Annotated in this window: 43 protein-coding genes and 1 other RNA gene (2 of these 44 cut by a window edge); 31 read left to right on the top strand and 13 right to left on the bottom strand. The window is 72.6% G+C overall.

The window, feature by feature from the left end:
* Together IE207_RS04860 and IE207_RS04855 are read right to left on the bottom strand one after the other, a co-directional pair.
* Positions 1 to 440, bottom strand: partial view of a winged helix-turn-helix domain-containing protein gene (locus IE207_RS04860; RefSeq protein ID WP_190182691.1) — the beginning only. The gene continues 739 nt to the left of window position 1, outside the view; 440 of the gene's 1,179 nt are visible here — the first part of the coding sequence; its start codon is at positions 438 to 440; its stop codon lies off the left edge, out of view.
* Between the two features lie 9 nt (positions 441 to 449).
* Positions 450 to 1,031, bottom strand: coding sequence for a GNAT family N-acetyltransferase (locus tag IE207_RS04855; RefSeq protein ID WP_190182690.1), 582 nt, complete (start codon positions 1,029 to 1,031; stop codon positions 450 to 452).
* Between the two features lie 226 nt (positions 1,032 to 1,257).
* Here IE207_RS04855 and secA point away from each other — a divergent pair, with 226 nt between their 5' ends.
* Entirely contained in the window at positions 1,258 to 4,047 is a 2,790-nt protein-coding gene (gene secA / locus IE207_RS04850) for a preprotein translocase subunit SecA (RefSeq protein ID WP_190182689.1), read from the top strand.
* 188 nt (positions 4,048 to 4,235) lie between these two features.
* On the opposite strand, the gene IE207_RS04845 is transcribed toward secA, so the two are convergent.
* Positions 4,236 to 4,628: an Rv3235 family protein gene (locus tag IE207_RS04845; protein ID WP_190182688.1), complete on the bottom strand. Its 393-nt coding sequence runs from the start codon at positions 4,626 to 4,628 to the stop codon at positions 4,236 to 4,238.
* Between the two features lie 325 nt (positions 4,629 to 4,953).
* Here IE207_RS04845 and IE207_RS04840 point away from each other — a divergent pair, with 325 nt between their 5' ends.
* The 3 genes from IE207_RS04840 (at position 4,954) to IE207_RS04830 (ending at position 11,470) form a co-directional block, all read left to right on the top strand.
* Positions 4,954 to 5,454 (top strand): DUF6912 family protein, encoded by a 501-nt coding sequence (locus IE207_RS04840; RefSeq protein WP_190182687.1) that lies wholly within the window; start codon positions 4,954 to 4,956, stop codon positions 5,452 to 5,454.
* Positions 5,451 to 6,125, top strand: coding sequence for an HAD family hydrolase (locus tag IE207_RS04835; protein WP_190182686.1), 675 nt, complete (start codon positions 5,451 to 5,453; stop codon positions 6,123 to 6,125). Before IE207_RS04840 ends, IE207_RS04835 begins: the two co-directional genes overlap by 4 nt.
* Before the next feature lie 380 nt (positions 6,126 to 6,505).
* Positions 6,506 to 11,470 carry an NAD-glutamate dehydrogenase gene (locus tag IE207_RS04830; RefSeq protein ID WP_190182685.1) on the top strand — a complete coding sequence of 1,655 codons (4,965 nt, stop codon included), beginning with the start codon at positions 6,506 to 6,508 and terminating at the stop codon, positions 11,468 to 11,470.
* A 97-nt stretch (positions 11,471 to 11,567) separates the two neighbouring features.
* Here the strand turns inward: IE207_RS04830 and IE207_RS04825 are convergent, their stop codons facing one another.
* Together IE207_RS04825 and IE207_RS04820 are read right to left on the bottom strand one after the other, a co-directional pair.
* On the bottom strand, positions 11,568 to 12,344 hold the full coding sequence (locus tag IE207_RS04825; RefSeq protein WP_190182684.1) for an ABC transporter ATP-binding protein: 777 nt from the start codon (positions 12,342 to 12,344) through the stop codon (positions 11,568 to 11,570).
* Complete coding sequence (locus tag IE207_RS04820; protein WP_373304668.1) at positions 12,337 to 13,245, bottom strand: ABC transporter permease; 909 nt, start codon at positions 13,243 to 13,245, stop codon at positions 12,337 to 12,339. The genes IE207_RS04825 and IE207_RS04820 overlap by 8 nt, the downstream gene beginning before the upstream one ends.
* Positions 13,246 to 13,431: 186 nt before the next feature.
* Here IE207_RS04820 and IE207_RS04815 point away from each other — a divergent pair, with 186 nt between their 5' ends.
* Positions 13,432 to 14,082 (top strand): TetR/AcrR family transcriptional regulator, encoded by a 651-nt coding sequence (locus IE207_RS04815; protein WP_190182683.1) that lies wholly within the window; start codon positions 13,432 to 13,434, stop codon positions 14,080 to 14,082.
* Positions 14,083 to 14,211: 129 nt separating this feature from the next.
* On the opposite strand, the gene IE207_RS04810 is transcribed toward IE207_RS04815, so the two are convergent.
* The 4 genes from IE207_RS04810 to IE207_RS04795 form a co-directional block, all read right to left on the bottom strand.
* A complete protein-coding gene (locus IE207_RS04810; RefSeq protein ID WP_190182682.1) occupies positions 14,212 to 15,078 on the bottom strand; it encodes a carbohydrate ABC transporter permease in 867 nt (288 codons plus the stop codon).
* Complete coding sequence (locus tag IE207_RS04805; protein ID WP_190182681.1) at positions 15,075 to 16,388, bottom strand: carbohydrate ABC transporter permease; 1,314 nt, start codon at positions 16,386 to 16,388, stop codon at positions 15,075 to 15,077. Before IE207_RS04805 ends, IE207_RS04810 begins: the two co-directional genes overlap by 4 nt.
* 4 nt (positions 16,389 to 16,392) lie before the next feature.
* Complete coding sequence (locus IE207_RS04800) at positions 16,393 to 17,796, bottom strand: ABC transporter substrate-binding protein (protein ID WP_190182680.1); 1,404 nt, start codon at positions 17,794 to 17,796, stop codon at positions 16,393 to 16,395.
* Between the two features lie 147 nt (positions 17,797 to 17,943).
* A complete protein-coding gene (locus IE207_RS04795; RefSeq protein ID WP_190182679.1) occupies positions 17,944 to 21,276 on the bottom strand; it encodes an FHA domain-containing protein in 3,333 nt (1,110 codons plus the stop codon).
* A 458-nt stretch (positions 21,277 to 21,734) separates the two neighbouring features.
* On the opposite strand from IE207_RS04795, the gene IE207_RS04790 reads away from it, so the two are divergent.
* Together IE207_RS04790 and IE207_RS04785 are read left to right on the top strand one after the other, a co-directional pair.
* Positions 21,735 to 23,468, top strand: a complete 1,734-nt coding sequence (locus IE207_RS04790; RefSeq protein ID WP_190182678.1) for a serine/threonine-protein kinase — start codon at positions 21,735 to 21,737, stop codon at positions 23,466 to 23,468.
* A gap of 167 nt (positions 23,469 to 23,635) precedes the next feature.
* On the top strand, positions 23,636 to 24,883 hold the full coding sequence (locus tag IE207_RS04785; RefSeq protein ID WP_190182677.1) for a serine/threonine-protein kinase: 1,248 nt from the start codon (positions 23,636 to 23,638) through the stop codon (positions 24,881 to 24,883).
* A gap of 50 nt (positions 24,884 to 24,933) precedes the next feature.
* On the opposite strand, the gene IE207_RS04780 is transcribed toward IE207_RS04785, so the two are convergent.
* The gene (locus IE207_RS04780; RefSeq protein ID WP_190182676.1) at positions 24,934 to 25,983 is read right to left on the bottom strand and encodes an isopenicillin N synthase family dioxygenase; all 1,050 of its coding nucleotides are present in this window, start codon (positions 25,981 to 25,983) and stop codon (positions 24,934 to 24,936) included.
* Positions 25,984 to 26,299: 316 nt separating this feature from the next.
* On the opposite strand from IE207_RS04780, the gene prfB reads away from it, so the two are divergent.
* Positions 26,300 to 27,409 carry a peptide chain release factor 2 gene (gene prfB / locus IE207_RS04775; protein ID WP_190182675.1) on the top strand — a complete coding sequence of 370 codons (1,110 nt, stop codon included), beginning with the start codon at positions 26,300 to 26,302 and terminating at the stop codon, positions 27,407 to 27,409.
* A 121-nt stretch (positions 27,410 to 27,530) separates the two neighbouring features.
* Here prfB and IE207_RS04770 read toward each other — a convergent pair whose 3' ends face one another.
* Positions 27,531 to 27,719, bottom strand: coding sequence for a hypothetical protein (locus tag IE207_RS04770; protein WP_190182674.1), 189 nt, complete (start codon positions 27,717 to 27,719; stop codon positions 27,531 to 27,533).
* Positions 27,720 to 27,961: 242 nt separating this feature from the next.
* Here IE207_RS04770 and ftsE point away from each other — a divergent pair, with 242 nt between their 5' ends.
* The 6 genes from ftsE (at position 27,962) to IE207_RS04740 (ending at position 32,905) form a co-directional block, all read left to right on the top strand.
* Positions 27,962 to 28,651 (top strand): cell division ATP-binding protein FtsE, encoded by a 690-nt coding sequence (gene ftsE / locus IE207_RS04765; protein ID WP_190182673.1) that lies wholly within the window; start codon positions 27,962 to 27,964, stop codon positions 28,649 to 28,651.
* Between the two features lie 9 nt (positions 28,652 to 28,660).
* Positions 28,661 to 29,632 carry a permease-like cell division protein FtsX gene (gene ftsX, locus IE207_RS04760; RefSeq protein ID WP_190182672.1) on the top strand — a complete coding sequence of 324 codons (972 nt, stop codon included), beginning with the start codon at positions 28,661 to 28,663 and terminating at the stop codon, positions 29,630 to 29,632.
* 102 nt (positions 29,633 to 29,734) lie between these two features.
* Entirely contained in the window at positions 29,735 to 30,919 is a 1,185-nt protein-coding gene (locus IE207_RS04755) for a S41 family peptidase (protein ID WP_190182671.1), read from the top strand.
* An 18-nt stretch (positions 30,920 to 30,937) separates the two neighbouring features.
* Positions 30,938 to 31,423: an SsrA-binding protein SmpB gene (gene smpB / locus IE207_RS04750; protein ID WP_190182670.1), complete on the top strand. Its 486-nt coding sequence runs from the start codon at positions 30,938 to 30,940 to the stop codon at positions 31,421 to 31,423.
* Between the two features lie 110 nt (positions 31,424 to 31,533).
* Positions 31,534 to 31,922, top strand: a transfer-messenger RNA (tmRNA) gene (gene ssrA / locus IE207_RS04745).
* 95 nt (positions 31,923 to 32,017) lie between these two features.
* Positions 32,018 to 32,905 carry an aminoglycoside phosphotransferase family protein gene (locus tag IE207_RS04740; RefSeq protein WP_190182807.1) on the top strand — a complete coding sequence of 296 codons (888 nt, stop codon included), beginning with the start codon at positions 32,018 to 32,020 and terminating at the stop codon, positions 32,903 to 32,905.
* Positions 32,906 to 32,961: 56 nt separating this feature from the next.
* Here the strand turns inward: IE207_RS04740 and IE207_RS04735 are convergent, their stop codons facing one another.
* Entirely contained in the window at positions 32,962 to 34,281 is a 1,320-nt protein-coding gene (locus tag IE207_RS04735) for an MFS transporter (RefSeq protein ID WP_229873323.1), read from the bottom strand.
* Positions 34,282 to 34,365: 84 nt separating this feature from the next.
* Between IE207_RS04735 and IE207_RS04730 the strand changes: the two genes are divergently transcribed.
* From IE207_RS04730 to IE207_RS04695, 8 genes are all read left to right on the top strand, one after another.
* Positions 34,366 to 35,331, top strand: coding sequence for a LysR family transcriptional regulator (locus IE207_RS04730; protein ID WP_190182669.1), 966 nt, complete (start codon positions 34,366 to 34,368; stop codon positions 35,329 to 35,331).
* A 96-nt stretch (positions 35,332 to 35,427) separates the two neighbouring features.
* Complete coding sequence (locus IE207_RS04725) at positions 35,428 to 36,801, top strand: MFS transporter (protein ID WP_190182668.1); 1,374 nt, start codon at positions 35,428 to 35,430, stop codon at positions 36,799 to 36,801.
* 114 nt (positions 36,802 to 36,915) lie between these two features.
* Positions 36,916 to 38,064 carry a uroporphyrinogen-III synthase gene (locus IE207_RS04720; protein WP_190182667.1) on the top strand — a complete coding sequence of 383 codons (1,149 nt, stop codon included), beginning with the start codon at positions 36,916 to 36,918 and terminating at the stop codon, positions 38,062 to 38,064.
* A 295-nt stretch (positions 38,065 to 38,359) separates the two neighbouring features.
* Positions 38,360 to 38,902, top strand: coding sequence for a GNAT family N-acetyltransferase (locus tag IE207_RS04715; protein WP_190182805.1), 543 nt, complete (start codon positions 38,360 to 38,362; stop codon positions 38,900 to 38,902).
* A 113-nt stretch (positions 38,903 to 39,015) separates the two neighbouring features.
* The gene (locus IE207_RS04710) at positions 39,016 to 39,585 is read left to right on the top strand and encodes a CGNR zinc finger domain-containing protein (RefSeq protein WP_190182666.1); all 570 of its coding nucleotides are present in this window, start codon (positions 39,016 to 39,018) and stop codon (positions 39,583 to 39,585) included.
* A gap of 114 nt (positions 39,586 to 39,699) precedes the next feature.
* Positions 39,700 to 42,030 (top strand): HelD family protein, encoded by a 2,331-nt coding sequence (locus IE207_RS04705; protein WP_190182665.1) that lies wholly within the window; start codon positions 39,700 to 39,702, stop codon positions 42,028 to 42,030.
* Positions 42,031 to 42,482: 452 nt separating this feature from the next.
* On the top strand, positions 42,483 to 43,907 hold the full coding sequence (locus tag IE207_RS04700) for an NAD-dependent malic enzyme (protein WP_190182664.1): 1,425 nt from the start codon (positions 42,483 to 42,485) through the stop codon (positions 43,905 to 43,907).
* Positions 43,908 to 44,214: 307 nt separating this feature from the next.
* Positions 44,215 to 44,496 (top strand): HU family DNA-binding protein, encoded by a 282-nt coding sequence (locus IE207_RS04695; RefSeq protein ID WP_007264399.1) that lies wholly within the window; start codon positions 44,215 to 44,217, stop codon positions 44,494 to 44,496.
* Positions 44,497 to 44,639: 143 nt separating this feature from the next.
* Here IE207_RS04695 and murA read toward each other — a convergent pair whose 3' ends face one another.
* Positions 44,640 to 45,980 carry a UDP-N-acetylglucosamine 1-carboxyvinyltransferase gene (gene murA, locus IE207_RS04690; RefSeq protein WP_190182663.1) on the bottom strand — a complete coding sequence of 447 codons (1,341 nt, stop codon included), beginning with the start codon at positions 45,978 to 45,980 and terminating at the stop codon, positions 44,640 to 44,642.
* 318 nt (positions 45,981 to 46,298) lie between these two features.
* On the opposite strand from murA, the gene IE207_RS04685 reads away from it, so the two are divergent.
* The 9 genes from IE207_RS04685 to mycP all read left to right on the top strand — a co-directional run.
* A complete protein-coding gene (locus tag IE207_RS04685) occupies positions 46,299 to 46,859 on the top strand; it encodes a YqgE/AlgH family protein (RefSeq protein ID WP_190182662.1) in 561 nt (186 codons plus the stop codon).
* 29 nt (positions 46,860 to 46,888) lie between these two features.
* Positions 46,889 to 47,173 carry a DUF3039 domain-containing protein gene (locus IE207_RS04680; RefSeq protein WP_190182661.1) on the top strand — a complete coding sequence of 95 codons (285 nt, stop codon included), beginning with the start codon at positions 46,889 to 46,891 and terminating at the stop codon, positions 47,171 to 47,173.
* 188 nt (positions 47,174 to 47,361) lie between these two features.
* Complete coding sequence (locus IE207_RS04675; RefSeq protein ID WP_190182660.1) at positions 47,362 to 48,984, top strand: beta-N-acetylhexosaminidase; 1,623 nt, start codon at positions 47,362 to 47,364, stop codon at positions 48,982 to 48,984.
* Positions 48,985 to 49,360: 376 nt separating this feature from the next.
* Positions 49,361 to 50,230, top strand: coding sequence for an FAD binding domain-containing protein (locus tag IE207_RS04670; RefSeq protein WP_229873321.1), 870 nt, complete (start codon positions 49,361 to 49,363; stop codon positions 50,228 to 50,230).
* A 14-nt stretch (positions 50,231 to 50,244) separates the two neighbouring features.
* A complete protein-coding gene (locus IE207_RS04665; protein ID WP_229873319.1) occupies positions 50,245 to 52,089 on the top strand; it encodes a (2Fe-2S)-binding protein in 1,845 nt (614 codons plus the stop codon).
* Positions 52,090 to 52,118: 29 nt separating this feature from the next.
* The gene (locus IE207_RS04660; protein ID WP_190182803.1) at positions 52,119 to 54,422 is read left to right on the top strand and encodes a xanthine dehydrogenase family protein molybdopterin-binding subunit; all 2,304 of its coding nucleotides are present in this window, start codon (positions 52,119 to 52,121) and stop codon (positions 54,420 to 54,422) included.
* A gap of 168 nt (positions 54,423 to 54,590) precedes the next feature.
* Positions 54,591 to 55,121: a DUF2563 family protein gene (locus tag IE207_RS04655; protein WP_229873317.1), complete on the top strand. Its 531-nt coding sequence runs from the start codon at positions 54,591 to 54,593 to the stop codon at positions 55,119 to 55,121.
* Entirely contained in the window at positions 55,121 to 56,542 is a 1,422-nt protein-coding gene (locus IE207_RS04650) for a WXG100 family type VII secretion target (protein WP_190182658.1), read from the top strand. The genes IE207_RS04655 and IE207_RS04650 overlap by 1 nt, the downstream gene beginning before the upstream one ends.
* A 27-nt stretch (positions 56,543 to 56,569) precedes the next feature.
* On the top strand, positions 56,570 to 57,671 hold the 5' portion of the coding sequence (mycP, locus tag IE207_RS04645; protein ID WP_229873316.1) for a type VII secretion-associated serine protease mycosin. It continues 62 nt past the right edge of the window; the window shows 1,102 of its 1,164 coding nt (coding positions 1–1,102); its start codon is at positions 56,570 to 56,572; its stop codon lies beyond the right edge, outside the window.

Here is a 57,671-nt window from a genome sequence, read left to right as displayed (position 1 = left end):
CCGCCCAGCTCGGTCGAGGTCAGCGGGCCGTCGGCCTTGAGGCGGTCCAGGACGGCCCGCGTCGAGCGCACCTTGTCCTGGAGGACGTGCCAGCGGTGGCCGCGCGCCCGGCGCGCGCGACGGCGGAACGCGAAGTGCGGCCACTCCTCGATGGGCAGGACACAGGCCGCGTGGGACCAGTACTCGAAGGCATGGCTGTCGGACCAGTAGGCCTTCTCCACGGTGTCGCGGCCCACCGCACCCAGGCGCGCGTAAGGGACCAGCTCGTGCGAGCGGGCCAGCACGGAGATCGTGTCCAGCTGTACGGCGCCCAGGTGGCGCAGGATCCCGCGCACGCCGCCCCGGCGGTCGGGCGCCCCGAGGAAGCCCTGCGCGCGCAGGGCGATCCGGCGCGCGTCATCGGCGGACAGGGACACGTTCGGCGGCGGCGCGGTCGTCATGGCCGCAGCTTAGGACGGGGCACTGACAGCGGGCAGGTACGGGAGCGCCGAGGGCAGGCCGAGGTCCGAGGGGAGCAGGGCGCCGACCCAGCAGTCCCGGGCGGTGCCCCCGCGCAGGAGGCCGGCCCGCAGGAGGCCCTCGAAGCGGAAGCCCACCTTCTCCGCCACGGCCCGGGAGGCGAGGTTGCCGGCCTCGGCGCGCCATTCGAGCCGGACGGCGCCGACCTCGGTGAAGGTCCAGCGGGCGACGGCGCGCAGGGCCTCGCCCATGTAGCCGCGGCCGCGGTGTTCCCCGGCGGTCCAGTAGCCGATCTCGTAGGAACCCGGCCCGCGCACGTGGACGCCGACGGCCGCGACCAGCGGGCCCCGGGCACCGAGGCGGACGGCGAAGGTGTACGCCTTGTCGTCGCGCCAGCCGTCCGGGACCGTCTCGCGGACGAAGCCGCGGGCGTGTTCGCGCTCGTACGGGGAGGGCACCAGGGTCCAGCGCTGGATGGCCGGGTCCTGCGCGGCGGCGTACACCTCGTCCTCGTCGGAGGGGGCGAAGGGCCGCAGGTGCAGGCGCTCCGTGGTCAAGGTGGTGGGCTCCATGAACGGATTCTGCTGCGGGGGCACGCCGTGGGCGAACAGTTTTCGCTCACACCGGCACCTTCCGCGCCCCCCGTACGTTCTCATTCCGGGCGCCCGCGCCCTGCGGATAGTGCGGACCTCCCGACGCGACCGCGTCCTCGCTTACGATGGCCGTTGCGGTGGGGCCCACCCTCCGTGCCCGTGTACGAACCAGTGCCAGGCCCGACCGGCAAGGAGACAAACCTCGGTGTCCGTCTTCAACAAGCTCATGCGTGCAGGCGAAGGCAAGATCCTGCGCAAACTGCACCGCATCGCGGACCAGGTCAACTCCATCGAAGAGGACTTCGTCAACCTCTCCGACGCCGAGTTGCGGGCGCTCACGGACGAGTACAAGCAGCGGTACCAGGACGGCGAGAGCCTGGACGACCTGCTGCCCGAGGCCTTCGCGACCGTTCGCGAGGCGGCGAAGCGCGTCCTCGGCCAGCGGCACTACGACGTCCAGATCATGGGCGGCGCGGCGCTGCACCTCGGTTACGTCGCCGAGATGAAGACCGGTGAGGGCAAGACCCTCGTCGGCACGCTCCCCGCGTACCTGAACGCGCTGTCCGGCAAGGGCGTCCACCTGATCACGGTGAACGACTACCTCGCCGAGCGCGACTCGGAGCTGATGGGCCGGGTGCACAAGTTCCTCGGCCTGGAAGTCGGCTGCATCCTGGCGAACATGTCGCCGGCCCAGCGCCGCGAGCAGTACAACGCCGACATCACGTACGGCACGAACAACGAGTTCGGCTTCGACTACCTGCGCGACAACATGGCGTGGTCGAAGGACGAGCTGGTGCAGCGCGGCCACAACTTCGCCGTGGTCGACGAGGTGGACTCCATCCTCGTCGACGAGGCCCGTACGCCGCTGATCATCTCCGGCCCGGCCGACCAGGCGACGAAGTGGTACGCAGACTTCGCCAAGCTCGTCACCCGTCTGACCAAGGGCGAGCCGGGCAACCCGCTCAAGGGCATCGAGGAGACCGGCGACTACGAGGTCGACGAGAAGAAGCGCACCGTCGCCATCCACGAGGCGGGCGTGGCGAAGGTCGAGGACTGGCTCGGCATCGACAACCTGTACGAGTCGGTGAACACCCCCCTCGTCGGTTACCTGAACAACGCCATCAAGGCGAAGGAACTGTTCAAGGTCGACAAGGACTACGTCGTCATCGACGGCGAAGTCATGATCGTCGACGAGCACACCGGCCGTATCCTCGCCGGCCGCCGCTACAACGAGGGCATGCACCAGGCGATCGAGGCGAAGGAAGGGGTGGACATCAAGGACGAGAACCAGACCCTCGCCACGATCACCCTCCAGAACTTCTTCCGCCTCTACACCAAGCTGTCCGGCATGACCGGTACGGCCATGACCGAGGCCGCCGAGTTCCACCAGATCTACAAGCTCGGTGTCGTCCCGATCCCGACCAACCGCGACATGGTCCGCAAGGACCAGCCGGACCTGATCTACCGGACCGAGGTCGCGAAGTTCGCCGCCGTCGTCGACGACATCGCGGAGAAGCACGAGAAGGGCCAGCCGATCCTCGTCGGCACGACGTCGGTCGAGAAGTCCGAGTACCTCTCCCGGCAGCTCTCCAAGCGCGGCATCCCGCACGAGGTGCTGAACGCCAAGCAGCACGAGCGCGAGGCCTCGATCGTCGCCCAGGCCGGCCGCCGCGGCGCGGTCACCGTCGCCACGAACATGGCCGGCCGCGGTACCGACATCAAGCTCGGCGGCAACCCCGACGACCTCGCCGAGGCGGAGCTGCGCCAGCGCGGCCTGGACCCGGAGGAGCACATCGAGGAGTGGGCGCACGCCCTTCCCGAGGCGCTCCAGCGGGCCGAGGCGGCGGTGAAGGCGGAGTTCGAGGAGGTCAAGGAGCTCGGCGGGCTGTACGTGCTGGGCACCGAGCGGCACGAGTCGCGCCGTATCGACAACCAGCTGCGCGGCCGCTCCGGCCGACAGGGCGACCCGGGCGAGTCCCGGTTCTACCTCTCGCTGGGCGACGACCTCATGCGCCTGTTCAAGGCGCAGATGGTCGAGCGGGTCATGTCGATGGCGAACGTGCCGGACGACGTGCCGATCGAGAACAAGATGGTGACGCGGGCGATCGCGTCGGCCCAGTCGCAGGTCGAGACGCAGAACTTCGAGACGCGCAAGAACGTCCTCAAGTACGACGAGGTCCTCAACAACCAGCGCGAGGTCATCTACCGCGAGCGCCGGCGCGTCCTGGAGGGCGAGGACCTCCAGGACCAGGTCCGCCACATGATGGACGACACCATCGACGCGTACATCGCGGCCGAGACGGTCGAGGGCTTCGCCGAGGAGTGGGACCTGGACCGGCTGTGGGGCGCCTTCCGTCAGCTGTACCCGGTGAAGGTCACCGTGGAGGAGCTGGAGGAGGCCGCGGGCGACCGGGCCGGCATCACGGCCGAGTTCATCGCGGAGTCCGTCAAGGACGACATCCACGAGCAGTACGCGGAGCGCGAGAAGGCGCTCGGCTCCGACATCATGCGTGAGCTGGAGCGGCGCGTGGTGCTGTCGGTGCTGGACCGCAAGTGGCGTGAGCACCTGTACGAGATGGACTACCTGCAGGAGGGCATCGGCCTGCGGGCGATGGCCCAGAAGGACCCGCTGGTCGAGTACCAGCGCGAGGGCTTCGACATGTTCAACGCCATGCAGGAAGGCATCAAGGAGGAGTCGGTCGGCTACCTGTTCAACCTGGAGGTACAGGTGGAGCAGCAGGTCGAGGAGCTTCCGGTGCAGGACACCGTGCCGGCGCCGGCGAAGCCGGAGATCCGCGCGAAGGGTCTGGACGCTCCGCAGCGGCCGGACCGGCTGCACTTCTCGGCGCCGACGGTGGACGGGGAGGGCGGGGTCGTCGAGGGCGACTTCGACGCCGATGCGGATGGCGATGGCGACGAGGCCGGCGTCGGGATGACGCGGGCGGAGCGTCGCAAGGCGCAGAAGGCCTCCGGCGGGCGGCGCCGGAAGAAGTAGCCGCCGCCGTTGCCGGGGCCGGACACCGCTGTACGGGTGTCCGGCCCCGGCCGCGTTTGCGGGCGGCGCCGGCGCGGGGGCCCCGGCTGCGCCGGGCTTTGCGGGGCTCCGCCCCGCACCCCGCGCCTCGATCGCCGGCCGGGCGGGATTTGGCCGCGTCCCGCGCCCCGATAGCCGGCGGGGCCGGATTACGGCCGGGGGCCGTGGATTTCGATTGCCGCGCAGCGCCAGCGCAGGTCGGGGCCCAGTTCGAGGCGGAAGGCCATGGCCGAGACGCGGTCGCCCGTGGCGACGCGGGCGAAGGCTTCGATGACGCCCGGGCCCGGGTAGAAGCGGCCGCAGTGGCGCAGGACCGGGGTGAGGCGGTCGCGGAGGGGGTCCGTGGGGGCCAGCGTGATGAGTTGCTCGTACGCCGGGCCGACCGTGTGGCCCAGGAGCGAGTGGACCGGGCGGCGGCCGCTGAGGACGGCCAGCAGGCGTTCCGCGAACCAGTCGTGCGGGCCGCGCGGGCGGCGGCGGGCGCCGGGGGCCGGCTGGTCGCGGCGGCCCGGAGGGCGGGTGGTGGTCCTGGTCCTGGTCATGGCGATCGTCCCCGAGAAGGCCGGGCCCGGTCCTCGCGGATGCCGGGCGGTCACTGCGTGCACTGGTACGGGGCACTTTTATGGCCCGCCCGTCACGCTCCGCAATGGCGCGGTGGCAGGACCCGCTCGCGGTTGCGGTTCACCTATCAGGGGCGGCGCCGTGCCGCGCCAGTGCGCAGGGGTGCGCGGGCCGCGGCGGCGGGTGGACGCGGCGCCGGCGGGGGATCGCGCCCGAAGGGGGACAGCAGTCGTCCCCCGGTCGGACGCGGAGTGCGGCGGTCGCCGTATCCTGAGGGGGTTTTCCGACTAACGAAAGCGGCCGGCCATGCGCGTGTACGTCCCCCTGACCCTCTCCGGGCTCGCCGAGGTGTACAAGGCCGGCGAGCTGGGCCCGGCGCCGCTGCGCGCGTACGCCGTCACGCCCGGGCTGCGCGAATGGTACGTCTCCGACGACATCGAGGAGCTGGAGTACGCCGCCCTCAGCCGGGCCGCCGAGGCCTCGCTGCGGCTGCTCGCCGCCGACCCGGCCGCCCCGCGCAAGCGCGTCGTCGTGGCGGTCGACGTCGACGACAAGGCCGCCTCCGCCGTTCCGGGCCTCGACGAGGCCACCCTCGGGCAGGTCAGCCTGGCCGAGCCGGTGCGGCTGACCGTCGCCGCCGCCGTTCACGTCGACGCCGATGACGCCCGGACCGACGTAGAGGCGGCCGCCGGGGCCGTGGAGGCCGCCGACCGCGGGGACGACGACGCCCGCTTCACGGTGGACGGCGCCGAGGACCACGAGCTGCTGTGGTTCGGCGTGCAGGAGATCCCGGGGCTGCTCCCGTGAGCCCGCAGAGCCCGCACCCCCACCTGGTGTGGGACTGGAACGGGACCCTCCTACACGACGTGGACGCCGTCCTGGCCGCCACCAACGCCTCGTTCGCCGAGTTCGGCTTCGCGCCGATCACCCTGGAGACGTACCGCGAGCTGTACGTCGTACCGGTCCCCAAGTTCTACGAGCGGCTGATGGGCCGTCTGCCCACGGACGCGGAGTGGCTCGTCATGGACGAGACCTTCCACCGGTACTACTGGTCCGCGGCGGACGCCGTCGGGCTCGCCGCGGGTGCGATGGAGCTGCTCCAGGACTGGCAGGGCGCGGGCGCCACCCAGTCCCTGCTGTCGCTCGCGCCCCACGAGAAGCTGGTGCCGCTCGTGCGCACCCTCGGCATCGAGCGGCACTTCCTCCGCGTCGACGGGCGTACCGGGCCCTCGCACACCACCAAGGCGGGTCACCTCGTACGCCATCTGGCCGCTCTGGAGACGGCCGGTGTGACCGCCGCCCGTTCGGTGCTGATAGGTGACGCCGTGGACGACGCGCTCGCCGCCGCCCACGTGGGCGCGCAGGCGGTCCTGTACACGGGTGGTTCGCACAGCCGCCGCAGTCTGGAATCGGCCGGTGTGCCCGTCGTGGACACCCTCGCGGAGGCGGTGGCCACGGCTCGGGAACTGGCCGGATAACGCCTTGATCCGGGCCGCGGTCGGGGGTGTGCACGTACACCGCCGTCCGTCGCTGTCCAGAGCGGCAAAAATGCACCCCCTGATTTGTACAGAAGCCGCTCGTGACGAGTCGGGGGGCAGGGGGGATAGCCTGGTACCCGTGATCAGCGCGATAACCATCGGGGGTCCTGATACCCCCGGCACGCGCCCGGCGCACGACCGTGCCCGGGCTTTCGCTGGTCCCCGCTTCCGGGACGTGCCGCCGATCATGGCCGATTCCCTCCCGGTGGCCTCTCTCGACGGCATAGCGTCGATCCCGAACGGACACCCCGCCTCGCGGCGCTATGTCATTCCTTCCTTCACCTACGTCACGCAATGGCGCGCGACAGGAGCCAGAGGACATGCAGACCAAGCTGGACGAAGCAAAGGCCGAGCTGCTCGCGCGGGCGGCACGGGTAGCTGAGAACAGCCCGGCCGGGGGGCTACTTCCGACTGGGTCCGAACAAGGGGAGCGGCCCGATCCGGGCACGACGCTCGCCTACCTCCAGCGGTACTACCTGCACACCGCCCCCGAGGACCTGCTGGACCGGGATCCGGTCGACGTGTTCGGGGCCGCGCTCTCCCACTACCGGCTCGCCGAGCAGCGCCCGCAGGGCAAGGCCATGGTGCGCGTGCACACCCCCACGGTCGAGGAGAACGGCTGGACCTCCAGCCACTCGGTCGTGGAGGTCGTCACCGACGACATGCCGTTCCTCGTGGACAGCGTCACCAACGAGCTCTCGCGCCAGGGCCGCGGCATCCACGTGGTGATCCACCCCCAGGTGGTGGTCCGCCGTGACCTGACCGGCAAGCTCATCGAGATCCTCGGCCCGGACTGCGACGCCCACGGCCCGAAGACCGCGCGCCCCCACGACTCCCTCGTGGAGTCCTGGATCCACGTCGAGATCGACCGCGAGACCGACCGCGCCGACCTCAAGCAGATCACCGGCGACCTCCAGCGCGTCCTGTCCGACGTGCGCGAGGCCGTCGAGGACTGGGAGAAGATGCGCGACGCGGCGCTGCGCATCGCGGAGGAGCTGCCGGGCGAGCCGACCGCGCCCGACCTGCGCGAGTACGAACTCGAAGAGGCCCGCGAACTGCTGCGCTGGCTCGCCGACGACCACTTCACCTTCCTCGGCTACCGCGAGTACAACCTGGTCGAGGACGACGCGCTGGCCGCCGTGCCCGGCACCGGCCTCGGCATCCTGCGCTCCGACCCGGTCCACCACCAGGAGGACGCGCACCCCGTCTCGCCGTCCTTCAACCGGCTGCCGGCCGACGCGCGCGCCAAGGCCCGCGAGCACCGGCTGCTGGTGCTGACGAAGGCCAACAGCCGCGCCACCGTGCACCGCCCCTCGTACCTGGACTACGTGGGCGTCAAGAAGTTCGACGCCGAAGGCAACGTCGTCGGCGAGCGCCGCTTCCTCGGCCTGTTCTCCTCCGCCGCGTACACCGAGTCGGTGCGCCGCGTGCCGGTGATCCGCCGCAAGGTCGCCGAGGTCCTCGAAGGCGCCGGGTTCTCGCCCAACAGCCACGACGGCCGCGACCTGCTCCAGATCCTGGAGACCTACCCGCGCGACGAGCTGTTCCAGACCCCGGTCGACAAGCTCCGCGAGATCGTCACCTCCGTCCTGTACCTCCAGGAACGCCGCCGGCTGCGGCTGTACCTGCGCCAGGACGAGTACGGCCGCTACTACTCGGCGCTGGTCTACCTGCCGCGCGACCGGTACACCACCGGGGTCCGGCTGCGCCTGATCTCGATCCTCCAGGAGGAACTGAACGGCACCAGCGTCGACTTCACCGCCTGGAACACCGAGTCGATCCTCTCCCGCATCCACTTCGTCGTCCGCGTCCCGCAGGGCACCGAGCTGCCCGCGCTGACCGACGCCGACGTCGAGCGCATCGAGGGCCGCCTGGTGGAGGCCGCCCGCTCCTGGGCCGACGGCTTCGGCGAGGCGCTGATCGCGGAGACCGGCGAGGAGCGCGCCGCCGAGCTGCTGCGCCGCTACGCGAACTCCTTCCCCGAGGGCTACAAGGCCGACCATTCGCCGCGCTCCGCCGTGGCCGACCTGGTCCGCCTGGAGCGACTGTCGGAGAGCGGCCGCGAGTTCGACCTCTCGCTGTACGAGCCCGTCGGCGCGGGCCCGGGCGAGCGCCGCTTCAAGATCTACCGGCAGGGCGAGCAGGTGTCCCTGTCCGCCGTGCTGCCGGTGCTCCAGCGCCTGGGCGTCGAGGTCACCGACGAGCGGCCGTACGAGCTGCGGTGCAGCGACCGTACCCACGCCTGGATCTACGACTTCGGTCTGCGGATGCCGGTCGCGCCGGGCAACGGCGACAGCCACCTCGGCGACGACGCCCGCGAGCGCTTCCAGGACGCCTTCGCGGCGGTCTGGCAGGGGCAGGCGGAGAACGACAACTTCAACTCCCTGGTGCTGAGCGCCGGGCTCACCTGGCGGCAGGCCGTGGTGCTGCGCGCGTACGCCAAGTACCTGCGCCAGGCCGGCTCCACGTTCAGCCAGGACTACATGGAGGACACCCTCCGCAACAACGTCCACACCACCCGGCTGCTGGTCTCGCTCTTCGAGGCGCGGATGTCCCCGGCCCGGCAGACCGCCGGCACCGAGCTCGTCGACGCGATGCTGGAGGAGCTGGACGGGGCCCTGGACCAGGTCGCCTCGCTGGACGAGGACCGCATCCTGCGCTCCTTCCTCACGCTCATCAAGGCGACGCTGCGTACCAACTTCTTCCAGTCGAACGACGCGGGCGAGCCGCACGCGTACGTGTCGATGAAGTTCGACCCGCAGGCCATCCCGGACCTGCCCGCGCCGCGCCCCGCCTTCGAGATCTGGGTGTACTCCCCGCGCGTCGAGGGCGTCCACCTGCGCTTCGGCAAGGTCGCCCGAGGGGGCCTGCGCTGGTCCGACCGGCGCGAGGACTTCCGTACGGAGGTCCTCGGCCTGGTCAAGGCGCAGATGGTCAAGAACACCGTGATCGTGCCGGTCGGCGCGAAGGGCGGCTTCGTCGCGAAGAACCTGCCGGACCCGTCGGTGGACCGTGACGCGTGGCTCGCCGAGGGCATCGCCTCGTACAAGATCTTCATCTCGGCGCTGCTCGACATCACCGACAACATGGTCGCCGGTGCGGTCGTACCGCCGAAGGACGTGGTCCGCCACGACGAGGACGACACCTACCTCGTCGTCGCCGCCGACAAGGGCACCGCGACCTTCTCCGACATCGCCAACGGGGTCGCGCAGTCCTACGGCTTCTGGCTGGGCGACGCCTTCGCCTCGGGCGGCAGCGCCGGCTACGACCACAAGGGCATGGGCATCACCGCCCGCGGCGCCTGGGAGTCCGTGAAGCGGCACTTCCGCGAGCTGGGCCACGACACCCAGACCGAGGACTTCACGGTCGTCGGCGTCGGCGACATGTCGGGTGACGTGTTCGGCAACGGAATGCTGCTTTCCGAGCACATCCGCCTGGTCGCGGCCTTCGACCACCGGCACATCTTCCTCGACCCGACCCCGGACGCGGCGACCTCCTACGCCGAGCGCCGGCGCCTGTTCGACCTGCCGCGTTCCTCGTGGGCCGACTACGACACCGCTCTGCTCTCGGCGGGCGGCGGCGTCCACCCGCGTACGGCGAAGTCCATCCCCGTCAACGCGCACGTCCGCGAGGCCCTCGGGATCGAGGCCGGCGTCACCAAGATGACCCCGGCGGACCTGATGAAGGCGATCCTGCAGTCCCCCGTGGACCTGCTGTGGAACGGCGGCATCGGTACGTACGTCAAGGCGACGGCCGAGACGCACGCCGACGTCGGCGACAAGGCCAACGACGCCATCCGCGTCAACGGCGCCGACGTGCGCGCCAAGGTCATCGGCGAGGGCGGCAACCTGGGCCTGACCCAGCTCGGCCGCATCGAGTTCGCCCGCGTCGGGGCCGGCGGCGAGGGCGGCAAGGTCAACACCGACGCCATCGACAACAGCGCGGGCGTGGACACCTCCGACCACGAGGTGAACATCAAGATCCTGCTCAACTCGGTGGTCGCGGACGGCGACATGACCGTGAAGCAGCGCAACGCGCTGCTCGCCGAGATGACCGACGAGGTCGGCACGCTGGTGCTGCGCAACAACTACGCGCAGAACGTGGCCCTGGCCAACGCCGTCGCCCAGGCGCCCAGCCTGCTCCACGCACAGCAGCGCTTCATGCGCCGCCTGGGCCGGGACGGACTGCTGGACCGCGCGCTGGAATTCCTGCCCAACGACCGGCAGATCCGCGAGCTGCTGAACAACGGCAAGGGCCTGACCCAGCCGGAGCTGGCCGTCCTGTTCGCCTACACCAAGATCACGGTGGCGGACGAGCTGATCCACACCGGGCTGCCGGAAGACCCGTACCTGCGCCGCCTGCTGCACGCCTACTTCCCGGCGCCGCTGCGCGAGAAGTTCGGCGAGCAGATCGACGCGCACGCGCTGCGCCGGGAGATCATCACCACCCTCCTTGTCAACGACACCGTCAACACCGGCGGCTCGACGTTCCTGCACCGCCTGCGCGAGGAGACCGGGGCCGCGACGGAGGAGATCGTCCGGGCGCAGCTCGCAGCCCGCGAGATCTTCGGCATGGCCGAGGTCTGGGACGCGGTCGAGGCGCTGGACAACGAGGTCGCGGCCAGTGTCCAGACCCGGGTGCGGCTGCACTCGCGGCGTCTGGTCGAGCGCGGCACCCGCTGGCTGCTCAACAACCGCCCGCAGCCGCTGGAGATCACCGGGACCATCGAGCTGTTCCGCGACCGGGTGACCCAGGTCTGGGCGGAACTGCCCAAGCTGGTGCGCGGCGCAGACCTGGAGTGGTACCAGTCGATCATGGACGAGCTGACCGGCGAGGGCGTGCCGCAGGAGTTGGCGGCCAAGGTTGCCGGCTTCTCCTCCGCGTTCCCGACGCTCGACATCGTCGCGATCGCCGACCGTACGGGCGTCGACCCGCTGGACGTCGCCGAGGTCTACTACGACCTCGCCGACCGCCTGGACATCACCCAGCTGATGGACCGGATCATCGAGCTGCCGCGGGCCGACCGCTGGCAGTCCATGGCCCGCGCCTCCATCCGTGAGGACCTGTTCGCGGCGCACGCCGCGCTGACCGCCGACGTGCTGGCGGCCGGCGACGGCGACGCAACTCCCGAGGAGCGCTTCAAGGCGTGGGAGGAGCGGAACGCGGCGATCATCGGCCGGGCGCGGACGACCCTGGACGAGATCCGCGGGTCGGACGACTTCGACCTGGCGAACCTGTCCGTCGCGATGCGGACGATGCGTTCGCTGCTGCGCTCGCACGGCTGACAGCGGTGAAACGAACGGCCCCGGGACTGCTGTCCCGGGGCCGTTCGTTGTGAAGTGCGCGGTGCGCGGGGGTGGTGCGGGGTGCGCGGTGCGCGTCTCAGCCGGTCCGGCTGAACGCCTCGTACGCGTCGCAGACCTCGTCCGCGGGGCCGTCCATGCGCAGGACGCCGGACTCCAGCCAGATCGCCCGGTCGCAGGTCTCGCGCACCGTGCCGATGCCGTGGCTGACGAGGAAGACGGTGCCGGCGCTTTCGCGCAGCTCCTCGATGCGGTCCTGGCTGCGGCGCTGGAAGGCGGCGTCACCCGTGGCGAGCGCCTCGTCGATCATCAGGACGTCGTGGTCCTTGGCCGCGGCGATGGAGAAGCGCAGCCGGGCGCCCATGCCGGAGGAGTAGGTGCGCATGGGCAGGGAGATGAAGTCGCCCTTCTCGTTGATGCCGGAGAAGTCGACGATGTCCTGGTAGCGCTCGTGGATCTGCTGTTTGGTCATGCCCATCGCAAGGCCGCCGAGCACGACGTTGCGCTCGCCGGTCAGGTCGTTCATCAGGGCGGCGTTCACCCCGAGGAGGGACGGCTGGCCTTGCGAGTAGACGCGGCCGCGGGCCACGGGCTGGAGTCCGGCGATCGCCTTGAGCAGGGTGGACTTGCCGGAGCCGTTGGAGCCGATGAGGCCGATGGCCTCGCCCTTGTACGCGGTGAAGCTGACGCCCTTGACGGCGTGCACTTCGCGGACGCCGGGGGCGGGTTTGCGGGAGATGATCCGGCTCAGGGCGGCCGTCGCACCGCCCTTGCGGGTGCCGGTGCCGTACACCTTGTAGATGACGTGGACGTCGTCCGCGATGACGGTGGGGATGCGGTTGGCGGTGTCAGCCACGGCCGTACTCCTCCTCTGCCTTCCAGAAGAAGACGAAGCCGCCGATACCGGCGATCAGGGCCCAGCCGACGGCGATCAGCCATACGTGGGGCGGAAGCGAATGCGCTTTGAAGCTGTCGATCAGCGCGAAGCGCATCAGGTCGATGTAGACGGCCGCCGGGTTGAGCTGGAGGGCCGTGGTCACCCAGTGCGGCAGGTGGTCCGACTTGAGCGTCGACTCGATCGACCACATCACGCCGGACGAGTACATCCAGGTGCGCAGGATGAACGGCATCAGCTGGCTGACGTCCGGGTTCTTGCTGCCGATGCGCGCCATGGCCAGGGCGCAGCCGGCGCAGAAGACGGCGGCCAGCAGCAGGGCCGGCACCACGAGGAGCCAGGACGGGGCCGGCATCTGGCCGAACGCGAGCAGCAGGATGACCAGGGCGCCCATGGTGACCAGCAGCTGCTGGAAGAGCTGGATGACGGTCGACAGGGGCAGGGCCGCGCGGGGGAAGTGCAGGGCGCGCACCAGGCCGAGGTTGCTGTGGACGGCGCGGGTGCCCGCGTTGATGGAGCTCCCGATGAAGTCCCACACGAACACGCCGGTGATCAGGAACGGGATGTAGTCCGCGACGCGGTTCCCGGCGTTCATGATCACGCCGAAGATGAAGTAGTAGACCGCCGCGTTGAGCAGCGGGGTGGCCAGGTGCCAGACCTGGCCGAGGCGGGCCGCGCTGTACGTGGCCTGCATACGGGCGGTGGCGTACGCCGTCACGAAGTGGCGGCGCTCCCACAGCTGTGCGACGTAGCGCGGGAGGGTGGGGCGGGCGCCGCTGAGGGTCAGGCCGTGGGCGGCAGCCAGCTCTTCGGGTGTCACGGCCGTCGCCGTCAGGGGCGGCGGCGCGGTCACGGGGGGCACGGTCACGGTCACTGGGTCGCTTTCGACGGGAGACTCGCCACTTCGGACTACGGACGACGGAGGACGGACTACGGAGGACGGACTACGGACGGGACGGTTACGTATCGTCGTGACGCTGAGAGTAGGTCCCCCGGCGTTGAGACGCAACCGTATCGTCGTGACGGCCCGGTGGCGGCGTGCGCCGTTATGCTCTGTCCCATGACCACCGAGCCCGCCGCCCCCGCCTCCGAGCCCGCCGCCCCCGCCCGCCGCGCCCCCGCCGGCGCCGCCGTCCTGCGCGAGGACGTCACCCGGGCGATCCGGACGGCGGTCCTGGAGGAGCTCGCCACGGTCGGCTTCGCCCGGATGTCGATCGAGGGCATCGCACGGCGGGCGGGAGTCGGCAAGACGGCCGTCTACCGGCGCTGGAAGTCCAAGCTCCACCTCGTGCTGGACCTGGTCGGCGCCTTCGCGGCCGACGGCCTCCCGGTGCCGGCGACCGGCTCGCTGTACGGGGACGTACGGGCCCTGCTGGAGGTCATGTCCCACGTGCTGCGCCACCCCGTGGCGTCGGCGGTCATCCCCGACCTGCTGGTCGAGGCGGCGCGCCACCCCGAGATCGCCGACGCGGTGCGCGGCGCACTGCTGGAGGGCGAGCGGAGCATGGCGCAGGGCATCGTCTCCGAGGCCGTCGCGCGCGGCGAGCTGCCCGCGGGGACGGACCCGGGCCGGGCGCTGGACCTGGCCATCGGCCCGCTGTACTGGCGCCAGGTCGTGGTGCGGGACAAGGTGCCGGCGGGCTACCTGGACGAGCTGGCGCGGTCGGTGGTCGCGGGCCTCAAGGCCGCCGCCGGGTAGGGCGCGACGAGGCGGGCTACGGCCAGAGCTCGGCGTGAGCTCCGGCGACGGCACGGCCGAAGCCGGCGGGGGGTCAACGGCGCACGCCAACCTCCCGATCATGGCCCGGGTGCCGGACCCGGAGCCGGGTCATTTGACCGCCCCGGCCATCACCCCCGTCACGAACTGCCGCTGGAAGGCGAAGAAGACGACCAGCGGCACCACCATCGACAAGAACGCGCCCGGCGCGAGCACGTCGATGTTGTTGCCGAACTGCCGTACCTGCTGCTGGAGCGCCACGGTGACCGGCGGATGCGCGGAGTCCGCGAACACCAGCGCCACCAGCATGTCGTTCCACACCCACAGGAACTGGAAGATGCCCAGCGAGGCGATCGCCGGACCGCCCAGCGGCAGTACCACCCGTGTGAACAGCCGCAGTTCGCCCGCACCGTCCAGCCGGGCCGCCTCCAGCAGCTCGCGCGGGATCTCCGCGAAGAAGTTCCGCAGCAGGAACACCGCGAACGGCAGCCCGAAGGCGGTGTGGAACAGCACCACCCCGGCCGTGGTCTCGAACAGCCCGATGGCGCCGAACAGTTCCGACACGGGGATGAGCGCCACCTGGACGGGCACCACCAGCAGCGCGACCACGATCAGGAACAGCCAGTCCCGGCCGGGGAACTCCAGCCAGGCGAACGCGTACCCGGCGAACGCGCCCAGCGTGACGACGAGCAGGGTCGCAGGCACGGTGATCGCGACCGTGCTCAGCAGCGAGCCGGTGATCGTCCCGTTGGACAGCAGGTGCGCGTAGTTGTCGGCCGTCAGCCGCGACGGCGCGCTCAGCGCCTGCCACCAGCCGCCCCTGTTCAGGTCGGTGGGCGAAAGGAACGAGGAGATCAGCAGGCCCAGCGTCGGCAGCAGCCAGAACAGCCCGGCGAGGACAAGGAACACCCGCAGTGCTCCGCCGGCCAGCCGGGCGGCCAAGCCCTGCGGGGACCAGGACCTGGTTGCGGCGCTCATCGGCGGGCCTCCCGGCGCATCCGGCGGATGTTGTAGAGCATGACCGGCACCACCAGTACCAGCAGCAGCACGGCGATCGCGCTGCCCAGCCCCTGGTCGGCGTCCGTGCCGAAGGACGTGCGGTACAGCTGGAGCGCGAGCACGTTCGCGTCGTCCTGGACCGCGCCCGGAGCGATCACGAACACCAGGTCGAAGATCTTCATCACGTTGATGACGAGGGTGACGAGGACGACCGCGAGGACGGGCGCCAGCAGCGGCACCGTGATCCGGCGGAACACCTGCCACTCGTTCGCCCCGTCCACCCGCGCCGCCTCCAGCAGCTCGCGCGGTACGGACGCCAGTCCGGCCCCGATCAGGACCATCGCGAACCCGGCCCACATCCACACGTACGCCCCGATCACCGCCGGGGTCACCAGCGTCGGACCGAGCCACTCCACGCCCGCGTACGCCTCGCGGAAGTTCGACGCGGGCAGCCGCAGCCGCGCCCCGTCGGCCTTCGCGGACAGGGTGAAGGTGCCGTCGGAGCCGGCGGTCGCCCTGTCGACCACCCTGCCGTCCTTGACCGCCTCGATCCGCATGCCCGCCAGCGCCTGTTCCGTCGGGTCGACCGTGTTCGTACGGCCGCCGCCGCCCCGGGTGAAGTCCTGCCAGACCGTCCCGGTGACCTTGCCGGGCTCGGCCGCGGGGGGCCGGGCCGTACGCGTCCCCTTCGGCAGGGCGTCCGGGGCCACGCCGACCAGCGGGAGCGGTACGGCCGAGCCCGCCCGTACCGGGTCACGGGTCTCGAACGCGCCGCCCGGGGCCGCCACCAGCGGGGAGTCACGGCCGGGGCGCGCCTTCGGGAACGCCGAGGACTCCGCGAAGGTGTCGTGCACCCCGACCCACACGGCGTTCGCGACACCGCGGTCGGGGTCCTGGTCGTAGACGAGCCGGAAGATGATGCCCGCCGCCAGCATCGAGATCGCCATCGGCATGAACACCAGCAGCTTGAACGCGGTTCCCCAGCGCACCCGTTCGGTGAGCACCGCGAAGATCAGCCCGAGCGCGGTGGCGGTGGTCGGTGCCAGCACCACCCACAGGGCCGTGTTCCCGAGAGCGGTACGGATCGTGCCGTCGCGCAGTATCTCCGCGTAGTTGGCGCCGCCCACGAAGGTGTCGCCCGAACGGTCGAAGAGGCTGCGGTACAGCGAGTAGCCGATGGGGTGGACGACGAGCGCGCCCAGCAGGACCAGCGCGGGGAGGAGGAACGCCGCCGCTATGAGACGGCGGCGCCTGGCCTCCCCCGCCCGTGAGACGTCGGGGGCGGCCACCGGGTCAGTTCCCGAACGCCTTGGCCGCGTCCGCCTCCAGCTTCGCCTGGGCCCCCGCAACGTCCGACGGGTTCGCCAGGAAGTCCTGGAGGTCCTTCCACTCACCGGCGCCCGGCGTGCCGCCGAAGGCCGCAGGAGCCTGGTCCGACATGTCGAAGCGGAAGTCGTCGCCCGCCGCGATCAGCGCCTTCGCGATGCCCCGCTGGATGTCGTTCGGGTACGCCGCCGGGTCCACCGACTTGTTCGGCGAGATGAAACCGCCCTCGCGGGCCTGGATCTCCGCCGCGTCCGCCGAGGCCAGGAAGGTCAGCAGCGCCTGCGCGCCCTTGGACGCCTTGAGCGCGACCGCCACGTCACCGCCCGAGACGACGGGCGCCTTGCCGCTGCCGACCGCCGGGAAGGGGAAGACGAGCGCGTCCTTGCCGACCTTCGCCTCCGTCTGCGCGATGTTCACCGCCACGAAGTCGCCCTCGAAGACCATCGCGGCTGCCGGCCGGTCACCGCCGGTGAAGGTCTGCGTCACGGACTTCGGGAACTCCGTCGCCAGGGCCCCGCTCTGGCCGCCCGCCAGGTAGTCCTTGCGGCCGAACAGCTCGCCGAGCGTCGTCAGCGCCTGCTTGACGCTGTCGTCCGTCCACTTGATCTCGTGCTTCGCCAGCTTGTCGTACTTCTCCGGCCCGGCCTGCGACAAGTAGACGTTCTCGAACCAGTCCGTCAGGGTCCAGCCGTCCGCACCGGCCACCGACACCGCCGGGGTACCGGACGCGGAGAGCGTGTCCGCCGCCGCGACCAGGTCCTTCCACGTCTTCGGCGGCTGCACGCCCGCCGCCTCGAAGGCCTTGGCGTTGTACCAGACCAGTGACTTGTTGGCCGCCTTGTAGTACACGCCGTACTGGGTGCCGTCGACCGCGCCCAGCGCCTTCCAGCCCTGCGAGTAGTTCTTCTCCAGCTCCGCCCTGGCCTCCGGACCCACCGGCTGCGCCCACTTGTTCTGCACCGCCGAGACCAGCGCCCCGACCTGCGGGAGCAGCGCCACGTCCGGTGGCTGCCCGCCCGCGATCTTCGTACCGAGGAAGGTGACGATCGGGTCCTGGGCCGGCACGAAGGTGACGCTGGCGCCGGTGCGCTTCTCGAACTCCTTGAGGACCTTCGTGAAGTTGGCCTGCTCCGGGCCCGTCCAGACCGCCGCGACCTCCAGCTTCTCGCCGGTCAGCTGCGGTAGCGACACCCGCGGACTCGCGGAGGCCCCGGCCGCCGGAGGGTCCTCCTTGTCACCGCCGCCGCCGCACGCGGTGAGCGCGAGCGCGCCCGTCGCGAGCAGGGCCGCCCAGGTGCACGCCCTCGTACGGCGGGCTCCCTGGCGCTCCCTGTTGGCTCCCGTGTGGCCGGTTCCGTGCTGCCTGCGCATGGCTCTGCCCCCGATGCCGGTGTGCTCGTGGTGTGTTGCGTGCCACAAGGTCTACGCGGAGCGGCGCGCCCCCGCAATACCGCGTCACGGGGTTGAGGGGGCCGGGTGGGGGTGTCGCGCGGGTGTTGCGCCCGGGGCGGGGCGGGCTCAGGGGGCCGCCGGGAACAGGACGGGTATCGCCGAGACCAGGTGCGACGCCCGGTCCAGGGCACTGGCCAGCAGCGCCAGGTCCGTCGGGCCGTTGCCCAGCTCACGGACGGGACGGCGGGCCGGTGGATCACCCATCCGTTCCCACTCCACCGGGACCACGGTCGGCCTCGACGTGGCGGTCCGGGGGATCCGGCCGGTGACGCGGCCGCCCTGGAAGGGAACGGTCCGGCCGTCGCCGTAGTGGAGCAGGCCCCGGCCCGGACCGGGCTGGTCGGGGGCGTCGAGCTCGACCCGCAGGGTGGCGAGGCGGGCCGGTTCCGTGCCGGCGGTGCGGTCGGGACGGGCGCTGGTGGCCACCAGGTGCACCCCGAGCCGGCCGCCCTCGCGGGCCAGCCCCTCCAGGATCCGGACCACCGAACCGGCCGCGGGACGGCCCGTACTGCCGAGGCCGGGCGCGACCAGCGCGTCGAAGTCGTCCACGAGGACCACCAGGCGCGGCAGCGGTCCGGGCCCGGCGGCCACTTCGGTACGGGTGGCGGAGGCCCGCAGCCGCAAGGTCCCGGTGCGCTGGGAGTTCTCGCCGCCGATCGTGCCCGAGGAGGAGTTCCGGCCCTCCTCCGGCGCGGGGCGGCGGGGCGAGACCATCAGGTCGCGGACCTCGCGCCGGGCATGCCAGTCGTTGAACGTCACCCCGTCCAGCAGCTCGTGACGGCGCTTGAGCTCGGCGCCGAGGGCCTGGGCGAACTCGCGCATGCGCAGCGGGTCGGATGCGACGAGGTGCGCCGAGACGTGCGGCAGCTCGGTGCAGGGCAACAGCCCCTCGCCGCGCTCGCCGCCGGCCCCGTCGATCAGCAGGAGGCCGAGCCGGTCGGGGCGGGCCGCGGAGCACAGGGAAGCCGCGACGGAACGCAGCAGTTCCGTCCGCCCGCTCCCCGGCGGCCCCTCGATGAGCAGGTGCGGGCCGTCGTGGACCAGCTCCACGCCGACGGGGCCGCGCCGGCCGGCGCCGAGGACGACCTCGGCGAGACCGCCCACGGTCTGCCCCTGCCCGGTACCTGCGGCCCAGCGGGCCATCAGGGAGGCGGGGGTGGCCCGGGCCAGGCCGAGCTCGTCGAGCAGGCGGGAGGTCTGCGGCAGGCTGGCCGCGGCCGGACGGTAGCCGCCCGCGGGGACCGCTTCGGCCCGCAGCGGGGCCAGGGCGCGGGCGAACCGCTCCGCCCAGGCGGCGGAGACGGCGTCGGCAACGGCCGTCTCTCCCGGGCGGACGGGCCTGCCGCCGCTGACCGGGAAGGTCCGTACGGCGGTGGCGACCTCGCCGCTGAGGACGGCGACCGCGCCGCAGGCCCGGAAGGCGGGGGTGCTCGCGCAGGCGGCCTCGTACGTCTCGGCGAGCGGGCTCGCGGGCGTGGCGGCGGGGGCCTCGGCGAGCGCGAGGAGGTGGACGCCGGCGGCGGGCCCGTGGGAGGCCAGCCGTGCGGTGACCTCGCGGAGGGCGCCGGTACCGGGGTCGCCGTCGAGCACGACGAGGGTGTACGGGCCCTCGTACGCGGACGCCGCCCGGCGGACGGCGTCGGGCCCGGCGGTGGCCCAGCCGGTGCCGAGGGGGCTGTCGTCGAGGCGCCGGGCCAGCTCGCCCGTGCGGGCGGCGGCCTGCTCGCGGTCGTGGGCGAGCAGGAGGCGGCAGTGCTGGCCGTGGGCGGGACGGACGTGCGGGAGCCAGCCGAGCCAGCTCCAGTCCGTGGTCGGGTCCATGGCGAGCAGCACGATCTCCAGCTGCGCCGGGGAGTGGAGGGCGGCGAGCTGGGCGATCACGGAGCGGGCCACGCCGGTGCGGCGGGCGCGGGGGCCGGCGATGCCGAGCGCGCCGGCCTCGCGCAGGTCGACGCGGCTGCCGGCGCCGAGCCCGACGTCGAGGGCGCCGGGCGGGCGGGACCAGAGCCGGCCCGTGGGCCCGAGGGCGGCGAGCAGCAGCGCGGCGGGGTCGTCGTCGGCGGGCGGCGCGGCGGGCGGCGCCTCGGCCTCGACGGCCACCTCGGCGATGTCCTCCCCCCGCACCCACTTCCGCGCCCACGCCCCGATCCCCCGCCGCCGTCCGCCCCCGGCGACGGGCCACACGGCAGCGGGCGCCCCCACCCTGGGCGTCCCCCGCGGCACGGAGGCGGCCGGGGTTCCGGGTGCCTCCGTGGCGGGCGTGGCCCAGGCCGGTCCGCCGTCCCGGCCGTGCGGCGTGCGGCCGGCCGGGGTTCCGGGCCCGTGCGGGCCGGCGGGGTCCGGGGCGGAGCCGTCCCGGCCGCCCTGGGTGGGGCGCGGGGCGTCGGCTGCGGGGTGGGCCGCCCCGTGCGGGGCGGGCCGTGCCGGACCGCCCGGGTGGGCGCCGGTGGCGGGGTCGGGGGTGGAGCCCCCGTTTCGGGAAGGGGCGGGGTGGGGGCTCAGCCCCTGCGGGCCACCCCGGCCCGCGCTCCCGGCCGTCCCCGCGCGGTGGCCGCCCGCGTCGGCCCCCGTGTCCTCGTAGCCGCCGGCTGCCCCCGCGCCGGTGCCGTCGTGGCTCGTAGCCGCGCGGGCCGTGCCCGTACCTCCGGCTGCCCCCGCGCCGGGGGCGGTGTGACCCGCCGTCGCGCGGGCCGTGTCCGTACCGCCCGGGGCGTCGTGGGCCGCCCCCGCGCGGGGCGCGCCCGGGACGCCGGAGAGGTGGCCCTCCATGTCCGGCGTCAGCGCCAGGATCGACTCCGTGCCGCCCGCCGCCAGCCGGAGCGTCGATTCGCCGATGCGCAGCAGGGCGCCCGGCGCCAGCGGGACCGGCCGCGAGCCCACCGGGACCCCGTCCACGGTCGTGCCGTTCGTCGAGCCGAGGTCGGCCACCGTCACGTGCCCGTCCGCCAGCACCGTCACCGCGCAGTGCAGCCGCGACACGTCCGGGTCGTCCAGCGGCACGTCCGCGCCCGACGACCGCCCGATCCGGACCGCCCCCGGGTGCAGCAGGTGCACCCCGCCCGCGTCCGGCCCGGCCACCACCCGCAGCTGCGGGGCGTCCAGCCCCTCCTCGGGCAGCGCCGGCACGACGTCAGCCACCGGCGTGTGCAGCGCCAGTACGGCCCCGTCCACCAGCGGCGGTTCGCCCAGGATCCGGCGCTGGAGGTCGAGCCGCTCGGCCCCCGCGTACAGCACCACCGTGCCCCCCGTGTCGGGGCCGCCCACGGTCGCCGCGAGCGCCGAGGCCACCGCGGCCAGCGCGGTACCGGCGGGGGCCGTGACGAGCACGTCACAGCGGGCGGGTGCGGTCGCGGTCTGGTGGCCGCTGCGCGACCCGAGGACGGTCAGCCGGATCTGCATCGCCGTCAGCGGTCCCTTCTGCGCAGAGCGCAGTGCACGGTGCGCGTGCGCGGGAAGGGGAACGGCCGGGCGAGCCAGCCCGGTCACCCCCCGCCCGGCACGGACGCGTCGTCCGGTCAGGTCTGCCGGAAAGACCGGGCTCCCGCCCCGGCCGTTCCGTACGGGTGCATCCTCGCATCTGTCGCCGACAACACGCCCGGCCCCCACCGATAAATGATCTTGATTGATCATCGCCCCGCACGCTCATCGCACACATACGGTCAACGGCCTGCCGAAAATCGCCTCCGGCATACCCCGCACATCTCACCCTTCGCACATATGTACGGCAACCAACCTCCGCCGTCCGGCGTCTTCCCCCCGTACACCCCCTAGAGTGGGCCGGAAAAGACAGCGTCGGAATCATCCGAAACCAGACGCCAGACACGCGACAGACACACGACAGCAGGGGAGCGCGAGACGTGCGGCCAGTGGGCAGCAAGTACCTGCTTGAGGAGCCCCTCGGGCGCGGCGCCACCGGTACCGTCTGGCGGGCCCGCCAGCGGGAGGCCGCCGGCGCGGAGGCGGCCGTCGCCGGGCAGCCCGGCGAGACCGTGGCCATCAAGGTCCTCAAAGAGGAGCTGGCCCAGGACCCGGACATCGTCATGCGCTTCCTGCGCGAACGCTCCGTCCTGCTGCGCCTGACGCACCCCAACATCGTCCGCACGCGCGACCTCGTCGTCGAAGGCGACCTGCTGGCCCTCGTCATGGACCTGATCGACGGTCCCGACCTGCACAAGTACGTCCGCGAGAACGGCCCGTTCAGCCCCGTCGCCGCGAGCCTGCTGACCGCCCAGATCGCGGACGCGCTCGCCGCGAGCCACGCCGACGGCGTCGTGCACCGGGACCTGAAGCCCGCGAACGTCCTCCTCGACGAGCGCCACGGCCAGATGAAGCCGATGCTCACGGACTTCGGCATCGCGCGCCTGGCCGATTCCCCGGGCCTGACCCGCACGCACGAGTTCGTCGGCACCCCCGCCTACGTCGCCCCCGAGTCCGCCGAGGGCCGCCCGCAGACCTCCGCCGTCGACATCTACGGCGCCGGGATCCTGCTCTACGAACTGGTCACCGGACGCCCGCCGTTCGCCGGCGGAACCGCCCTCGAAGTGCTCCACCGCCACCTCAGCGAGGACCCGCAGCGCCCGCCGAACGTGCCCGAGGCGCTCTGGATCGTCATCGAGCGCTGCCTGCGCAAGGAGCCGGACGAGCGCCCCAGCGCCGAGAGCCTGGCGCGCGGCCTGCGCGTGGTCGCCTCCGGCATCGGCGTGCACTCCTCGCCCGCCGAGGTGGAGGCCGCGCTCGGGGTCGGCGCGCTGCTCGCGCCCGACCCCTCGCCCGCGCCCGTACCGGCGACGCCGGGTTCCGCCGACCCGACCCAGGTGCTGCCCGCGGGCGCGCCGTCCCCGATGGGTGCCTACGACCCCAACGCCATGACCAGCGTGATGCCGCCGGTCGGCGGGGGCGACGCGACGACCGTGCTGCCGAGCACCGGGGCGCCGGCCGCGGACGCGACCTCCGTCATGCCGCCGGTCGAGCGGCCGGACCAGCCGCACCCGTGGCAGTCGCAGATGCAGGCGGCCCGGGACCGCAACGAGCAGACGCAGGTGCAGTACCTCGGCCCGGACGACGACCCCCTGCGCCGCCGCCCGCAGCGCCAGGCACCCCCGCCGCCCCAGCAGCCCCCGTACCGCCAGCAGCCCCAGCCGTACCAGCAGCAGCAGTACGCGCCGCAGCCTCCGCAGTACCAGCCCCCGCAGCCGCAGTACCGGCAGCCGCAGCCTCCTCCGCAGCAGCCCCAGTACCGCCAGCCCCAGCACCAGCCCCAGGCCCAGCCTCCGCAGCAGCAGCCCCAGTACCGGCAGCAGCCGGTCCGGCCGCAGGCCCCGCCGCCGCAGCAGCCGGCGCCCCGGGAGCCGCGCGAGCCGCGCCGCCGAAGCGCCAACCCGGTCCGCATCCCCGGGCTCGGCTGCCTCAAGGGCTGCCTGGTGATGATCCTGCTGTTCTTCGTGGCGGGCTGGCTGGTGTGGGAGCTGACCCCGCTCCAGGAGTGGGTCGGGACCGGCAAGGGCTGGTGGGACCAGCTGTGGTCCTGGGGCTCGGACGCCGCCGACTGGATCTCCACCATCGGCGACTCCGCCGGCAAGGCCCGGTCCTGATCCGCCGTCACGACCGCGCTGGTACCGACTTCGTGGATTTGTCGACTTCTGGAGCGTGATTTCGCCCGCAGAAGTGAAGGTCGCCGCGAATCGGACCCCCTACTGGCCTGAAACCCGCACCCGGCCGCGTAGCTTTGGTGCGTACGCCAGCCGCTGAGGGAGCAGTCGTGGCACGGAAGATCGGCAGCCGGTACACCGCGCACCAGATCCTGGGGCGCGGCAGCGCGGGCACGGTGTGGCTGGGCGAGGGGCCGGACGGGCCCGTCGCCGTCAAACTGCTGCGCGAGGACCTCGCCTGCGACCAGGAGCTGGTCGGACGCTTCGTCCAGGAGCGCAGCGCCCTGCTCGGCCTGGACCACCCGCACATCGTCTCCGTCCGGGACCTCGTCGTGGACGGCGACGACCTCGCCCTCGTCATGGACCTCGTACGCGGTACGGACCTGCGCACGCGCCTGGACCGGGAGCGGCGGCTGGCCCCCGAGGCGGCCGTGGCCATCGTCGCGGACGTCGCCGACGCGCTGGCGGCCGCCCACGCGGCGGGCGTGGTGCACCGCGACGTCAAGCCGGAGAACGTGCTGCTCGACATGCAGGGCCCGCTCGGCCCGGCCGGTGCCCACCCCGCGCTGCTGACCGACTTCGGCGTCGCCAAGCTGATCGACTCGCCGAGGCGGGCCGGGACGGGCCGGACACCGGCCCCCAGCACCCGGATCATCGGCACGCCGGACTACCTGGCTCCGGAGATCGTGGAGGGACTGCCCCCGCGGGCGGCGGTCGACATATACGCCCTGGCCACGGTGCTGTACGAGCTGCTGGCCGGGTTCACCCCGTTCGGGGGCGGACACCCCGGCGCCGTGCTTCGGCGGCACGTCACCGAGAGCGTGGTCCCGCTGCCCGGGATCCCCGACGAGCTGTGGCAGCTCATGGTGCAGTGCCTGGCCAAGGCCCCGGCCTCGCGGCTGCGGGCCTCCGAGCTGTCGGCCCGGCTGCGGGACCTGCTGCCACTGCTGGCCGGGATGCCGCCGCTGGACGTGGACGAACCGGACGACGCCGAGCCGGAGCCCACGGAGGCCGAGGAAGTTCTCCCCGCCGACCTGACGCGGCGGCGGGGCGTGGTGCCGCTGGTGCCGGGCTCGGCGACCGACTCCAACCGGGACACGCACACCTCGATGCGGGTCCCGGGACCGGACGAGCTGGCCGGGGGAGCGCTGGGCACGGCCCGCGTCCCGCGCCCGGCCGGCGGGCACCGCCCGGGCTCGGCCCGCCACCGCGCGGAGACGGCCCGCAAGCGGCGCCTGGCGCTGACGGCCGGGGGCGTCGCCCTGGCCGTGGCGCTCGGTGTGGGCGGCTGGCTGGCCACCTCCGGCGACGAGCCCCCGCCCCAGGACAACAAGCACTCGGCGCCCCCGCAGCCGTAGGGGGCCCCGCTACGCCCGCGCAGTCGTGAGAGCCCCCCGCCACACCCCCGCTACGCCCGGACCAGCTCCGGGTGCCAGCGGCGCGCGACCTCCGGGTGCGCGCGGACCCAGCCCTTGAGCTCGTTGCGGCCGTACTCCGCGTGCAGGGGGTTCGACTCGTCGTGGGCCACGCCGGGCGCCGCACGCAGGTAGTCGCCCGGCACCGTCTCCACGACCGCGTCGAGGCGCGGGTTGTAGAAGAACGGCACCGAGAACCGCTCCACCGCCCCCGGCGGGCTCACCACCCGGTGGTCGGTGGCCGTCAGATAGCCCTCCGTCGCGATCTCCAGCAGCTCGCCGAGGTTGACGACGAACGCCCCCGGCCGCGGCGGGATGTCGACGTAGCCCCCGTCCCGTACCACCTGGAGCCCGCCCACCGAGTCCTGGAGCAGCAGCGTCAGGAACCCGTAGTCCTTGTGCGCCCCCACGCCCTGGTCGGCGCCCGACGGGGCGGACCCGGGGTAGCGGATCAGCTTCGTGTGGAGGTGGGGCCGGTCGGCGAAGGCCGCGTCGAAGAAGTCCGAGGGGGCGCCGATCGAGGCCAGCAGCTCCCGCAGCAGCCGGTGGGCGACCGAGGCGAGCCGCGCCTGCCAGTCCAGCACCACCTCGCGCAGCTCCGGCAGCGCCTCGGGCCACTGGTTGGGCCCCTCCAGCCACAGGTACGCCGGGTCGTCCGGCCCCAGCCGCGGCGCGGGCCGCTCGGCGCCGACGTCCAGCTGGTCCCGCCAGTCGGAGGAGCCGCCCGTCAGCTCGTGCCCGATCCGGGTGTAGCCGCGGAAGTGGGGCGAGTTCAGGTTGCTGACCGCCAGCCGGTCGGCCTCGGGGAGCTCGAAGAAGGCCCTGGTCAGCTCCAGGATGCGGGCGGTTTCGGCTTCGCTGATGCCGTGCCCCGTCAGGTACAGGAACCCGGTGTCGCGGGCCGCGGCGTGCAGCTGCTTGAGGAAGTCGGCGCGCTCGGCGGGGTCGTCAGCCCGCGAGAGGTCGATGACCGCGAGCGAGGGCAGCGAGGGTATGGAGGAGTCGGCGGGAGAAGCGGAAGGAGAGGGGTGCGCGGACGGCATGACGGCTCCGTTTCGGATGTCACGGGGTCCTGTTCCCCGGAGGTGGCGGGGCAGCGGGTGAGGAAGGCCGTCGGCAAGGGTGGCGCCGGGAGGCCGCGTAGCCGCGTACAGGACCGAAGTCGGATCGGGTTTGATCAGGCTCGTGCGAGGTCCGGCGGCAGACAGCTCGTGGTGGTGACACGCATGTGATCCACATGGCGGCGCTTCACGAGTAGAACGGTCATACGGTGAGCGTACGCCCGTACCCGACTCGATCTGTACGGGCCGATCCGGCCTGGCCGGAGAGTGCCGCCGGAGGACCGGCTACGCTGGACCCGTGGCAGTCGTCGATGTTTCCGAAGAGCTGAAGTCCCTCTCCTCGACCATGGGGTCGATCGAGGCCGTCCTGGACCTCGACAAGCTGAGGGCAGATATCGCCGTGCTCGAGGAGCAGGCAGCCGCGCCGTCCCTGTGGGACGACCCGGAGGCCGCCCAGAAGATCACGAGCAAGCTTTCGCACCTCCAGGCCGAGGTCCGCAAGACCGAGACCCTGCGCGGGCGCATCGACGACCTCTCGGTGCTCTTCGAGCTCGCCCAGGAGATGGACGACGCGGACACCCTCGCGGAGGCGGAGGCCGAGCTGGTCTCCGTGCGCAAGGCGCTGGACGAGATGGAGGTCCGGACCCTGCTCTCCGGCGAGTACGCCGAGCGCGAGGCCCTGGTCAACATCCGCGCCGAGGCCGGCGGCGTCGACGCCTCCGACTTCGCCGAACGCCTCCAGCGCATGTACCTGCGGTGGGCGGAGCGGCACGGCTACCCCACCGAGGTGTACGAGACCTCGTACGCGGAAGAGGCCGGGATCAAGTCGACCACCTTCGTGGTCAAGGCGCCGTACGCCTACGGCACCCTCTCCGTCGAGCAGGGCACCCACCGCCTCGTGCGGATCTCGCCCTTCGACAACCAGGGCCGCCGCCAGACGTCCTTCGCGGGCGTCGAGGTGCTGCCGGTCGTCGAGTCCAGCGACCACGTCGAGATCGACGAGGGCGAGCTGCGCATCGACGTGTACCGCGCCTCCGGCCCCGGCGGCCAGGGCGTCAACACGACGGACTCGGCGGTGCGCATCACGCACCTGCCGACCGGCATCGTGGTCTCCTGCCAGAACGAGCGGTCGCAGATCCAGAACAAGGCCAGCGCGATGAACGTGCTCCAGGCCAAGCTGCTGGAGCGGCGCCGCCAGGAGGAGCAGGCCAAGATGGACGCCCTCAAGGACGGCGGCAGCTCCTGGGGCAACCAGATGCGGTCCTACGTCCTGCACCCGTACCAGATGGTCAAGGACCTGCGCACGGAGTTCGAGGTCGGCAACCCGCAGGCGGTGCTCGACGGCGAGATCGACGGCTTCCTGGAGGCCGGGATCCGCTGGCGCAAGCAGCAGGAACAGACCGCCTGAGCCACCGCGCAACCCACCCGGACGTGAGAAGGGCCCGGACACCCCGAGGTGTCCGGGCCCTTCCGTCTGCACGATCGGTCACGCGTTCGGTGACCTGTGGTGATCGGGACGCGGTGGAGGACTACGCGGCCTTGGCCACCACCGCGAGGGCGGCGACCAGCATCACCAGCAGCGCGATGAGCGCCATCGGGTTCAGGCCTGCGAAGGGGCTCTCCTGCTGGAGGCGCTCCCGGTTCGCCCGGCACACAGGGCAGCGGCCCTGGCTCACGGGTGCGGCGCAGTTCGCGCACACGAGCCGGTCATATGTCATGCGCTCCTCCTCTCGTCCCCTGGTACGACGGTCGTCCGCTGGTACAACGGTGCGGGGAACGAGTCCGTTCCCCCTACCACTGTGCCAGCTTCGGCGACATTCGGCGCGGCCCGTCCGGGCAATCACTCCCCAGCTCGTACGGGACGCGGGGACATATCGGGCAACTCCGGATGCCGGGCCCACACCGCGCGCCCGTTCGCGTATGGTCACGCACACCTACTCCCGGCGACCGTGGTGCACCCGTGATCCGATTCGACAGCGTCTCCAAGTCCTACCCGAAGCAGAGCCGCCCCGCACTCAGAGATGTCTCGCTGGAGATCGCGAAGGGCGAGTTCGTCTTCCTCGTCGGCTCCTCCGGCTCCGGCAAGTCCACGTTCCTGCGGCTGGTGCTGCGCGAGGAGCGGGCCAGCCACGGCCAGGTGCACGTCCTGGGCAAGGACCTCGCCAAGCTCTCCAACTGGAAGGTCCCGCACATGCGGCGCCAGCTGGGGACCGTGTTCCAGGACTTCCGGCTGCTGCCCAACAAGACGGTGGCGGAGAACGTCGCCTTCGCGCAGGAAGTCATCGGCAAGCCGCGCGGCGAGATCCGCAAGGCCGTCCCGCAGGTCCTGGAGCTGGTGGGCCTCGGCGGCAAGGAGGGGCGGATGCCCGGTGAGCTGTCCGGCGGTGAGCAGCAGCGCGTGGCCATCGCCCGCGCCTTCGTCAACCGCCCGGCCCTGCTGATCGCGGACGAGCCGACCGGCAACCTGGACCCGCAGACCTCCGTCGGGATCATGAAGCTGCTGGACCGGATCAACCGGACCGGCACCACCGTGATCATGGCGACGCACGACCAGCAGATCGTGGACCAGATGCGCAAGCGCGTCATCGAACTCGAACAGGGCCGTCTCGTGCGCGACCAGTCGCGCGGCGTCTACGGCTACCAGCACTGAAAGGACGCCATGCGCGCCCAGTTCGTCATGTCGGAGATCGGCGTCGGTCTCCGTCGCAATCTCACCATGACCTTCGCGGTCATCATTTCCGTGGCCCTGTCGCTGGCCCTGTTCGGTGGCTCCCTGCTCATGCGCGACCAGGTCAGCGCGATGAAGGGGTACTGGTACGACAAGGTCAACGTCACGGTCTACCTCTGCAACAAGAGCGACGCGAAGGACGCCGCCGACGCCGCGACCGACGCCGCGGCCAAGGGGGACAGCGGGGCCGTCGCGAAGGGCCCCTGCGCCAAGGGTGCGGTGACCCCCGAGCAGAAGCAGCGGATCGAGGCCGACCTCAAGAAGCTGGACCTCGTGCAGAGCGTCACGTACGAGTCCTCCGACGAGGCGTACAAGCACTACAAGGAGCGGTACGGCCAGACCGCGCTGGCCTCGGTCGTCACCCCCGACCAGATGCCGGACTCCTTCCGGGTCAAGCTCAAGAACCCGGAGCAGTACAAGGTCATCACGTCCGCGTTCGCCGGCCGGGACGGCGTGCAGTCGGTGGCCGACCAGAGCTCCGAGGTCGACAACCTGTTCAGCCTCCTCGGTACGCTCAACTGGGCGGCGCTCGGCATCATGATGATCATGCTGATCGTGGCGCTGCTGCTGATCGTCAACACGGTGCGCGTCTCGGCGTTCAGCCGTCGGCGGGAGACCGGGATCATGCGGCTCGTCGGAGCCTCCGGCTTCTACATCCAGGTGCCCTTCATCATGGAGGCGGCCGTCGCCGGGCTGATCGGCGCGGTGCTCGCCTGCGTGATGCTCGGGGCCGGGCAGTACTTCGTGATCGATCACGGCGTGGATCTGCGCCACAAGCTGGAGCTGATCAACTTCATCGGCTGGGACTCCGTCTTCACCAAGCTGCCGCTGGTGCTGGTCGTCGGCCTGCTGATGCCCTCGCTGGCGGCCTTCGTCGCGTTGCGCAAGTACCTCAAGGTCTGACCAGCCTCAAGGTCCGCCGGGCTCCGAAGGTGTGACGAGCGCCCCGTGTGACGTGCGCCCAACGCGCCGTGTGCGCGCGGGCCTTGTCCTAGACTCGGCGCCATGCCGGGTTCCCCCGACCACTGTCCCCGGCCCCGTGACCTGCGTCGCGGGGCCGCTTTGACGTTGGTCTTCCTCGTGTCGGTCACTGCGGCCGCCGGCTCCGGCTGCTGGGGCGCGGACGCCGCCGCCCCGCAGTCACGGGCCGCCCGTACGGAGGCCGGTGCGGCCGCGGCCCCCCGTGAGGCGGGCACCGCCGACCGGGACGCCGTGGCCCGGGCCGTCGCGGAGGCCGTCGCGGAGGGCAAGTCCGGCAAGAGGGCCGCCGAGGAGGAGGTCAGCCGCAGCGGCGACCGCTGGGGCGCCGTCTACGACCCCGCAGAGTACGCCGCCTTCGCCGATGACCTCGACGGTCACTGGACCGGTGTCGGGGTGTGGGCCGGGCGCCGCCGCGACGGCCGGATCGAGGTGGAGCGGGTCCAGCCCGAGGGCCCCGCCGCGCGGGCCGGGCTGCGCGCCGGGGACCGGCTGCTGAGCGTGGACGGCCGCGGCGTCACGGGGCTGTCCGTCGCCGACGTGGTGGCGATGCTGCGCGGCGAGGCCGGGACCCCGGTGGTGCTGGGCCTCAGCCGGGACGGCGCCGACCTCACCGAGACGGTCCGCCGCGAGCAGCTCAGCGCCGATCCGGTGACCGCACGGCGCCTCGCCGACGGCACCACCGTCATCAAGGTCGCCTCCTTCACCCGGGGCTCGGGGGACCGCGTCCGGGACGCCGTCCGCGCGGCCCCGCCCGGCGGGGGCGTACTGCTGGACCTGCGCGGCAATCCGGGCGGGCTGGTCACCGAGGCCGTGACGGCCGCCTCCGCCTTCCTGGACGGGGGGCTCGTGGCGACGTACGACGTACGGGGCTCAGAGCGCGCCCTGTACGCCGAGCCGGGCGGCGACACCGCCCGGCCGCTGGTGGCGCTGGTCGACGGGGGCACGATGAGCGCCGCCGAGCTCGTCACCGGCGCCCTCCAGGACCGCGGCCGGGCGGTGACGGTCGGCACCCGCACCTTCGGCAAGGGCACGGTGCAGATGCCGACGCAGCTGCCGGACGGCTCGGTGGCGGAGCTGACGGTGGGCACGTACCGCACCCCTGCGGGCCGCAGCATCGACGGGAGGGGCATCACCCCCGACCTGACGGCGGCCGACGGCGCCGAAGAGCGGGCCCTCGGAGTATTGGGTGGCCTCGGGGTGGGTCCGTAGTGCGAAAATGACCGCACTATGGCTAAGGAAAAAGGGCGGAAGCTGATCGCCCAGAACAAGAAGGCGCGGCACGACTACACGATCCTCGACACCTACGAGTGCGGTCTCGTACTCACCGGCACCGAGGTCAAGTCCCTGCGCCAGGGGCGGGCCTCCCTCGTCGACGGCTTCGTGTCGGTGGAGGGCAACGAGGCCTGGCTGTACAACGTGCACGTGCCGGAGTACAGCCAGGGGACGTGGACCAACCACAGCGCCCGGCGCAAGCGCAAGCTCCTGATGCACCGGGAGGAGATCGACAAGCTGGCGCGCAAGGCGGACGAGTCGGGCCACACGATCGTGCCGCTGACGCTGTACTTCAAGGACGGCCGGGCGAAGATCGAGATCGCGCTGGCGAAGGGCAAGAAGGAGTACGACAAGCGCCAGACGCTGCGGGAGAAGCAGGACACCCGCGAGACGAACCGCGCGATCTCGGCGATCCGCCGCAAGCAGCGGGGCACGGTCTAGCCCGCCCGGGCGGGCACGCGGTTAATCACCTGGCATCCCGTGGTCCACTTCGCGTACCATGGGCGAAGCACCGCACCGCCTCCGGGCAGCGCGGTTTGTCAAAAAAACATGGGGATGATCGGTTTCGACAGCGGATGTCGATGCAGGGGAAGCGAGCCGAGGAAGCGGCAATGATCTCGTAAACCACCTGTCGCAAAAAATAATCGCCAACACCAAGAGCGATAACTCCCGCTTCACCCTCGCTGCCTAATAACAGTGAGCTGAAGCCTCTGTGAGGAGCGTCAGCCCGGAAGTGGTCCCGGTCCGGATCCTGGCGTCAATTAGGGATCTAAACCTCTAGCCCCGGTCACGGGGGCCTGAGGGAAATCAAACAGTGACTGAGCCCGTCGGAGACTTGTCCGTGTGATCTCCGGGGCCGAGAAAAGCGCAGCGGACTGCGCTCGGAGAAGCCCTGCTTCTGCACCGTTGGACGCGGGTTCGATTCCCGCCATCTCCACTCATCCCATGTGGGCGAAGGCCCCGCAGTCACCGACTGCGGGGCCTTCGTCATGCAGACTCTTGGCTCGAACGCGAAAGTGGTGGGGCATGGGCAGGATGCACGCCGACGAAGCGTGGACCGACGCCGGCCTGGTACGGCGGCTGCTGCGCGCTCAGTTCCCGCAGTGGGCGGAGCTGCCGATATCGCGACTCGCCTCCGGGGGCACGGTCAACGCGATCTACCGGCTCGGAGAGGACCTGACCGTCCGGCTGCCGCTGCGCCCCGGCGGCGACGACGCCATCGCGATGGAGGCACGGCTGCTCCCGCGGCTCGCGCCGCTGCTGCCCCTGCCGGTCCCGGAAGTGGTGGCGACCGGCGCCCCGGGCGAGGGGTACCCCCTGGCGTGGGCGGTGCACCGGTGGATCGAAGGACGCAACCCCGTCGAAGGGCACCTGGCCGAACCCGAACGCGTGGCGCGTGACCTCGCCGGGTTCGCGCGCGCGTTCCGCGGTATCGACCTCCCCGGCGGTCCCCCCGCGCACCGCGGAGGCGAGCCGCTGATCGCCCAAGACCCGGAGGTGCGGGCGGCCATCGAGGCATTGCGCCGCACCGACGAACCCTTCGACGCCGATGAGATCACCGAGGCCTGGGAAGAGGCGCTCGCGGCGCCCCCGTGGACAGGCCCGGCCTGCTGGACGCACTCCGACCTGATGCCGAGCAACCTGCTGCTCGTCGGCCACCGCGTCGGCGCGGTCATCGACTTCGGAACCGTCGGCATGGGCGAACCGGCCACCGACCTCATCCCCGCCTGGAACCTGTTGCCCTCCGCGGCCCGGCCGGCGTACCGCGGGGCGGTGGACGTGGACGACGCGACCTGGGCCCGCAGCAGAGGCTGGGCGCTGTCCATGGCGGTCATCCAGCTCCCGTACTACCGGACGACCAACCCGGTCATCTCGGCGAACGCCCGGCACGTCATCCGCGAAATCCTCGCGGCCTCCGCGTAGGTGGGGATCAGGGGATCCGACGCATCAGAGCTGTTCTGGATGTACATGAACCGCGGTCATGCCAGGCGTGACCGCCGCGCCGAGGTGAGCAGGGCCAGGAGGGCGGCGGACGCCGGGAGGGCGTAGGCGCTCGGGGGGCCGAGGTGGTCGATCAGCTGGCCGGCGCCGGCCGAGCCGGCGGCGATGCCGGCGAGGATCCCGGTGACCGCGAGGGTCATGCCCTCGTTGAGGCGGCCCTCGGGGGTGACGCGGTGGACGCGGGACATCGCCGTCACCATCGTCGGGGCGGTGGCGATGCCCGCCAGGAGGAGGGCCGCGGCCAGCAGCGGCAGCGAGCCCGCGGCAGCCGCCGCCCAGGGCAGGGCCATGGCCGCGGCCAGCGCCACGAGGCAGGTGGTCAGGCCGCGCGGGCGCAGCGCCCCGTAGAGCAGGCCGGCCGCGCAGGAGCCGAGGGCCTGGAGCGCCAGGACCGGCCCGGAGGCGGCGCCGAGGCCCAGGGCGCCGAGGTGTGCGATCGAGGTGACCTCCATCGCGCCGAACATCACGCCCAGGGCGAGGAACAGCGGCAGCAGCGGAGCCACGGCCCGCAGCGCCGAGCCGCGCGGGCGCAGCGCGGCCACGGGGGGCTCGGTGGCACGCCGGGACGTGAAGAGCAGCATGCCGGTGAGCAGCAGGGCGGCGGCCGTGAGGGTGCCGGCCTCGGGGAAGACGGCCGAGCACAGGAACGCCGCCACGACCGGGCCGAGCATGAAGCACAGCTCGTCGGCGGCCTGTTCGAAGGACATCGCCGCGTGGTGCTCGGCGGGCCGGTCGCGCAGCAGGTGGGTCCAGCGGGCGCGGGACATCCCGCCGATGTTGGGGGTGGTGGCGGTCGCCGCGTACGAGGCGAACAGCGTCCAGGCCGGTGCGTGGGTACGGACGCCCAGGACCAGCGCGAGCGAGCCGAGGACCGCGATCAGCGTGGCCGGGACGGCGACCCGGGCCTGGCCGTGGCGGTCGACCAACCGGGCCGTCCAGGGCGCGGCCAGCGCGGTGGCCGCCATGCCCGTCGCGGTGACGGCGCCGGCCAGGGCGTACGAACCCCGCTGCCCGGCGATCATCATCACCGCGCTGACCCCGAACATCCCCATGGGCAGCCGGGCGAGGAGGTTCCCGGCGGTGAAGGCCCGCGCCCCGGGCAGCGCGAACAGCCGCCGGTAGGGGCCGGGTGCCCCCGCCCGGCCTTCACCGGGCGGAGTCCGGCGCAACGGCCCGAAGCCCGCGGGGCCCACAGGGACCGAGGGGCGCGAGGGGCGCGAGGGGCGCCTGGAGAAGGAGACGTGGACGAGGGTGGAGCCGGAGACGGTCATACGGGGGGCGGAGGTGGCGTACGGCATGGGAACAGCCTCCGGCCGGGCGGCCCACGGGGTCCAACACCTGTTCCGGAGCCATTCACCGCCCCGTGTTGTTAGTCTCCCCGGGTGATCCCCCGTGATGTGGAACCCCGGCTGCTGCGCGGGTTCGTCGCCGTCGCCGAAGACCGTCACTTCACCCGCGCCGCGGCCCGCCTGTACGTCGCGCAGCAGGCGCTGAGCAGGGACGTACGGCGCCTCGAACGGCTCCTCGGCACCACCCTGTTCCTGCGCACCACCCGGGCCGTGGAACTGACCGCCGACGGGGAGCGGCTGCTGGCGCCGGCGCGCAAGGTGCTCGCCGCGCACGAGGAGCTGGCCGCCGCCTTCACCGGACCCCGGGCGCTGCTCGTCGACCTGAACACCGACGGCCCGAGCACCGCCCGCACCGTCTTGGAACGCGCCCGCGAACTCGCCCCCGCCTGCGAGCTGATGGCCCGCTTCGAGAGCGGCCTCACGCACGCCGCCGCCGAGATCGCCGCCGGGCGCCTGGACGTCTCCTTCGGGTACGCCGACGGCCTGGCCCCCGCCCTGCGCGCCCGCCTCGCACACCGGCCCGTACGCTACGAGCCGCTCGCCGTGCTGCTGCCCGAGGGGCACGCGCTGGCCGTGCACGCCGACGTACCGCTGTCGGCGCTGGCCGGGGAGAGCGTGTACGCCGGAGCCGGGAACCCGCGGACCCTGGAGTGGACCGGGCTCGCGCGTGAACTCTTCGCCGGGCGGGGCATCGTGATGGCGCCGCCGGCGCCCGTGGCCGTCGGCAAGGACGAGTTCCGCCGGGTCATGGCCAAGACCCGCAACCCGGTCCTGGTCACCGTCGACTTCCCCGACATGCCGGGCTGCGCGAAACGGCCCCTGGTCGACCCGGTGCCGCTGTCCCCGCTGTCGATGGTGTGGCGCAAAAACTTCACCCACCCCGGCCTCGACGCCCTGCACGAGGCGGCGGCCGCCGGCGCGGCCGCCCGCGGATGGCTCGACGTCCCCCCGGGCGCCTGGCGTCCGGCCGCGCTCACAGACGCCCCCGGCGGCGGGTGAGAGCAAGGTATCCCGGCGGTCATCAGCCGGGGACCGGAGCCGAAACGCGCCGCTCCTACGGTCTTCCCACGGACGCGACAGCTGTGGAGGCGTGTGATGAGCACCGGTACGACCGCACCGCGCGAAAGGGGCCGCTGGATCGAGCGGTGGGACCCCGAGGACGAGACGTTCTGGAAGGAGACCGGGGAGAAGACCGCCAAGCGGAACCTGCTGTACTCCGTGCTCTGCGAGCACATCGGGTTCTCCATCTGGTCGCTCTGGTCCGTGATGGTGCTCTTCATGGGCCCCGCGTACGGGATCGACCCCGCGGGCAAGTTCTTCCTCATCGCGACCGCCACCGCCGTCGGTGCCGTGGTGCGCGTCCCGTACACCTTCGCCGTCGCCCGCTTCGGCGGCCGCAACTGGACGGTCGTCAGCGCGGCCCTGCTCCTCGCGCCGACCGTGGCCGCGCTCGTGGTGATGGAACCCGGCACCCCGTACGGGGTCTTCGTCGCCGTCGCCGCGCTGACGGGCGTGGGCGGCGGGAACTTCGCCTCGTCCATGACCAACATCAACGCCTTCTTCCCGCTCCGCAAGAAGGGCTGGGCACTCGGGCTGAACGCGGGCGGCGGGAACATCGGCGTACCGGTGGTGCAGCTCGCCGCCCTGCTGGTGATCGGGACCGCCGGGGCCGGGCACCCGCGGCTGCTGCTCGCGGCGTACGTCCCGCTGATCGTCGCCGCCGCGGCGCTGGCCCTCGTACGCATGGACAACCTGGCGCCGGTACGCCGTGACGCGGGCGCCGTGCGGGACGCGGCGCGTGACCCGCACACCTGGATCATGGCGTTCCTCTACGTGGGCACCTTCGGCTCCTTCATCGGCTACAGCTTCGCCTTCGGGCTGGTACTGCAGACCCAGTTCGGGCGCACCCCGTTGCAGGCCGCCTCCCTCACCTTCATCGGGCCGCTGCTCGGCTCGCTGGCCCGCCCGGTGGGCGGGGCGCTCGCCGACCGGCTGGGCGGGGCGCGGATCACCCTGGCGACGTTCGTGGCGATGGCGGGGGCGACGGGCCTGGTCGTACTGGCCTCGGTCCGCGAGTCGCTGCCGGTGTTCCTCGTCGGGTTCGTGGCCCTGTTCGCGCTGAGCGGCCTCGGCAACGGCTCCGCGTACAAGATGATCCCCGGGATCTTCCAGGCGAAGGCAGTGGCCCGCGGGATGACGGGCGAGGCCGCCGCGGCCTGGGGACGCCGGCTCTCCGGGGCGTCCATGGGCCTGATCGGGGCCGTGGGGGCGCTCGGCGGGCTCGGCATCAACCTGGTGTTCCGCGAGACGTTCACGGACTCCGGATCGGGCACCGCCGCGTTCGTCACCTTCCTCGGTTTCTACGCCGTGTGCTGCGCCGTGACCTGGGCGGTATACCTTCGGCGGCCGGCCGCCGGGGCGCTGCCGGTGGCCGGGGCGGCGGCGAAGCAGCAGCTCACCTCGGTGTAACGGGGGTTAACGGCCGCGAAATACGGTGGAACCGAGCCCGTCACGGCGATTTGGCAGGCTCGGTCCCCGTTGAGCGACACACGTGAAAACCCATGCGCGAGGCAGGACACGACTATGGACGACGACGCCGCCACGGAAACGGCCACCGGCCCCCTCTCCGGGTTCACCGTCGGGGTCACCGCCGCCCGCCGCGCCGACGAGCTGATCGCGCTGCTGCGCCGGCGCGGGGCGACCGTGCTGCACGCCCCGGCCCTGCGGATCGTTCCCCTGGCCGACGACGGGGAACTGATGGCCGCGACCAAGGAGTTGATCCTGCGTACGCCGGACGTGGTCGTCGCCACCACCGCGATCGGGTTCCGCGGCTGGATCGAGGCCGCCGACGGCTGGGGGATCGGCGAGGAACTGCTGGAGCGGCTGCGCACCACCGAACTGCTGGCGCGCGGGCCGAAGGTCAAGGGCGCCGTCCGGGCCGCGGGGCTGGTGGAGTCCTGGTCACCGCGGTCGGAGTCGCTGGCGGAGGTGCTGGACCGGCTGCTCGACGGGGGAGTCGCCGGCCGGCGCATCGCGCTCCAGCTCCACGGGGAGCCGCTGCCGGGGTTCGTCGAGACGCTGCGCGCGGGCGGGGCGGAGGTGGTGGTCGTACCGGTGTACCGGTGGATGCCGCCGCAGGACCTCGGCCCGCTGGACCGGCTCCTGGACGCGGTCGCCACCGGCGGGGTCGACGCCGTCACCTTCACCTCGGCCCCGGCGGCGGCCTCGCTGCTGTCCCGGGCCGGCGAACGGGGGATGCGGGAGGCGGTCCTGGAGGCGCTGCGCGGGGACGTCCTGTCGGCGTGCGTGGGGCCCGTGACGGCACTGCCGCTCCAGGGGGAGGGCGTGGCGACGGTGCAGCCGGAGCGGTTCCGGATCGGGCCGCTGGTGCAGGTGCTGTGCCGGGAGCTGCCGGGGCGGGCCAGGGTCCTGCCGGTGGCGGGGCACCGGCTGGAGATCCGGGGCCACGGGGTGCTCGTCGACGGGGAGCTGCGGCCGGTGCCTCCGGCGGGGATGGCGCTGCTGGACGCGCTGGCGCGGCGGCCGGGCTGGGTGGTGGCGCGGGCGGACCTGCTGCGGGTGCTGCCGGGGGCGGGGCGGGACGAGCACGCCGTGGAGACGGCGATGGCGCGGCTCAGGGCGGCGCTGGGGGTGCCGAGGCTGATCCAGACGGTGGTGAAGCGGGGGTACCGGCTGTCGCTGGACCCGGGCCATGTGCCGCCGGCGGTGTGAGGGGGCCGTCTGCGGCGCCGTCGCGCGGGGCGGCCCCGGCTGCGCCGGGCTCCCCGGGGCTCCGCCCCGGACCCCGCGCCCCAAACGCCGGCGGGGCTGGTGGTGCGGGCCCGGCGCCTGAAGTGGTGGCGGGGGTGGTAGTGCGGGCCCGGCGCCTCAAACGCGGGCGAGGGTGGGGAATGTGGGCCCCCAAGGGCCGGCGGGGGCGGTTGTGCGGGTTCGGGGTCTTGAGGGCCGGTGGGGGCTGGAGCGGGGGGTGGTCTTGGTGGCGGGGGTGGGTTAGCGTGCCGCGGTGATGATCAACGGGGTGGAGATGAGGGGCGTCACCATCGATGACGCCGCAGGGCTGGCCGACACGCTGGCGCGGAACCGGGCCTACATGGCACCGTTCGAGCCGCGGCGGCCCGAGGGCTTCTACACCGAGGCCGGGCAGCGGGAGCGGATAGAGGCGCTGCTGGCCGACCGGGACGCCGGGCGGCTGCTGCCGTTCGTACTCGTCGCGGGCGACACGCCCGTCGGCGCCATCAACCTCGGCCGCATCGAGCTCGGTCCCTTCCGCAGCGGCGGCGTGGGCTACTGGGTCGACCGGGAGCGGGCCGGGAAGGGGCTGGCCACCGCCGCCCTGGAGGAGGTCTGCCGGATCGCCCGCGACGAGGTCGGGCTGCACCGGGTCGAGGCCGGCACGCTCGTCGACAACGTGGCCTCCCAACGGGTCCTCGCCAAAGCCGGCTTCGAGCAGTTCGGCCTCGCGCCGCGCTACCTGCACATCAACGGTGCCTGGCGCGACCACTGCATGTTCCAGCGGCTGCTGCACGACGATCCGCCGCCCGCCCACTAGGTCCCGGCCCCCGCGGGCCATTGCTCAAAGATCCCCCGGACAGGACCTAGCCGACCGGGCAGCCGACGGGCACTCTGGGGAGGCGGCCCACGGCAACCGAGGCGGTGACCGGTATGTGGTTCGACTCCGGGCGGGTCTGCCTGGACCTGCTGGCCACCTCCGCCCCGCGGCGGGACGCCGAAGGCATCCGGGACGGCGACGAGCTTCGGCTGTGGCTCGTCGGAGCCGGGCTGGTGCCCGACCGGACGCCGCTGGGGCGGGTCGGGCCCGACTGGGTCGGGGCCTTCCGGCAGCTGCGGGCCGATGTGGGGAGTCTCGTACGGGCCGAGCTGTACGGGGCCGCGCCCGACGAGGAGGCGCTGGCCCGGGTCAACGCGGCGGCCGCCGGTCCACCCCCGGGGCTGTGTGCGGTGCGGGACCAAGACGGGCACCTCGTGCGGGAGTTGTGCGGCGGGGTCGAGTGCGCCGGGCTGCTCGCCGCCGTCGCCCGGGACACCGTCGAGCTGCTCACCGACCCCGGCGACCGGGCGCTGCTGCGCGCCTGCGAGGGCGAGGGCTGCGACCGCGTCTACCTCGACACCTCGCGCGGCCACCGGCGCCGCTGGTGCTCCAGCGAGCTGTGCGGCAACCGCGAACGCGTCGCCCGCCACCGCCGGCGGGTCCTGGCGGCCGGATCGGCGTAGCGCGGGACCGGCCCGCAGGCGGCGATCCGCCGACGGTCCCGGAACGGGCGTGCGGACCCGGCCCCGCTTCGCGTACGGTTGACGGTCGCCCATGCACGTCAGAAGGGGGCCTTGGTGGCCGCGCAGAATGCCGCTGTCGACAGCACGGCGGATTCCGTCCGCGATCGGGAGATCGCGGTCGAGCAGACGCATCTCGACCGGGTGTACCGACGCCTTGAGGAGAAGATCCACGAGGCCGAGTTCCTGATGAACGACGCCGCCAAGCGCGGGCAGGTCGGCACGCCCGGCGCGCTCGCCGAGCGCGACGCGCAGGTCTTCCGCGCCGGGATCCACCTCAACCGGCTGAACAACGAGTTCGAGGACTTCCTGTTCGGCCGCGTCGACCTGGTCCTCGGCAAGGACGGCGAACGCGGCCCCGACGGCGCGTACACCTCGGTGGAACCCGCCGACGACGCCATCCGCGACGATCTCACCGCCGACATCGCCGAGACCCTGCACATCGGGCGCATCGGCGTACTCGACTCCGACTACGCGCCGCTGGTCATCGACTGGCGGGCCCCGGCGGCAGCGCCGTTCTACCGGTCCACGCCGAAGGACCCGGGCCGGGTGGTACGCCGCCGCGTGATCCGCTCCAAGGGCCGCAAGGTCCTCGGCGTCGAGGACGACCTGATGCGCCCGGAGGTCACTGCCTTCCTCGACGGGCACGAGCTGCCCGTCATCGGCGACGGCGCGCTGATGGCCGCGCTCGGCCGGGCCCGTACGCACTCCATGCGGGACATCGTCTCCTCCATCCAGGCCGAGCAGGACCTGGTCATCCGGGCCCCCGCCGCGTCCGTCGCGGAGGTGGCGGGCGGCCCCGGCACCGGGAAGACGGCGGTGGCCCTGCACCGCGCCGCCTACCTGCTCTACCAGGACCGGCGGCGCTACTCGGGTGGCATCCTCATCGTCTCGCCGACGCCGCTGCTCGTCGCGTACACCGAGGGCGTGCTGCCCTCCCTCGGCGAGGAGGGGCAGGTCGCCATCCGGGCGCTGGGCTCGCTCGTCGACGGGGCGGAGGCGACGACGTACGACGAGCCGGCCGTGGCCCGCATCAAGGGCTCCTCCCGGATGCTCAAGGTGCTCCGCAAGGCGGTCCGGGGCGCGCTGGAGCTCGGCGGTGCCGGCGGGGGCGGGGCCCCCGACCGGCTGCGGGTCGTGGCCTTCGGGCGGCGCCAGGAGCTGGAGGCCGACGAACTGAACCGCATCCGGCAGAACGTGCTCGGCGGCACCGCGCCGGTCAACCTGCTGCGTCCGCGCGCCCGCAAGCTGCTGCTGGACGCCCTGTACGCGAAGTCCGGCGCCAACGGGCGGCACAGCGACCCGGAGCTGGCCGCCGAACTGCGCTCCGCGTTCGACGAGGACATCTCCACCGAAGACTCCTTCATCGACTTCCTGAACGCCTGGTGGCCCGAGCTGACCCCGCGCGGGGTGCTGGCCGCGATGGCCGACGAGCGCAAGCTCGGCCGCTGGTCGCGCCGGGACCTCAACCCGCGCGAGGTCCGCCAGCTGGCGCGTTCGCTGCGCCGGACCGGCCCGGACGGCAAGGGGCCGCTGTCGGTGCACGACGTGGCGCTGCTGGACGAGCTCCAGCAGCTGCTGGGCGCGCCCGCGCGGCCCCGCCGCAAGCGGGAGTTCGACCCGTTGGACCAGCTCAGCGGGGTGGAGGAGCTGATGCCGACCCGCGAGGAGACCCAGTGGGAGCGGGCCGAGCGGATCGCGGCGGAGCGCACCGAGTACGCGCACGTCATCGTGGACGAGGCGCAGGACCTGACGCCGATGCAGTGGCGGATGGTGGGCCGCCGGGGCCGGCACGGGACGTGGACGGTGGTCGGCGACCCGGCCCAGTCCTCCTGGACGGACCCGCAGGAGGCGGCCGCGGCGCGTGACGAGGCGTTGGGGTCCCGGCCGCGCCGCCGGTTCACCCTGACCGTGAACTACCGCAACCCGGCGGAGGTCGCGGAGGTCGCCTCCCGCGTGCTGCGCCGGGCGATGCCGGGGATGGAGCCGCCGCGCGCGGTCCGTTCGACGGGCCTGGAGCCCCGTTTCACGGCCGCCGAGGGCGACCTGGGCCGTGCGGTACGGGAGGAGACCCGGCGGCTGCTGGAGCAGGTGGACGGCACGGTCGGCGTGGTCGTGGCCATGGACCGGCGCGCGGAGGCCGCCGGGTGGCTGGCGGACCTCGGCGAGCGGGCGGTGGCGCTGGGCAGCCTGGAGGCGAAGGGACTGGAGTACGACGCCACGGTGGTCGTCTCCCCGGCGGAGATCGCCGACGAGTCGCCGGCCGGGCTGAGGGTGCTGTACGTGGCGCTGACGCGCGCGACGCAGCAGCTGACGGTGGTCTCCACCTCCCGGGACGCGCCCGACGCCTGTGGCGTGCCCTCGCTCCTGGCCCCGGACGCCGGCTGAGGGCGCGGCCGGACGCCGGTGCGGCGCGGGCCACTGGGCCGGATGGCCCGCGGCCGGGGGTGTGGTGGCGGGAACAACGGCCGGGAGGGGGATCGCATTCGGCGATCCTTTGTTAGCCTGGGTACGACACCGGCTCGATCCAAGCCCCCGGGCCCAACCTTCGTCGCCTAGAGCGACCACTTGCCGCGAGGCGAGCATGGCGGGTCGGTGTTTCAACGTGAAGACAGGTCTGCCCCTCCGCCGTCGCGGAGGGGCAGACCTGTTTTGCGTGGTCCATACAGGGTTCCGCGCAGCCGCTAAATCTCGTATGGTGGAAGAGTTCTTCCGAAATTTGTAGCTGGTTACCTTATACCGGCCGGTAGGTGGGACGATCGGACAACAGGTCCTGCCGCACCTGTCGTGCAGCGGGGCCCTGTGTACAGAAAAACCAGGGACAGAAGAGGAACACGGCCATGGCAACGGCGCCCAGCGTCTCGTACTCGATGACGGTCCGCTTGGAAGTGCCCGCGAGCGGAACCGCGGTCTCCCAGCTCACCACCGCCGTGGAGTCGTCCGGAGGATCCGTCACCGGCCTCGACGTCACCGCGTCGGGTCACGAGAAGCTCCGTATCGACGTCACCATCGCCGCGACCTCCACCGCGCACGCGGACGAGATCGTGGAGAAGCTGCGCGGCATCGAGGGCGTCAGCCTGGGCAAGGTCTCCGACCGAACCTTCCTGATGCACCTCGGCGGCAAGATCGAGATGTCGTCCAAGCACCCCATCCGCAACCGCGACGACCTCTCGATGATCTACACCCCGGGTGTCGCCCGCGTCTGCACGGCCATCGCCGAGAACCCCGAGGACGCGCGCCGCCTGACCATCAAGCGCAACTCCGTCGCAGTCGTGACGGACGGCTCCGCCGTACTGGGCCTCGGCAACATCGGCCCGATGGCCGCGCTGCCCGTCATGGAGGGCAAGGCGGCCCTCTTCAAGCGCTTCGCCGGCATCGACGCCTGGCCGATCTGCCTCGACACGCAGGACAGTGACGAGATCGTCGCCGCCGTCAAGGCCATCGCCCCCGGCTTCGCCGGCATCAACCTGGAGGACATCTCCGCGCCGCGCTGCTTCGAGATCGAGGCCCGGCTGCGCGAGGCCCTCGACATCCCCGTCTTCCACGACGACCAGCACGGAACCGCCATCGTCGTCCTCGCCGCCCTGACCAACGCACTTCGCGTCGTGGGCAAGGCAGTTGGCGACGTCAAGGTGGTCATGTCGGGCGCCGGCGCGGCCGGCACCGCCATCCTCAAGCTGCTCCTGGCGGCCGGGGTGAAGAACGCCGTCAGCGCCGACATCAACGGTGTCGTGCACGCGGACCGCCCCGACCTCGTCGACGCCGCCCCCGACTCCCCGCTGCGCTGGATCGCCGACAACACCAACCCCGAGGGTTACACCGGCACCCTCAAGGAGGCCGTCGTCGGCGCCGACGTGTTCATCGGCGTCTCGGCCCCGAACGTCCTCAACGGCGACGACGTGGCCGCCATGGCGCAGGGCGCGATCGTGTTCGCGCTCGCGAACCCGGACCCGGAGGTGGACCCGGCCGTCGCCCGCCAGACCGCCGCCGTCGTGGCCACCGGCCGCTCCGACTTCCCCAACCAGATCAACAACGTGCTGGTCTTCCCGGGCGTCTTCCGCGGCCTGCTGGACGCCCAGTCGCGCACCGTGGACACGGGCATGATGCTGGCCGCGGCCACCGCGCTGGCCGACGTCGTCGGCGAGGACGAGCTCAACGCGAACTACATCATCCCGTCGGTGTTCAACGACAAGGTCGCGGGGGCGGTCGCCGGAGCCGTCCGCAAGGCCGCCTCCGCCTCTGTGACGGCACCCACCTCCGCCTGATACCGGCGCGTCGCGGGATGCGGGCCCGGCCGGGCGCCTCTAGGGTTGCGGGGATGCCCGCGGGGCCCGCGGTCCGCATCCACCGGAACGACAGGTGCGGACGGAGCGTCACCGCGGCGTGACTGTGGCGCTTTTCGTGTGACCCTGGCGGGTGCCGGATTGGCTTTCCCGCCGCTGGTGGGGGCAGGATGCGTAACCGGGCGAGAGGGTCTGACGTTCAGACCCGGGTCCGGGGACTGTCCGAGGGCCCTGGCAGCATCGGCTTCGATCTCACGCCTCTAAGGCAAGTTGAACACGGGAGTACAACATGAACCGCAGTGAGCTGGTGGCCGCTCTGTCCGAGCGCGCCGAGGTGACCCGCAAGGACGCCGACGCCGTTCTGGCCGCGCTCGCCGAGACCGTCGGCGAGATCGTCGCCAAGGGCGACGAGAAGGTCACCATCCCCGGCTTCCTGACCTTCGAGCGCACCCACCGTGCCGCTCGCACCGCGCGCAACCCGCAGACCGGCGACCCCATCCAGATCCCGGCCGGCTACAGCGTGAAGGTCTCCGCGGGCTCCAAGCTCAAGGAAGCCGCCAAGGGCAAGTAGTACCGCCCTTGTGCCGGGGGCCGCGCAGGCCCCCGGGACGGCAGTGGTACGCACAACCGCCAAGGGCGGCCACCCCCGTACGGGAGTGGCCGCCCTTCGGCCTTCCCGGGGCCCTCGGCGGGCCCCGGGCACGAGCGTGCGCCCTAGACGAGGTCGCCGTTCGGCAGTTCGACCTTGGCGCCCAGCTCCACGAGCTTCTCCATGAAGTTCTCGTAGCCGCGGTTGATGAGGTCGATGCCGTGCACCCGCGAGGTGCCCTCGGCCGCCAGCGCCGCGATCAGGTACGAGAACCCGCCGCGCAGGTCGGGAATGACCAGATCGGCGCCCTGCAGCTTGGTGGGGCCTGACACGACCGCCGAGTGCAGGAAGTTGCGCTGCCCGAAGCGGCACGCCGAGCCGCCCAGGCACTCCCGGTACAGCTGGATGTGTGCACCCATCTGGTTGAGCGCGGAGGTGAATCCGAGCCGCGACTCGTACACCGTCTCGTGCACGATGGACAGGCCCGAGGCCTGCGTCAGGGCGACGACCAGCGGCTGCTGCCAGTCGGTCTGGAAGCCGGGGTGCACGTCCGTCTCCAGCGCGATGGCCTTGAGCGGGCCGCCCGGGTGCCAGAAGCGGATGCCCTCGTCGTCGATCTCGAACGCGCCGCCTACCCGCCGGAAGGTGTTCAGGAACGTCATCATCGAGCGCTGCTGCGCGCCGCGGACGTAGATGTTGCCGCCGGTGGCCAGCGCCGCGGAAGCCCAGGAGGCGGCTTCCAGGCGGTCCGGGAGCGCCTTGTGGTTGTAGCCGGTGAGCTCGTCCACACCGGTGATGCGGATGGTCCGGTCGGTGTCGAGGGAGATGATCGCGCCCATTTTCTGCAGGACGCAGATGAGGTCTTCGATCTCCGGTTCGACGGCGGCGTTGCTGAGCTCGGTGACGCCTTCGGCCAGGACGGCCGTCAGGAGCACCTGTTCGGTCGAACCGACCGAGGGGTAAGGCAGCCGGATCTTGCAGCCGCGCAGGCGCTGCGGCGCCTCCAGGTACTGGCCGCCTTCGCGCTTCTCGATGGTCGCGCCGAACTGGCGGAGCACGTCGAAGTGGAAGTCGATGGGACGGCCGCCGATGTCGCATCCGCCGAGGCCGGGGATGAAGGCGTGGCCGAGGCGGTGCAGCAGCGGGCCGCAGAACAGGATCGGGATCCGGGAGGAACCCGCGTGCGCGTCGATGTCGGCGACGTTGGCGGCCTCGACGTACGTGGGGTCGAGGATCAGCTCGCCCGGCTCCTCGCCGGGGCGCACGGTGACGCCGTGCAGCTGGAGCAGGCCGCGGACGACGCGGACGTCACGGATGTCGGGCACGTTGCGCAGCCGGCTGGGGGCGCTGCCGAGCAGAGCGGCCACCATGGCCTTCGGCACGAGGTTCTTCGCGCCGCGGACACGGATCTCGCCCTCGAGCGGGGTACCGCCGTGGACAAGCAGGACATCGTCAGTGCCGGTCATGGATCTCGCGTTCCGAAGAGGTACTCCCCGGCGATCGGGGGAGTGTGGGCAGGGGCCAGTGAAAAGGGTAAGGGGCACCACCCCCTTGTTCGTAAGGCTGACGCGGCCGTAGGACTGTCATCAATTAGGCACAGCCACCCGCATGGCACCCACCGTGCGCGCGCTGTTGCGGAGTGTCGCATTCCGGGCCGATCGCGGCCGTTCGGGGTCGCATCGTGGGCCGTTCGGGGAACTTCCCGGAGCGCGCCGGCGATCCCGTCGCGATCGGATGCCGTCCCCGGCTCCCCGTCGGGGGCCGATATGCGGGATCATGTGCGCATGACCGAGGTGTCCTCCCTCACAGGGCGGCTGCTCGTGGCCACCCCCGCCCTCGCGGACCCGAACTTCGACCGCGCGGTGGTGCTGCTGCTCGACCACGACGAGCAGGGCTCGCTCGGCGTCGTCCTCAACCGGCCCACCCCGGTGGGCGTCGTCGACATCCTGCTGCCCTGGGCCCCGCTGGCCGGCGACCCCGGGGTGGTGTTCCAGGGCGGCCCGGTGGGACTGGACTCGGCCCTCGGGATCGCCGTGATCCCGGGTGAGGAGGGACCGCTCGGGTGGCGCCGGGTGCACGGGGCGATCGGGCTCGTCGACCTGGAGACGCCGCCGGAGCTGCTGGCCGCCGCCCTGGGCTCGCTGCGGATCTTCGCCGGCTACTCCGGATGGGGCCCCGGCCAGCTGGAGAACGAGCTGGGCGAGGGCGCCTGGTACGTGGTGGACTCCGAGCCCGGCGACGTGTCGTCACCGGACCCGGAACGGCTCTGGCGGGCGGTGCTGCGCCGCCAGCGCAGCGACCTCGCGATGGTCGCCACCTATCCGGACGACCCGTCGCTCAACTGACCCGCGCGAGGGTCGGTACCCTGGATTTCATGAGCACTGTTGAGCCCGAGCGCGGGACTGGTACGGGGACCCTCGTAGAGCCGACGCCACAGGTGTCCCACGGCGACGGCGACCACGAGCGCTTCGCCCACTACGTCCAGAAGGACAAGATCATGGCGAGCGCGCTCGACGGCACCCCCGTCGTCGCGCTGTGCGGCAAGGTCTGGGTCCCGGGTCGCGACCCGAAGAAGTACCCGGTCTGCCCCATGTGCAAGGAGATCTACGAATCCATGGGCGCCGGCGGCGACAAGGACAAGGGCGGCAAGGACAAGTAACCCCCTGCCGCGAGGGCCCCACCGCGCCGTCCGGCAGCGCGGCGGGTCCCGGCCGGGTGCGGACGCAGGCCCCCGGGTGCGCCACGGCGCTTCCGGGGGCCTGCGGCGTACCCGTAGGGTCGGCTCGACCGGCGCTGCGCGCAGCGGTTGTTGCGCGGGGCGCGCCGCTGCGTCGCGAAGGGCCGACCATGGACCTGATCCCGCTGCCCCGCCGTGCCGAGTTCCGCGAGGGGCCGGGCATGACGCTCGGCGCCGGGACGGCGCTGGTCGCCGGGCCCGGGACCGAGGGGGTGGCGCGCTGGCTGCGCCGGGAGCTGGGGGCCGCGACCGGGTTCGCCTTCCCGGACGCGGCGCCGGGCGCGCGCGGCGACGTACGGCTGGCCCTGGACGCGGGCCTGGCCGGCGAGGAGTACCGGCTCGCGATCGGTGCGGACGGGGCGCAGCTGACGGGCGGGTCGGCGGCCGGCGTGTTCTGGGCCGCCCAGACGCTGCGTCAACTCCTCGGCCCCGACGCCTGCCGGCGGGCGCCGCTGCCGGGGCGGGTGTGGGAACTCCCACTCGGGACGGTGGAGGACGGCCCCCGGTTCGGCTGGCGCGGGATGATGCTCGACGTGGCGCGGCACTTCATGCCCAAGGACGGGGTACTGCGCTACATCGACCTGCTCGCGGCGCACAAGCTGAACGTCCTGCACCTGCACCTGACCGACGACCAGGGCTGGCGCGTGGAGATCGAGCGCTACCCCCGGCTCACCGAGGTCGGCGCGTGGCGGCCGCGCAGCCGGTGGGGCCACCGTGCCTCGCCGCTGTGGAACGAGACCCCGCACGGCGGCCACTACACCCGGGACGACATACGCGAGATCGTCGCGTACGCGGCGGAGCGGCACGTACGGGTGGTTCCCGAGATCGACGTGCCCGGGCATTCGCAGGCGGCGATCGCCGCGTACCCCGAGCTCGGCAACACCGACGTCGTGGACACCGCCGCGCTGGGCGTGTGGGACGACTGGGGCATCAGCGAGAACGTCCTGGCCCCCTCCGAGGGCGTACTGCGGTTCTACGAAGGGGTCTTCGAGGAGCTGCTGGAGCTCTTCCCGGTGGAGGTCTCGCCGTTCGTGCACGTGGGCGGCGACGAGTGCCCCAAGGGGCAGTGGCGCGCCTCCCCGGCGGCGCAGCGGCGGATCCGGGAGCTGGGGCTCGACGGTGAGGACGGCCTCCAGTCCTGGTTCATCCGGCACTTCGACCGCTGGCTCGCCGAGCGGGGCCGCCGCCTGATCGGGTGGGACGAGATCCTGGAGGGCGGCCTGGCGCCCGGCGCGGCCGTGTCCTCCTGGCGCGGATACGCGGGCGGCGTCGCGGCGGCCGAGGCGGGCCACGACGTGGTGATGTGCCCCGAGCAGCAGGTGTACTTGGACCACCGGCAGGCGGGTGGCCCCGATGAGCCGATGCCGATCGGATACGTACGGACCCTCGCCGACGTGTACCGCTTCGAGCCGGTTCCGCCGGGACTGTCGCCCCGGGCGGCGGCGCACGTGCTGGGCGCGCAGGCCAACGTGTGGACCGAGGTGATGGAGAGCCAGAGCCGCGTCGACTACCAGGTGTTCCCGCGGCTGGCGGCCTTCGCCGAGGTGGTGTGGTCGCGGCTGCCGGAGCCGGCGGGGCGGGACCTGCCGGGCTTCGAGGCGCGGATGGCGGGGCACTACGCGCGGCTGGACGCGCTCGGTGTCGACTACCGGCCGCCCGGCGGCCCGTCGCCCCGGCAGCGGCGCCCGGGCGTGCCGGGACGGCCGATCGAGGGAGAGCCCCCGATCGTGTGACCCGGGCAACCGGTTGGCCGTGCGGTGCCGGACGGGATGGTTCGCAGCGATTCGCAATCGTTCCGGGTGGTTCGGAAAGCTTATGAAGTTTGTCGGAATTCTTTCCGGATTCGGTCGAAACCCGGTGAAAGCAGGGGACTTGGCCGGACGTGGCGAGGACGGCGGGCGCGCGGGTGGTGCAGGGGCGACCCTCGCGCCGGGAGACCCGGAAGATGTGCCAGAGTTGCCACGTCCCGGCGGTGAGCACGTACCGTACGGCGGACAGGCGTGAGCGCCGGGACCGGGACATCGGGAAGGGGCAGCTGGGTTGACCACGCACGCACCGCATGCACTGCACGCACCGCATTCATCTCAGGGGCCTCATGCGCCTCAGGCGGTGCAGTCCGTCACGCTGCCGGCCTCGCTCGACGAGGCCGTGGCGGCACTCACGGCCATGCCCGCCGCCGTGCCCGTGGCCGGCGGCACCGACCTGATGGCCGCGGTCAACGCGGGCCTGCTGCGGCCCGCCGCGCTCGTCGGCCTCGGCCGGATCAACGAGATCCGCGGCTGGCAGTACCAGGACGGCCACGCGCTGCTCGGCGCCGGGCTCACCCACGCGCGCATGGGGCGGCCGGATTTCGCCGCTCTGATCCCGGCCCTGGCGGCCGCCGCGCGAGCCGCCGGACCGCCGCAGATCCGCAACGCGGGCACCCTCGGCGGGAACATCGCCTCGGCCGCGCCGACCGGTGACGCACTGCCCGTGCTCGCGGCGCTGGAGGCGGTCCTGGTCATCGTCGGGCCCGGCGGCCTCGGCGACTCGGGCGTGGCCCGGCGGGAGATCCCGGTCTCCCACCTGCTGGCCGGGCGCGAGATGCTGCGGCCGGGCGAACTGATCGGCTTCGTGCGGGTGCCGCTGCTGCACGCCCCGCAGGTGTTCTTGAAGGCGACGGGGCGTACGGGTCCGGGGCGCGCGGTGGCGTCCGTGGGGCTCGTACTGGACCCCGCGCGCCGGGGCGTGCGCTGCGCGATCGGTGCGGTCGCGCCGATGCCGCTGCGGCCGCTGGAGGCCGAGCAGTGGGTGGCCTCCCTGATCGACTGGGACGGCGAACGCGGCCTGGCCCCCGAGGCGCTGGAGGCGTTCGGCGAATACGTCGCGGCCGCCTGCGTGCCCGACCAGGGGGAACCGGTCGCGGCCGGGGTACTGCATCTGCGGCGGACGGTGGCCGTACTGGCACGGAGGGCCCTGGGGAGGGCGCTGAGCTCATGAGTGGGAACGAGAACGTGAGCGGAACGACCGGGAGCGCGGGTCCCGCGGACGCCGCGGGCCACACCGGGGCCGCCTGGGGCTGGGAGCCGGTGCCGCAGGGCGGCGAGTACGACTCCGAGGCCACGGCCTTCGTGAAGCTGCCGCAGGACATGCTGGACGCGCTCGACGGCGGGGAGCCGCTGGCGGCGCCCGGGCACGGGTACGTGCCGCCGCCGATGATCGTGCCGTTGGGCTCGGCCAGTACGGACCCCACGGCCACCGGCACGTGGACGATGCCCGTGCCGTGGCCCGAGGCGGGCGGCTCCGGCGGTGGGACTGCCGCTGCCGCTGCCGCTCCGGCGCGCGGACCCATCCCCGCGTCGATCCCGCTCCCGGCGTCGGTGGCGGCGGCGTTCGCCGACGCCGCGCAGGGCGGGACGGGTCCGGGCGGGACGGGTCCGGGCGAAGTGCGGCCCGGGCAGGACGCCGGGCACGAGCCGGAGGCCACGGCGGAGTGGCGCTTCCCCGAGGCGGCGCAGCCCGAGGAGCCGCAGGCCACCGGGCAGTGGACGTTCGGGACCGGTGCGGCGGCCGCCGACTGGAGCCAGGCCCCGGCGACCCTGCCGGGCGGCGCCGCCGCTCCCTGGGCGACGCCGGCGTACGACACCTCCATGAGCTCGGGCGTGCTGCCGGGCGGAGCGGACCCCGGCGCGGCCGCGATGGCCGCGGGGCGCGGTCCCCGGGTGCTGGGCGGGCCCGGAGTGGGCACGCCGCTGCCGGTGTCGGCGCAGGCGGCCGAGCCGGAGCCGGAGCCCGCGGTGTACGCCGCCCCGGACATCGAGGCGGCGCACGGCGCGGCGCGGATGCCGGTCGAGGAGGAACGGCCGCGTCCGGTGGGCGCGGAGCCGGGGCCCGGGGACGGGTTCGGGGACGGACACGGGTTCGGGTTCGGGGCGCCGGTGGCCGGAGAATCGGTGACCGGGGCGGACGCGGACGCGGCGGAGGCCGCCGCGGGGCCGGGGTCCGAGCCGGAGCTGGCGCCGGAGGCCGGGTTCGGCGTGCCGGGGACCGAGCCGGAGCTGGCGCCGGAGCCGGGGCACGGGTTCGACGGGGCCGACCAGGGGCCGGTCGGCGAAGCCGCCGAGTCGTTCGCGCCGGGTGCGGGAAGCGCCGACAGCGGCGAGGCACTGCCGGGTGCGGACACCACCGCAGGTTTCCCGGCCGGGGATGCGACGTACGACGAAACGCCCGTCGACGCCCCCGCCCCCCATCACGAGCACCCGCTCGCCTCCTACGTCCTGCGCGTCAACGGGGCCGACCGGCCCGTCACCGGTGCGTGGATCGGTGAATCCCTGCTCTACGTGCTGCGCGAGCGCCTCGGGCTGGCCGGCGCCAAGGACGGCTGCTCGCAGGGCGAGTGCGGGGCCTGCGCGGTGCAGGTCGACGGCCGGCTCGTCGCCTCCTGCCTGGTCCCGGCCGCGACGGCCGCGTCCAGCGAGGTCCGTACCGTCGAAGGACTCGCGACGGACGGGGAACTCTCGGACGTGCAGCAGGCGTTGTGCAGGTCGGGCGCCGTGCAGTGCGGATTCTGCGTGCCCGGCATGGCCATGACCATCCACGACCTGCTGGAAGGCAACCACGCCCCCAGCGAGCTGGAGACCCGGCAGGCGCTGTGCGGCAACCTCTGCCGCTGCTCCGGCTACAAGGGCGTCATCGAAGCGGTCCGCGAGGTCGTGTCCGAACGCTCGGCCGCAGCCTCGGCCGGCACCTCGGCCGGCGCCTCGTCCGCAGACGAATTCGCGGCCGCCGCCGAGCCGCGCATCCCGCACCAGGCCGCACCGGGCGAGGGCGGCATCCACCACAACGGAGGCATGGCGTGAGCGGGCACGACGCGGCCACGACCACCCTGATGACGACGACCGTCCCGACCGGCGCCGGCGCCGGCGACGGGGAACCGGAAGTCCTGCGCGGCATCGGGGTCTCCGTCCCGTCCGCGCACGCCCGCGCCAAGACCGAGGGCACCTTCCCCTACGCCGCCGACCTGTGGGCCGAAGGGCTGCTCTGGGCCGCCGTGCTCCGCTCCCCGCACGCCCACGCCCGCATCCTCTCCATCGACACCACGGCCGCCGCGGCCATGCCCGGCGTGCGCGCCGTCGTCACCCACGCCGACGTCCCCGGCGCCACCACCCACGGCCGCCGCATCGCCGACCGGCCCGTCTTCGCGCACGACGTGGTCCGCCACCACGGCGAGCCCATCGCCGCCGTCGCCGCCGACCACCCCGACACGGCGCGCCTCGCCGCGGCCGCCATCGCGGTCGAGTACGAGCTGCTGGACGCGGTGACCGACCCCGAGCAGTCGTTCGGCGCGCCCGCCCTGCACCCCGACGGCAACCTGATCCGGCACATCCCGCTGCGCTACGGCGACCCGGAGGCCACCGGGGAGGTCGTCGTCGAGGGCCTGTACCGGATCGGCCGCCAGGACCCCGCTCCCATCGGAGCCGAGGCGGGGCTGGCCGTACCGCGGCCCGACGGGGGCGTGGAGATCTACACCGCCTCCACCGACCCGCACACCGACCGCGACCTGGCGGCGGCCTGCTTCGGCCTGGACCCGGACCGGGTACGCGTCGTCGTCACCGGCGTCCCGGGCGCGACGGCCGACCGCGAGGACCCCGCCTTCCAGCTCCCGCTCGGGCTCCTCGCCCTGCGTACGGGCTGCCCGGTGAAGCTGGCCGCCACCCGCGAGGAGTCCTTCCTCGGCCACTCCCACCGCCACCCGACGCTGCTGCGCTACCGCCACCACGCGGACGCGGAGGGCCGGCTGGTCAAGGTCGAGGCCCAGATCCTGATGGACGCAGGCGCCTACGCCGACGCCTCCTCGGAGTCCCTGGCGGCGGCGGTGGCCTTCGCGTGCGGCCCGTACGTCGTGCCGCACGCCTTCGTGGAGGGCTGGGCGGTACGCACCAACAACCCGCCGTCCGGGCACGTGCGGGGCGAGGGCGCGATGCAGGTGTGCGCCGCGTACGAGGGCCAGATGGACAAGCTGGCGGCCGCGCTCGGCATCGACGGCGCGGAGATCCGGATGCGCAACGTGCTGGCGACGGGCGACCTGCTCCCGACGGGCCAGACGGTGACCTGCCCGGCGCCGGTGGCCGAACTCCTGCGCGCCGTGCGCGATGTCGAGCTCCCGTCCCTGCCGAAGGACACCCCGGAGGAGGAGTGGCTGCTGCCGGGCGGCCCGGAGGGCGCGGGCGAGCCCGGAGCGGTGCGGCGCGGGGTCGGGTACGGCGTGGGCATGGTGCACATGCTCGGCGCGGAGGGGACCGACGAGGTCTCCACCGCCACCGTGAAGGTCGTCGACGGTGTGGCCACCGTCATCTGCGCGGCCGTCGACACCGGCCAGGGCTTCTCGACGCTCGCCCGCCAGATCGTCCAGGAGGTCCTGGGCGTGGACGAGGTGGTCACGGCCCCGGTCGACACCGACCAGCCGCCGGCCGGCCCGGCGGCGCACGGCCGCCACACGTGGGTGTCCGGGGGCGCGGTCGAGCGGGCCGCGAAGATGGTCCGCACGCAGCTCCTCCAGCCGATGGCCCACAAGCTGGGCATGTCGACGGAGCTCCTCCAGATCCAGGACGGCCGGATCACGTCGTACGACGGCGCGTTCTCCACCACGGTGGCGGAGGCGATGGCGGGCAAGGAACTCTGGGCGACGGCCCAGTGCCGCCCCCACCCGACCGAACCCCTGGACGCGGACGGCCAGGGGGACGCCTTCGTCGGCCTCGCGTTCTGCGCGATCCGCGCGGTGGTGGACGTCGACGTGGAACTCGGCTCGGTGCGCGTGGTCGAACTGGCCGTCGCGCAGGACGTGGGCCGGATCCTCAACCCGGCCCAGCTGGAGGCCCGTATCGAAGCGGGCGTCACGCAGGGCGTGGGCGCGGCGCTGACCGAAAACCTCCGCTCGGTGGCGGGGGTGATCCGCCACCCCGACCTGACGGGATACGCGCTGCCGACGTCGCTGGACGCCCCGGCGGTGCGGATCGTCAAGCTGGTGGAAGAGCGGGACGTGGTGGCCCCGTTCGGCGCGAAGGCGGCGAGCGCGGTCCCGGTGGTGACGACCCCGTCGGCGATCGCCTCGGCGGTCCGCGCGGCAACGGGCCGCCCGGTGAACAGGCTCCCGATCCGGCCATCGGCGGCGGTGGCGGCGCCGAACTCTTGACGTCCTGACCCGGGTTGGTGCCCTACTCGACCTCCACTTCCAGGTGCAACCCGGCAGTTGGGGGTGTCGGAGCCGGTCGCTAGAGTGATCGGAGCGGGGGCGCGGAACGCGATGCGGGCGTCGCTCCCGAAGGGGTTCACGGGGTAACGGGGAGTCGGGGAGGCCATCGTGGCGGAGGAGAACGGCGGGCTGGCAGGCATCATCGGCGCGAGCAGCGGCGTGGCGGACGCGATCATGCGCCAGGCGAAGGCGCTGGAAGTCGAGTACGAAACGCTGAACGGCTTCAAGAAGCTGGTCGATGCCCAGCTCAAGAAGCTCGACGGTTCCCAGGCGTCCCCGGACAAGCTCCAGGACGGCACGCTGCCCGCGGGAACGCTGGGCACCGGGTTCGCGGAGGCGGATGCGCTGTTCAAGGCGTACGGGACGGTGCACGCTCAGCTGACGACCCTGTCGAAGGGCCTGGCGGACCAGATCGAGGGTCTCGGGATCGCGATCATCACGGGCGGCAAGGGGTTCGCTGGCGTGGACGAGGAGGTTCGGCAGCGGATGCTGGCGATCGCCCAGCGGGCGAAGGAGCACTATGTCGCCGACCGTGATCCCTCGGCCAAGCACGAGCAGCCGCAACAGCAGCCGCAGGGCGCGGGTAAGCCGTCCGGCACTCCTGCCCCAGCGCCGAGCACGTCTAGGGGCCACATCTGATGGTGACGGACTTCGACGGTTACACCCACGAACAGCTGATGGCGATGATTGCCTCGATCAAGCCGGAGACCGTCCGGACGCGGGCGACGCAGCTTGAGGAAGCCGCGGTCGCGATCAAGGAGATCGGCGAGAACCTCAAGAACCACAAGGTGACGGGCTGGGAGGGTGAGGCCGCCACGGCTTTCCAAACCTGGGTTAACTCGGCGGGTAACGCGACGCTGCGTCTTGCGGACTACAGCAAGGACGCCTCGAAGTGGATGACGATCGCGGCTCAGCACATGTTCGAGGCGCAGAGCACGCCGGGCGTCGACACATCGGCGAAGGACAACCTGGCGGCCGCGCGTAAGTATCACAACGACCCAGACTCGGCGAAGATCGGTGCACTGGCGGCGCAAAAGCTGGAGGCGGACCGCCTCCAGGCGGTGCAGCAGCTGAAGAAGTTGGCGGAGTCGTACGACGAGTCGTCGCGCAACATGAACGCGGCGCAGGTCCCGACGTTCCCGCTGCCACCAGGGAACTTCGTGCCGCAGGATGGTGTCAACGCAGGTGGCTACATCTCGGGCTCGGGTGGAAGCTCGTCCGGAGGCGCTGGGACAGGTGGCGGGTCCGTGTACACGACAGCGGCGCCCGACAGCGGCGGTTCTGCAAGTGACTCCCACCGCCAGGCGTACTCCGGATCTGGTCTGCCCCCCGCCGTGGGACCGACTCCCGGAGCTCTTCCCGCAGCTCCCGACCGCAGCGTCAACGTGGACCTGAACACCGTGGGGACACTGCCGCCTACGAACCTTCCTCCGACGAGTAACCTGCCCACTGGCCCGGCGCCGGTCATTCCGGGAGGCGGCCCTACCCCCGTTCCGGTGGTTCCTCGACTGACGTTTCCCCCAACCACTAGCTCGGCCAAGCCGGTTGGCAGTGGAGCATTCCAGCGCCCCACCCTGCCTCCTGGCAAGGTTGGTGGCACCCCCGGACTGCCCCCGCGTGAGGCAGGCATCGTCGGCGGACGCCCCGTGACTCCGCGTGGGCCGAGTGCCGGCATCCCGCGCGGTACGGTCATCGGTGCGGAAGGTCCCCAGACCGGTGGACGCGGAATGATGGGTGGTGGCATGGGCAGTGGCGCGAGTGGCCCCCACGGCGGCCCTGGCTCGGCTGTAGGCCGTCGACTGGCCATGGAGCCGGGCGGAGTCGTCGGCGGCCGTCAGACCGGAGGCGGTGGGCAGTCGGCCACGAGCGGTCGGCCGTTCACGCAGGGTGGTTCGGGCCTCGTACGCAACGGGACGGGAGCCGGCCCGGTTGGAGGCGCGGCGAGTCACGCCCCGAGTAAGCGGCGCGACGGCGGTGGGGGTGAACGCCCAGATTACCTGGCCGAGGAAGAAGAGACCTGGCAGGTGGAACGTCCTGTTGTGCCGCCAGTTATCGACTGAGTAGAACGGACGTTGTACGGGATGCGCATGCGGAAGGCGACCTCAGCTCTGGTGGGGCTGCTGCTGGCCGGGGTCGCCGCGACCCCGGCTCAGGCGCAGACCATCCGAGAGCAGCAGTGGCACCTCGACGCCATGAAGGCCGATGACATCTGGAAGATCAGCACCGGCAAGGGGGTCACCGTTGCGGTGATCGATTCCGGAGTCGCCCGTATTCCTGAGCTTGAGGGGCAGTTGGTTTCCGGGAGGGATTTCGCGCCGGAGAATATCGAAGGTGACGAACATACTGACTACCGCAATCACGGCACGTCTATGGCGGCGATCATCGCAGGTAACGGCAAGGGTGTCGGGGGGGCGGATCGTGCGCTCGGGCTGGCCCCGGATGCAAAAATTCTACCCGTTCGCGTAAATCTGTACGGCAACGGCGCTTCTAGTGACACCACCCTTGTGGAAGCCATCCGCTACGCCGCCGATTCTGAGGCCAAGATCCTCAACATTTCCCTTGTCGGGTGGGATGACGCCGCTACCTTGCGGGATGCAGTCAAGTATGCCTGGTCGAAAGGCAAGTTGATTTTCGCGGGAGCTGGCAACGACGGTGGTTCCTACGCCAACTATCCTGCGGCGACGCCTGGAGTGGTGGGCGTCGGTGCCGTTGATGCAGATGGGAAGGCGACCACCGAATCGCAGCACAATGCCTTCGTGGATATGTCCGCTCCAGGGGTTGACATCGTCAGCGGTTGCAACGGCGGAACCGGACTCTGCAAGACCCACGGCACCAGCGACGCCACCGCCCTCGCTTCCGCCTCCGCCGCGCTGCTCTGGTCCGTCCACCCCGACTGGACCAACAACCAGATCCTCCGCGTCCTCCTGAACACCGCCGGGAAGCCCGTAGACGGCGTCCAGCGCAACGACTACGTCGGATACGGCGTCGTCCGCCCGAGGATCGCCGTCCCCACGCCCGGCGACCCCGGGCCGGCAGACGTCTACCCGCTGCCGGACCTCGCGGCAGCCGCCTCCCCCGCACCGGCCCCCGCCGCCCCCGGCGGCAAGGCCGGCCCCGCACCCAAACCCGAGGCGAAGAAGAGCAACAGCGACACCGGCAGTGCCCTGCCCTGGATCGCCCTCGGGCTCG

It is taken from the genome of Streptomyces cirratus (assembly GCF_014650775.1).
Lineage (GTDB): Bacteria > Actinomycetota > Actinomycetes > Streptomycetales > Streptomycetaceae > Streptomyces > Streptomyces cirratus.
Note: the sequence above shows the minus strand (reverse complement) of the source record. Positions and strands in the feature narration are given on the sequence as shown.

Excerpts from the sequence above, each read along its gene's own strand:
- IE207_RS04840 (WP_190182687.1), top strand. The coding sequence starts at position 4,954 with ATGCGCGTGTACGTCCCCCTGACCCTCTCCGGGCTCGCCGAGGTGTAC.
- IE207_RS04780 (WP_190182676.1), bottom strand. The coding sequence starts at position 25,983 with ATGCCGTCCGCGCACCCCTCTCCTTCCGCTTCTCCCGCCGACTCCTCC.
- IE207_RS04735 (WP_229873323.1), bottom strand. The coding sequence starts at position 34,281 with ATGCCGTACGCCACCTCCGCCCCCCGTATGACCGTCTCCGGCTCCACC.
- IE207_RS04715 (WP_190182805.1), top strand. The coding sequence starts at position 38,360 with ATGATCAACGGGGTGGAGATGAGGGGCGTCACCATCGATGACGCCGCA.
- smpB (WP_190182670.1), top strand. The coding sequence starts at position 30,938 with ATGGCTAAGGAAAAAGGGCGGAAGCTGATCGCCCAGAACAAGAAGGCG.
- IE207_RS04700 (WP_190182664.1), top strand. The coding sequence starts at position 42,483 with ATGGCAACGGCGCCCAGCGTCTCGTACTCGATGACGGTCCGCTTGGAA.
- murA (WP_190182663.1), bottom strand. The coding sequence starts at position 45,980 with ATGACCGGCACTGACGATGTCCTGCTTGTCCACGGCGGTACCCCGCTC.
- IE207_RS04815 (WP_190182683.1), top strand. The coding sequence starts at position 13,432 with ATGCTCTGTCCCATGACCACCGAGCCCGCCGCCCCCGCCTCCGAGCCC.
- IE207_RS04685 (WP_190182662.1), top strand. The coding sequence starts at position 46,299 with ATGACCGAGGTGTCCTCCCTCACAGGGCGGCTGCTCGTGGCCACCCCC.
- IE207_RS04695 (WP_007264399.1), top strand. The coding sequence starts at position 44,215 with ATGAACCGCAGTGAGCTGGTGGCCGCTCTGTCCGAGCGCGCCGAGGTG.
- IE207_RS04830 (WP_190182685.1), top strand. The coding sequence starts at position 6,506 with ATGCAGACCAAGCTGGACGAAGCAAAGGCCGAGCTGCTCGCGCGGGCG.
- IE207_RS04710 (WP_190182666.1), top strand. The coding sequence starts at position 39,016 with ATGTGGTTCGACTCCGGGCGGGTCTGCCTGGACCTGCTGGCCACCTCC.
- IE207_RS04725 (WP_190182668.1), top strand. The coding sequence starts at position 35,428 with ATGAGCACCGGTACGACCGCACCGCGCGAAAGGGGCCGCTGGATCGAG.
- IE207_RS04795 (WP_190182679.1), bottom strand. The coding sequence starts at position 21,276 with ATGCAGATCCGGCTGACCGTCCTCGGGTCGCGCAGCGGCCACCAGACC.
- IE207_RS04855 (WP_190182690.1), bottom strand. The coding sequence starts at position 1,031 with ATGGAGCCCACCACCTTGACCACGGAGCGCCTGCACCTGCGGCCCTTC.
- IE207_RS04675 (WP_190182660.1), top strand. The coding sequence starts at position 47,362 with ATGGACCTGATCCCGCTGCCCCGCCGTGCCGAGTTCCGCGAGGGGCCG.
- IE207_RS04810 (WP_190182682.1), bottom strand. The coding sequence starts at position 15,078 with ATGAGCGCCGCAACCAGGTCCTGGTCCCCGCAGGGCTTGGCCGCCCGG.
- IE207_RS04650 (WP_190182658.1), top strand. The coding sequence starts at position 55,121 with ATGGTGACGGACTTCGACGGTTACACCCACGAACAGCTGATGGCGATG.
- IE207_RS04740 (WP_190182807.1), top strand. The coding sequence starts at position 32,018 with ATGCACGCCGACGAAGCGTGGACCGACGCCGGCCTGGTACGGCGGCTG.
- IE207_RS04680 (WP_190182661.1), top strand. The coding sequence starts at position 46,889 with ATGAGCACTGTTGAGCCCGAGCGCGGGACTGGTACGGGGACCCTCGTA.
- IE207_RS04845 (WP_190182688.1), bottom strand. The coding sequence starts at position 4,628 with ATGACCAGGACCAGGACCACCACCCGCCCTCCGGGCCGCCGCGACCAG.
- ftsX (WP_190182672.1), top strand. The coding sequence starts at position 28,661 with ATGCGCGCCCAGTTCGTCATGTCGGAGATCGGCGTCGGTCTCCGTCGC.
- IE207_RS04720 (WP_190182667.1), top strand. The coding sequence starts at position 36,916 with ATGGACGACGACGCCGCCACGGAAACGGCCACCGGCCCCCTCTCCGGG.
- IE207_RS04755 (WP_190182671.1), top strand. The coding sequence starts at position 29,735 with ATGCCGGGTTCCCCCGACCACTGTCCCCGGCCCCGTGACCTGCGTCGC.
- IE207_RS04800 (WP_190182680.1), bottom strand. The coding sequence starts at position 17,796 with ATGCGCAGGCAGCACGGAACCGGCCACACGGGAGCCAACAGGGAGCGC.
- IE207_RS04770 (WP_190182674.1), bottom strand. The coding sequence starts at position 27,719 with ATGACATATGACCGGCTCGTGTGCGCGAACTGCGCCGCACCCGTGAGC.
- IE207_RS04660 (WP_190182803.1), top strand. The coding sequence starts at position 52,119 with ATGACGACGACCGTCCCGACCGGCGCCGGCGCCGGCGACGGGGAACCG.